Origin of the sequence: Rothia sp. HMSC075F09, assembly GCF_001810515.1 — a bacterium.
In the GTDB taxonomy this organism is placed as follows: domain Bacteria; phylum Actinomycetota; class Actinomycetes; order Actinomycetales; family Micrococcaceae; genus Rothia.
Map to the genome: position 1 here is coordinate 50,346 of NZ_KV801792.1, position 57,671 is coordinate 108,016.

General features: G+C 59.8%; 49 protein-coding genes (1 of these 49 only partly in view). 16 read left to right on the plus strand and 33 right to left on the minus strand.

What is annotated here, in order from left to right; genetic code table 11:
* Positions 1-127: 127 nt before the first annotated feature.
* The 3 genes from HMPREF2749_RS05260 to dapE form a co-directional block, all read right to left on the minus strand.
* Positions 128-1,486 (minus strand): hypothetical protein, encoded by a 1,359-nt coding sequence (locus HMPREF2749_RS05260; protein WP_070593650.1) that lies wholly within the window; start codon positions 1,484-1,486, stop codon positions 128-130.
* Between the two features lie 5 nt (positions 1,487-1,491).
* Positions 1,492-1,872 carry a taurine ABC transporter substrate-binding protein gene (locus HMPREF2749_RS05265; protein ID WP_070593652.1) on the minus strand — a complete coding sequence of 127 codons (381 nt, stop codon included), beginning with the start codon at positions 1,870-1,872 and terminating at the stop codon, positions 1,492-1,494.
* 89 nt (positions 1,873-1,961) lie between these two features.
* Positions 1,962-3,155: a succinyl-diaminopimelate desuccinylase gene (gene dapE, locus HMPREF2749_RS05270; RefSeq protein WP_049356446.1), complete on the minus strand. Its 1,194-nt coding sequence runs from the start codon at positions 3,153-3,155 to the stop codon at positions 1,962-1,964.
* A gap of 101 nt (positions 3,156-3,256) precedes the next feature.
* Between dapE and dapD the strand changes: the two genes are divergently transcribed.
* The 3 genes from dapD (at position 3,257) to galE (ending at position 6,616) form a co-directional block, all read left to right on the plus strand.
* Positions 3,257-4,222: a 2,3,4,5-tetrahydropyridine-2,6-dicarboxylate N-succinyltransferase gene (gene dapD, locus HMPREF2749_RS05275; RefSeq protein WP_070593654.1), complete on the plus strand. Its 966-nt coding sequence runs from the start codon at positions 3,257-3,259 to the stop codon at positions 4,220-4,222.
* A gap of 294 nt (positions 4,223-4,516) precedes the next feature.
* Positions 4,517-5,401 (plus strand): DUF4253 domain-containing protein, encoded by an 885-nt coding sequence (locus HMPREF2749_RS05280; protein ID WP_070593656.1) that lies wholly within the window; start codon positions 4,517-4,519, stop codon positions 5,399-5,401.
* 201 nt (positions 5,402-5,602) lie between these two features.
* Positions 5,603-6,616 carry a UDP-glucose 4-epimerase GalE gene (gene galE, locus HMPREF2749_RS05285; protein WP_070593658.1) on the plus strand — a complete coding sequence of 338 codons (1,014 nt, stop codon included), beginning with the start codon at positions 5,603-5,605 and terminating at the stop codon, positions 6,614-6,616.
* Between the two features lie 172 nt (positions 6,617-6,788).
* Here galE and dapC read toward each other — a convergent pair whose 3' ends face one another.
* The 6 genes from dapC to HMPREF2749_RS05315 form a co-directional block, all read right to left on the minus strand.
* On the minus strand, positions 6,789-7,928 hold the full coding sequence (dapC, locus tag HMPREF2749_RS05290) for a succinyldiaminopimelate transaminase (RefSeq protein WP_049341847.1): 1,140 nt from the start codon (positions 7,926-7,928) through the stop codon (positions 6,789-6,791).
* 194 nt (positions 7,929-8,122) lie between these two features.
* The gene (fdxA, locus tag HMPREF2749_RS05295) at positions 8,123-8,443 is read right to left on the minus strand and encodes a ferredoxin (RefSeq protein WP_049354209.1); all 321 of its coding nucleotides are present in this window, start codon (positions 8,441-8,443) and stop codon (positions 8,123-8,125) included.
* 499 nt (positions 8,444-8,942) lie between these two features.
* The gene (locus tag HMPREF2749_RS05300) at positions 8,943-10,292 is read right to left on the minus strand and encodes a PIG-L family deacetylase (protein ID WP_049347063.1); all 1,350 of its coding nucleotides are present in this window, start codon (positions 10,290-10,292) and stop codon (positions 8,943-8,945) included.
* Positions 10,293-10,633: 341 nt separating this feature from the next.
* Positions 10,634-12,547, minus strand: a complete 1,914-nt coding sequence (gene typA / locus HMPREF2749_RS05305; RefSeq protein ID WP_049347061.1) for a translational GTPase TypA — start codon at positions 12,545-12,547, stop codon at positions 10,634-10,636.
* A gap of 210 nt (positions 12,548-12,757) precedes the next feature.
* The gene (locus tag HMPREF2749_RS05310) at positions 12,758-13,690 is read right to left on the minus strand and encodes an NAD(+) diphosphatase (protein ID WP_049347059.1); all 933 of its coding nucleotides are present in this window, start codon (positions 13,688-13,690) and stop codon (positions 12,758-12,760) included.
* A 219-nt stretch (positions 13,691-13,909) separates the two neighbouring features.
* Positions 13,910-16,081 carry an acyltransferase family protein gene (locus tag HMPREF2749_RS05315; protein ID WP_070593660.1) on the minus strand — a complete coding sequence of 724 codons (2,172 nt, stop codon included), beginning with the start codon at positions 16,079-16,081 and terminating at the stop codon, positions 13,910-13,912.
* A 395-nt stretch (positions 16,082-16,476) separates the two neighbouring features.
* Here HMPREF2749_RS05315 and pgi point away from each other — a divergent pair, with 395 nt between their 5' ends.
* A complete protein-coding gene (gene pgi / locus HMPREF2749_RS05320; protein ID WP_070593662.1) occupies positions 16,477-18,153 on the plus strand; it encodes a glucose-6-phosphate isomerase in 1,677 nt (558 codons plus the stop codon).
* A 127-nt stretch (positions 18,154-18,280) separates the two neighbouring features.
* Here pgi and HMPREF2749_RS05325 read toward each other — a convergent pair whose 3' ends face one another.
* The 3 genes from HMPREF2749_RS05325 to HMPREF2749_RS05335 form a co-directional block, all read right to left on the minus strand.
* The gene (locus tag HMPREF2749_RS05325; RefSeq protein ID WP_049359043.1) at positions 18,281-18,985 is read right to left on the minus strand and encodes a pyroglutamyl-peptidase I; all 705 of its coding nucleotides are present in this window, start codon (positions 18,983-18,985) and stop codon (positions 18,281-18,283) included.
* Positions 18,986-19,011: 26 nt separating this feature from the next.
* Positions 19,012-19,614 carry an LOG family protein gene (locus HMPREF2749_RS05330; RefSeq protein WP_049349363.1) on the minus strand — a complete coding sequence of 201 codons (603 nt, stop codon included), beginning with the start codon at positions 19,612-19,614 and terminating at the stop codon, positions 19,012-19,014.
* Between the two features lie 165 nt (positions 19,615-19,779).
* Positions 19,780-20,313, minus strand: coding sequence for an NUDIX hydrolase (locus tag HMPREF2749_RS05335; RefSeq protein WP_193389288.1), 534 nt, complete (start codon positions 20,311-20,313; stop codon positions 19,780-19,782).
* A gap of 251 nt (positions 20,314-20,564) precedes the next feature.
* Between HMPREF2749_RS05335 and HMPREF2749_RS05340 the strand changes: the two genes are divergently transcribed.
* A complete protein-coding gene (locus HMPREF2749_RS05340; RefSeq protein ID WP_049349361.1) occupies positions 20,565-22,202 on the plus strand; it encodes a hypothetical protein in 1,638 nt (545 codons plus the stop codon).
* A gap of 138 nt (positions 22,203-22,340) precedes the next feature.
* Here the strand turns inward: HMPREF2749_RS05340 and HMPREF2749_RS05345 are convergent, their stop codons facing one another.
* Both HMPREF2749_RS05345 and HMPREF2749_RS05350 read right to left on the minus strand, forming a co-directional pair.
* Complete coding sequence (locus HMPREF2749_RS05345) at positions 22,341-23,834, minus strand: amino acid permease (protein WP_005508477.1); 1,494 nt, start codon at positions 23,832-23,834, stop codon at positions 22,341-22,343.
* A gap of 308 nt (positions 23,835-24,142) precedes the next feature.
* Positions 24,143-24,655, minus strand: a complete 513-nt coding sequence (locus tag HMPREF2749_RS05350; RefSeq protein WP_193389919.1) for an OsmC family protein — start codon at positions 24,653-24,655, stop codon at positions 24,143-24,145.
* A gap of 222 nt (positions 24,656-24,877) precedes the next feature.
* Here HMPREF2749_RS05350 and HMPREF2749_RS05355 point away from each other — a divergent pair, with 222 nt between their 5' ends.
* The 3 genes from HMPREF2749_RS05355 (at position 24,878) to HMPREF2749_RS05365 (ending at position 27,521) form a co-directional block, all read left to right on the plus strand.
* Positions 24,878-25,669 (plus strand): AzlC family ABC transporter permease, encoded by a 792-nt coding sequence (locus HMPREF2749_RS05355; protein ID WP_070593664.1) that lies wholly within the window; start codon positions 24,878-24,880, stop codon positions 25,667-25,669.
* 529 nt (positions 25,670-26,198) lie between these two features.
* Positions 26,199-26,534, plus strand: a complete 336-nt coding sequence (locus HMPREF2749_RS05360; RefSeq protein ID WP_070593666.1) for a branched-chain amino acid transporter permease — start codon at positions 26,199-26,201, stop codon at positions 26,532-26,534.
* 9 nt (positions 26,535-26,543) lie between these two features.
* Complete coding sequence (locus tag HMPREF2749_RS05365; RefSeq protein ID WP_070593669.1) at positions 26,544-27,521, plus strand: AzlC family ABC transporter permease; 978 nt, start codon at positions 26,544-26,546, stop codon at positions 27,519-27,521.
* Positions 27,522-27,783: 262 nt separating this feature from the next.
* Here the strand turns inward: HMPREF2749_RS05365 and tpx are convergent, their stop codons facing one another.
* Entirely contained in the window at positions 27,784-28,284 is a 501-nt protein-coding gene (tpx, locus tag HMPREF2749_RS05370) for a thiol peroxidase (protein ID WP_070593671.1), read from the minus strand.
* Between the two features lie 276 nt (positions 28,285-28,560).
* Between tpx and HMPREF2749_RS05375 the strand changes: the two genes are divergently transcribed.
* The 3 genes from HMPREF2749_RS05375 (at position 28,561) to HMPREF2749_RS05385 (ending at position 30,651) form a co-directional block, all read left to right on the plus strand.
* Complete coding sequence (locus tag HMPREF2749_RS05375; protein ID WP_070593673.1) at positions 28,561-29,337, plus strand: LppP/LprE family lipoprotein; 777 nt, start codon at positions 28,561-28,563, stop codon at positions 29,335-29,337.
* Between the two features lie 465 nt (positions 29,338-29,802).
* Positions 29,803-30,195: a DoxX family protein gene (locus tag HMPREF2749_RS05380; RefSeq protein ID WP_070541523.1), complete on the plus strand. Its 393-nt coding sequence runs from the start codon at positions 29,803-29,805 to the stop codon at positions 30,193-30,195.
* A gap of 198 nt (positions 30,196-30,393) precedes the next feature.
* On the plus strand, positions 30,394-30,651 hold the full coding sequence (locus HMPREF2749_RS05385; RefSeq protein WP_049349354.1) for a GlsB/YeaQ/YmgE family stress response membrane protein: 258 nt from the start codon (positions 30,394-30,396) through the stop codon (positions 30,649-30,651).
* Positions 30,652-30,772: 121 nt separating this feature from the next.
* Here HMPREF2749_RS05385 and HMPREF2749_RS05390 read toward each other — a convergent pair whose 3' ends face one another.
* Entirely contained in the window at positions 30,773-31,141 is a 369-nt protein-coding gene (locus tag HMPREF2749_RS05390) for a zinc ribbon domain-containing protein YjdM (RefSeq protein ID WP_070593674.1), read from the minus strand.
* A gap of 338 nt (positions 31,142-31,479) precedes the next feature.
* Between HMPREF2749_RS05390 and HMPREF2749_RS05395 the strand changes: the two genes are divergently transcribed.
* Positions 31,480-31,692 carry a TOBE domain-containing protein gene (locus tag HMPREF2749_RS05395; protein ID WP_070593676.1) on the plus strand — a complete coding sequence of 71 codons (213 nt, stop codon included), beginning with the start codon at positions 31,480-31,482 and terminating at the stop codon, positions 31,690-31,692.
* Between the two features lie 109 nt (positions 31,693-31,801).
* Here HMPREF2749_RS05395 and HMPREF2749_RS05400 read toward each other — a convergent pair whose 3' ends face one another.
* From HMPREF2749_RS05400 to HMPREF2749_RS05445, 8 genes are all read right to left on the minus strand, one after another.
* On the minus strand, positions 31,802-33,892 hold the full coding sequence (locus HMPREF2749_RS05400) for an AAA family ATPase (RefSeq protein ID WP_083301089.1): 2,091 nt from the start codon (positions 33,890-33,892) through the stop codon (positions 31,802-31,804).
* 148 nt (positions 33,893-34,040) lie between these two features.
* Positions 34,041-35,126: a redox-regulated ATPase YchF gene (gene ychF, locus HMPREF2749_RS05415; protein ID WP_070593684.1), complete on the minus strand. Its 1,086-nt coding sequence runs from the start codon at positions 35,124-35,126 to the stop codon at positions 34,041-34,043.
* Positions 35,127-35,340: 214 nt separating this feature from the next.
* The gene (locus HMPREF2749_RS05420) at positions 35,341-35,973 is read right to left on the minus strand and encodes a response regulator transcription factor (RefSeq protein WP_005508461.1); all 633 of its coding nucleotides are present in this window, start codon (positions 35,971-35,973) and stop codon (positions 35,341-35,343) included.
* Between the two features lie 138 nt (positions 35,974-36,111).
* Positions 36,112-37,395 carry a sensor histidine kinase gene (locus tag HMPREF2749_RS05425; protein WP_070593686.1) on the minus strand — a complete coding sequence of 428 codons (1,284 nt, stop codon included), beginning with the start codon at positions 37,393-37,395 and terminating at the stop codon, positions 36,112-36,114.
* A gap of 145 nt (positions 37,396-37,540) precedes the next feature.
* A complete protein-coding gene (locus HMPREF2749_RS05430) occupies positions 37,541-38,299 on the minus strand; it encodes an ABC transporter permease (RefSeq protein ID WP_049356415.1) in 759 nt (252 codons plus the stop codon).
* Positions 38,300-38,368: 69 nt separating this feature from the next.
* On the minus strand, positions 38,369-39,322 hold the full coding sequence (locus HMPREF2749_RS05435) for an ABC transporter ATP-binding protein (RefSeq protein ID WP_070593688.1): 954 nt from the start codon (positions 39,320-39,322) through the stop codon (positions 38,369-38,371).
* Positions 39,323-39,618: 296 nt separating this feature from the next.
* On the minus strand, positions 39,619-40,704 hold the full coding sequence (locus tag HMPREF2749_RS05440) for a 4-hydroxy-3-methylbut-2-enyl diphosphate reductase (RefSeq protein ID WP_070593690.1): 1,086 nt from the start codon (positions 40,702-40,704) through the stop codon (positions 39,619-39,621).
* A gap of 27 nt (positions 40,705-40,731) precedes the next feature.
* Positions 40,732-41,940, minus strand: a complete 1,209-nt coding sequence (locus HMPREF2749_RS05445; protein ID WP_070593695.1) for a dehydrogenase — start codon at positions 41,938-41,940, stop codon at positions 40,732-40,734.
* A gap of 155 nt (positions 41,941-42,095) precedes the next feature.
* On the opposite strand from HMPREF2749_RS05445, the gene xseA reads away from it, so the two are divergent.
* Complete coding sequence (gene xseA, locus HMPREF2749_RS05450) at positions 42,096-43,397, plus strand: exodeoxyribonuclease VII large subunit (protein WP_070593697.1); 1,302 nt, start codon at positions 42,096-42,098, stop codon at positions 43,395-43,397.
* Positions 43,398-43,445: 48 nt separating this feature from the next.
* Positions 43,446-43,703: an exodeoxyribonuclease VII small subunit gene (locus HMPREF2749_RS05455; protein ID WP_049327598.1), complete on the plus strand. Its 258-nt coding sequence runs from the start codon at positions 43,446-43,448 to the stop codon at positions 43,701-43,703.
* A gap of 121 nt (positions 43,704-43,824) precedes the next feature.
* Here the strand turns inward: HMPREF2749_RS05455 and HMPREF2749_RS05460 are convergent, their stop codons facing one another.
* The 7 genes from HMPREF2749_RS05460 to galU form a co-directional block, all read right to left on the minus strand.
* Positions 43,825-45,048 carry a pyridoxal phosphate-dependent aminotransferase gene (locus HMPREF2749_RS05460; RefSeq protein ID WP_005508453.1) on the minus strand — a complete coding sequence of 408 codons (1,224 nt, stop codon included), beginning with the start codon at positions 45,046-45,048 and terminating at the stop codon, positions 43,825-43,827.
* A 6-nt stretch (positions 45,049-45,054) separates the two neighbouring features.
* Entirely contained in the window at positions 45,055-46,239 is a 1,185-nt protein-coding gene (locus tag HMPREF2749_RS05465) for a glycine betaine ABC transporter substrate-binding protein (protein ID WP_070593699.1), read from the minus strand.
* Complete coding sequence (locus HMPREF2749_RS05470; RefSeq protein ID WP_005505097.1) at positions 46,239-46,736, minus strand: NUDIX domain-containing protein; 498 nt, start codon at positions 46,734-46,736, stop codon at positions 46,239-46,241. Before HMPREF2749_RS05470 ends, HMPREF2749_RS05465 begins: the two co-directional genes overlap by 1 nt.
* 38 nt (positions 46,737-46,774) lie before the next feature.
* On the minus strand, positions 46,775-48,013 hold the full coding sequence (locus HMPREF2749_RS05475) for a LysR substrate-binding domain-containing protein (protein ID WP_070593701.1): 1,239 nt from the start codon (positions 48,011-48,013) through the stop codon (positions 46,775-46,777).
* A 96-nt stretch (positions 48,014-48,109) separates the two neighbouring features.
* Entirely contained in the window at positions 48,110-48,610 is a 501-nt protein-coding gene (locus HMPREF2749_RS05480; RefSeq protein WP_070593703.1) for a DedA family protein, read from the minus strand.
* 430 nt (positions 48,611-49,040) lie between these two features.
* On the minus strand, positions 49,041-50,657 hold the full coding sequence (locus HMPREF2749_RS05485; protein WP_070593705.1) for a hypothetical protein: 1,617 nt from the start codon (positions 50,655-50,657) through the stop codon (positions 49,041-49,043).
* A gap of 318 nt (positions 50,658-50,975) precedes the next feature.
* A complete protein-coding gene (gene galU / locus HMPREF2749_RS05490) occupies positions 50,976-51,884 on the minus strand; it encodes a UTP--glucose-1-phosphate uridylyltransferase GalU (RefSeq protein WP_012903104.1) in 909 nt (302 codons plus the stop codon).
* A gap of 351 nt (positions 51,885-52,235) precedes the next feature.
* On the opposite strand from galU, the gene HMPREF2749_RS05495 reads away from it, so the two are divergent.
* A complete protein-coding gene (locus tag HMPREF2749_RS05495; protein WP_246823506.1) occupies positions 52,236-52,910 on the plus strand; it encodes a 5-formyltetrahydrofolate cyclo-ligase in 675 nt (224 codons plus the stop codon).
* A 227-nt stretch (positions 52,911-53,137) separates the two neighbouring features.
* The gene (locus HMPREF2749_RS05500) at positions 53,138-53,323 is read left to right on the plus strand and encodes an FmdB family zinc ribbon protein (protein ID WP_005505091.1); all 186 of its coding nucleotides are present in this window, start codon (positions 53,138-53,140) and stop codon (positions 53,321-53,323) included.
* An 89-nt stretch (positions 53,324-53,412) separates the two neighbouring features.
* On the opposite strand, the gene HMPREF2749_RS05505 is transcribed toward HMPREF2749_RS05500, so the two are convergent.
* Positions 53,413-53,715 carry a hypothetical protein gene (locus tag HMPREF2749_RS05505; protein ID WP_141747365.1) on the minus strand — a complete coding sequence of 101 codons (303 nt, stop codon included), beginning with the start codon at positions 53,713-53,715 and terminating at the stop codon, positions 53,413-53,415.
* A protein-coding gene (locus HMPREF2749_RS05510; RefSeq protein WP_070593711.1) for a DEAD/DEAH box helicase crosses the window boundary here: on the minus strand, positions 53,708-57,671 show its 3' portion. It continues 38 nt past the right edge of the window; only the last 3,964 of its 4,002 coding nucleotides appear in the window; its start codon lies off the right edge, out of view; the stop codon is at positions 53,708-53,710. Before HMPREF2749_RS05510 ends, HMPREF2749_RS05505 begins: the two co-directional genes overlap by 8 nt.

The following is a 57,671-nucleotide window of genomic DNA, read 5'->3' on the forward strand; positions in this document are numbered from 1 at the left end:
TCGGTTTACGGCGGGTAGTCTCCGCCGCCGGGTTAAAACGCTGCGGCTCCAGCCGCAGGCACGCCCGCCTCCCGCACGCAAAAGACCGCCGGCAGTACACCGGCGGTCTCCAGTCACGATATTCGGTTTACGGCGGGTAGTCTCCGCCGCCGGGGAGCTGCTTCCAATGCCACAGCCAGCCAACCCAGCCCCACTGCGCACACGCACCCGCCACCAGCAGCGCCCAACGATACGCCCGCGAACGGCTCGCCGCCGCCGCCACAATCACCAGCGGGAACAACGGCAACAACAGGCGGAACGTCGACGACTGCGGATTCAAAAACAGAATCAAATACGCAAAATAGCTCAGGCACCACAGGTTCAGCGGAGCCGCCAAAACCCTACGCGCCAGGGGGCTCAAACACAGAGCAATAAAGCCCAAAATCAGCAGAGTCAGCAGCACCGGAGCCGCATGCCCAAAGTACAGGTACCCCTGTGAAAGCCACGGCTGAATCGGCGCCAAATGGGTACCGCGCCACGCCGTCTCCGTGGCGGTGTACGCATCCACACGGCCCGTAGCCCACCACGCAATCGCAGGCCACACCAGCGCACACGCACACACCACCAAGGCGCTGACCAGCTGCCCCAGATGACGCACAAACGCCGTGCCCATGCCCGACTGGCGGCTCGAACGCACCCAGCATGCAAACCACCACAGGCCGGCAGCCGCGCCCAGGGGCACACCCACCGGGCGGGACAGGCACGCCAACGCCGCCACAGGAACCAGCAGGCCGTAGCGTCCCTGAACCAGGCACAGCAGCGCACCGGCAAGGAACACCAGGTTCAGCGACTCCGCATACGGAACCTGAAGCACCGGCGCCACCGGCAAGAACGACACCAACGCCACAGCCCACATGGACAGCGCAGAAGGCGACTCCTCGCTCTTGAAACCGGTCGCCTTCAACGACGCCTCAAACAGCAGGTAAATCACCCACGCCGCCGCGAAACCGGCAATCAGAGCAACCGTCGCCGCCACCGGGTAGTACCCGATGCCCGTCGCATGGCTAATAGCGCCGGAAAGCTGCGGGAAAATCGGGTAAAACGCCCACTGATTCTGCTGAATCACACCCGCCGCGTTCACCGGCAGCTCACTCGGGTAGCCCTGTACCGCGATCTGCTCATACCAGCCGGCATCCCAGATGCTAATGAACGACAAATAATCCAGATGCTGACCCCACGGGCTGCGCAACTGCTGCTGACCGACCACGGCAAACACGATGAAGCCCCACACGCGGGACAGACCGTAAATCAGCAGTACCGACAGCCACGCGGGCAGGGCACGCAGACGCTCCCCCACCCGGTGCAGGCGCTCACCGGCGGCGGTGTACGCCCAGGTCAGAAGCTCATCAAAGGACTCGCTCCGTTCCTCGCCGGAGGCGGGGGTGGCGGCACGCTGCGCGGGAGAATACGCGGGGGAATCACTATTACGTTCAGGCGAAACACTCACGGGCGTTAGTTCCCCTCAGCCTGCGGGTTCTTTCGCTTCTCCACAAAGTCATGCGCGCTCAAGGTGCTCTCCGCATCATCAGACAGGGGAACCGCACCGCGGCGAACCGGCTCAGCGGCAGCAACGTTAGCATCAGCAGATTCTGTAGCCGAAGCGGCAGCCTCCGCGGCGGGTGCATTCTCGAGTGCTTTGTCATCTTCGGGTGCACCGACGAGAGGAGCGATAAAGCCGAAATCCTCCACACGGTCGAAGGTGCCCAGACCGTCACGGCCCACGCCGCTGAAGAACGCGGCACCGGGCACGGCACGCTCACCGGAGAGCGCCACAACGGAGAGCACCGCAATGCCCGAAATTAGCAGGGCAAGCAGAATCAGAAGAAAGTTCATGTCAATCTCATATCATGCAGGACCGTCAACCCCTGACGGTCACCTAAATTCAAATAGTAGCGCCAGCACCGGCAGAATCAGCGCCGCGACTAGTCCTCGTCACGGTCGCTGAGCAGCCAGGCACGCAAATCCGCGTGGCAGCGGGTCAGCTGACTAAAGCTCACGTGTTCGTTATCGGTGTGAGCCAGCAGAGCGTCACCGGGGCCGAAGTTCACCGCGGGAATACCGATCTCGCTCAGGCGCGCTACGTCCGTCCAACCGTACTTCGGCTGAGGCTCCTGCCCCACCGCCTCAATCAGGGAAGCCGCCAGCGGGGTGTCCAGTCCGGGGCGAGCCGCCGGGGAAAGATCCACAAAATCCAGCTCGTAACCGGTGAAGACCTCACGCACGTGGGCGACCGCCTCGTCCAGGGTCTTATCCGGGGCGAATCGGTAGTTCACGTGCATCGCCGCCGCATCGGGAATCACGTTACCGGCAACGCCACCAGAAATCTGCACCGCATTCAGGCCCTCACGATAGTCCAGGCCCTCCACCGCGATGGTCTTCGGCTCGTAGGAGGCGAGCGCCGCCAACGCCGGTGCCAGGGCGTGAATCGCGTTCTCACCGCGCCAGGCGCGACCCGAGTGGGCGGCCAGGCCGCGGGTGCGCACGAAGAAACGCATGGTGCCGTTGCAGCCGCCCTCAATGGTGCCGTTGGTCGGTTCGAGCAGCACACCGAAATCTGCGTCGGTGATGAGCTCACCGTGGTTGCGGATCAGGCGCGCTAGGCCGGAAAGCTCGCTAGCGACCTCTTCGTTGTCGTAGAAGATGTAGGTCAGGTTGTAGTCGGTGTCCTGCGCGGTCAGCTCGGCGGCAAGCTTCAGCTGCACCGCAACGCCGCCCTTCATATCGGTGGCGCCGCGGCCGTAGAGCACGTACCCGTCCTCTTCTTCACGCACCGTAGAGGGCACAGTACCCAGGGAACCCTCGACGGTAGGCAGGGGCACGGTATCCAGGTGACCGGCGAGGATAATGCGGGTACGCTCCCCCTCAGCACTCTCCCCCTCAGCTCCAGGCAGCGGCGGGAATTCGGTGCGGGCAATGATGGCGTCCCCGTCACGGGTCAGGTGCAGGTGGGGGCAGAACGACAGCGCCGTGTGCACGGCATCAGCAATCGTTCGTTCGTTACCAGAAACCGACTCAAGATCCAGCAGGGCACGCGTCAGCTCGGGCATAGACACGTCCAAATTCAGGGGCGGTGCCGGAACCGGGTGACGTTCAGAAGTATTCGGGGAAACGCTCATCCTTCAACCTTACAGGTTCCCCCGTGCGCATACCCGCGCACACAACGCCCATATCGAGCATATGAGACGGTCTTGAAGGGGCGCCAAGCCCCAAACCTATAATGGAAGGCATGTCTGAAAACACTCCCCGTTACGCCTCCGGCGTCGCACTGGTCAATGTTGTTGTCTCCGGCGAGCACGCCGGCACCGTCCTGGATGCCTGGTTCCCCGCTCCCTCCCTCACCCAGACCCCCGACCTGTCCATCGCGGACGAGCTGGAGGAACTGGCCGCTGAGCACCCGGCGCGCAATGCCCGTACCGAGGTGCGTACCGCCTCCATCAACCTGGATGAGGCACCCGAAGACGCAGTCGACGCGTACCTGCGTCTGCACCTGCTCTCCCACACTCTGGTTCGCCCCAACGAGCTGAACCTGGACGGCCTGTTCGGCACCCTGGCGAACGTTGCGTGGACCAACCACGGCCCGGTGCTTGCCGCCGAGTTCCAGAAGCTTGCGATTGGTCTGCGCAAGCTGGGTCACCTGAGCGTGAGCCACATTGATAAGTTCCCGCGCCTGGTGGATTATGTGGTTCCCGCCGGCGTGCGTATTGGCGACGGTGACCGTCTGCGCCTGGGTGCGCACCTGGCGTCCGGCACGACCGTGATGCACGAGGGCTTCGTGAACTTCAACGCAGGTACCCTGGGCACTTCCATGGTTGAGGGCCGTATTTCTCAGGGCGTTGTGGTGGGCGACGGCTCGGATGTGGGTGGCGGCGCCTCCACTATGGGTACTCTCTCCGGCGGCGGCACTCAGCGCGTGTCTATTGGTGAGCGTTCCCTGCTGGGTGCGGAGTCCGGTATCGGTATTGCCCTGGGTGATGACTGCGTGGTTGAGGCTGGCCTGTATGTGACCGCCGGTTCGCGCGTGAGCGTTCTGTTGCCCGGTCAGGAGGCGCGCGTGGTTAAGGCTGCGGAGCTGTCCGGTGTGTCGAACCTGCTGTTCCGCCGCAATTCGATTAGCGGCGCGATTGAGGTTCTGCCGCGTGCGAAGAACACCGTGGAGCTGAACGAGGCGCTGCATCTGAACTAATCTGCACCTGAACTAGTCTGTACCTGGACTAGTGCTGGTTGCCCTTGCGAACGTTGGGGGTCGGCCCGCGAACTTTAGGGATCGGCTTTAGGGGTCGGGATGCGTGAAGCATCCCGACCCCTTTTCTGCGCCCGGTGTTCCCTCGTCCGCCGCTCTTACAGGCTGGGCGCGAATCCGCGGCGGCTACGATGACCGTTTTCAGGGCGGGATGCTCGGGCTTTCGCTAGGCTGGTAGTACCGGGTACAACCCACCCGCCATGACTGACCACTTGTACAGTTCAGAGAGGAACTCAGATGCCCGAATCAACTAAGTCAGAGTCGACGATGAGCGAAACCTACCGGCACTTTACGCGTCTCTTCCCCTACCCGCACGAGCGTATTCCAATGGGCGCTCCTGCCGCTGATGCCATGGCTCGTTACGATGAGTTGGCTCAGCTGGGGCGTGCGGAGGGGTTCGTTCCCTTCTTCCTGAACCTGAACGATACGGTGCTTGAAAGCATGGTCATTGCGGTGTCCCTTGAACACGACATCATTGACGATGTTGAGACTCTGACCCCCGAGCAGGTGAGCGCCTACACCCGTGCTGTCCTGCAGCGTTACCGTACCGCCCGGGGTGGCGCCTCCGCAGAAGAATACGGCAGCGCAGTCATTGCCCAGCAGCTGCGCAAGGTTACCGATGATGGCGAAGATGCTCACGAGGAGGGCCCTGACGACTTCAACCTCAACGAGCTTGTTGACGAGTTTATGAGCTCCGATTTTCTGCCCGATGAGGAGCCCGAAGATGAGGCCCCGACTCTTTCTGCCCTACTCTGCTACGAGCTCCTGGATGAAGAGGAGAAAGGCGAGATGCTCCTGCTGCAGATTCCGACCGATGACCCCGCCGATATTCCCGCATACCTGCCCTTCGGCGGCTGGAATGGCTGCCCAGACGCTGAAACACAGCTGGCGTTCACCCACTATTGGCGTGAAAAGTACGGCGCCAGCCCGGCGGCTCTTGACGGTGCTGACTGCCTGGAGTTTCTGGTGGAACGCCCCGTCACCGACCCGGTCGAGACGAAGAATCTGGCGGTCGAACAGTTCGCGTTCTGTTCCGATCTTCCGTTCCAGGTGTTTGAGGATATTGAGCAGCTGACGGAGTTTATTCACCAGAGCCGTCAGTGGTATTTCTGGTGGGATTAGACGCAAGCTATACAGCGAGGTGGGGGCGAGTGTCGACACGCCTCAATAACGTCTCCCACGTGCTCACACCAGAGTGCACAAGCGCACAGTGTTCCGCAGTACTTACACCGCGTGCACGGCTGTACTATTAGATACAGCTCAACAGCTTTTGTCCCCCATCCGGAGCACTTTTTCCGGATAGATAAAGCCCGAAAGGACATCATGAAGGTACTCGTTACCGGCGGCGCCGGCTACATCGGCTCCCACACTGTACTTGAACTGCTCAAGGCAGGCCACGACGTCGTCGTCATGGATAACCTCGCGAACTCTTCCGAGGAGTCCCTCAAGCGCGTCGCTGAACTCGCTGGCCGCGCCCCCGAGTTCCACAAGGTTGACCTGCTCGACCTCGAAGGTATGAAGGCTCTCTTCAAGCAGGTTCGTCCCGACGCTGTGATTCACTTTGCGGGTCTGAAGGCTGTGGGCGAGTCCGCAGAGAAGCCGCTGTGGTACTACCAGACCAACGTGGCTGGCACCCTGAACCTGCTGTACGCAATGGACGAGGCTGACTGCCACTCCATCGTGTTCTCCTCCTCCGCTACCGTGTACGGTGAGCCCGAGTCCATGCCTCTGATCGAGAAGATGAACATGGATGCGCAGTCCTGCTACGGCCGCACCAAGGAGCACATCGAGGACATGCTGGTCGACCTGGCTGCTTCCGACTCCAAGTGGAACATTGCTCTGCTGCGTTACTTCAACCCCGTTGGTGCGCACGAGTCCGGCCGTATCGGTGAGGACCCGGCGGGCATCCCGAACAACCTGGTGCCCTTCATCGCGCAGGTTGCTGTGGGTCGCCGCGAGCACCTGAACATCTTCGGTAACGACTACCCGACCGTTGACGGTACCGGCGTGCGCGACTACATCCACGTGGTTGACCTGGCTGACGGTCACCTGAAGGCGCTGAACTACATTACTGAGCACGGCGGCCTGCACACCTGGAACCTGGGTACCGGTAACGGCTACTCGGTTCTGCAGGTTCTGCACGCGTTCGAGGAGGCGTGCGGTAAGGAGCTACCGTACAAGATTGTGGATCGTCGCCCCGGTGACGTTGCGGTCTCTTACGCTGATCCTTCCTCTGCTCTGGCGGATCTGGGCTGGAGCGCTAGCCGCGACATTAAGACCATGGTTCGCGACCACTGGAACTGGCAGAAGAACAACCCCAACGGTTACGAAGCCTAAGCTGTTTTAGCCCCTTGTGAGGGGTGTTGAAGAGTGCCCGATAGGTGTTATCTCACCTATCGTCCGGGTACTCCGGCCAACGACAATCAGCGGATACAACAAAGCCCCCGCACTCCCCTTTCGGGAGGGTGCGGGAGCTTTCTGCTATACGGGCTAGTTAGACCCGTCGGGACTACTTAGATGCAGAAGCCTTCAGACACTCAGCAGCCTTCGCCACCGCCTCATCCGAAGCGGTCAGAGCGATACGCACGTAGCCTTCGCCGTCCTCGCCGTAGAACACGCCGGGGCCAGCAATAATACCCAGCTCCGCCAGGCGACCAATCGAATCCCAGGTGGACTCACCGAAAGTGGTCCACAGGTACAGGCCAGCCTCAGAGTCCTCAATGCGGCCACCGGCGGCGGTAATCGCCTCCTCCAGCACCTCGCGGCGGGCACGGTACAGATCCTTCTGCGCCGCCACGTGCGCCTCATCAGCCAGCGCAACCATCATCGCGGCCTGCACGGGTGCGGGCACAATCATGCCGGCGTGCTTGCGGCTATTAATCAGGTTCGGCATCAGCTCGGGGGCACCGGCAATGAACGCGGCACGGTAACCGGCGAGGTTCGACTGCTTCGACAGCGAGTACACCGCGAACAGGCCGGTGAAGTCGCCGTCACACACGCGCGGATCCAGGATGGACGGCACCGGCTGACCGCCGCGCGCCTCATCCCAAGCACCCCAACCGAGCTCCGCGTAGCATTCATCGGATGCCACCACGGCACCGATTTCACGCGCCTGCGCCACAATCTCACGCAGCTGCTCCACGGTACGCACCACACCGTTCGGGTTCGCCGGGGAGTTCACCCAAATCAGCTTCACACGGCTGCGGGTGTCAGCGTCCAGCTCATCCAAGCTATCGGCGGGCACAGACTCGGCGCGGGCGAAGCGGGCACCCATATCGTAGGTGGGGTACGCAACGCGCGGGTACACGACCACATCGCCCGTGCCCAGACCCAGCAGGAACGGCAGCCACGCCACGAGCTCCTTCGAGCCGACCGTGGGCATGATTGCGTCCGGGCTCAGACCGGTCACACCGCGGCGGCGCGCAAACCACTCAGCAATAGCCTCACGCAGGGCGGGGGTGCCGTGGGTGGTCGGGTAGCCGGGAGCGTCAGAGGCAGCCGCCAGCGCCTCGCGAATGTTCTGCGGGGTCGGGTCAACCGGGGTGCCGATGGACAGGTCCACCGGGCCGTCCGGGTGGGCGGCCGCGGTTGCGCGGTAGGGGGCGAGCGCCTCCCAGGGGTATTCGGGCAGGTTCAGGCCGTAAGTCATTGTGTCACCTGGTTGCTTGGGAATAGTTTTCGTCATTTTAGTCTAGCGTCCGTGCGCTGGCGTGCCTACAGCAAGAGCCTCCATTCCAGCGCCTAGACGGTGCGTGGGCACCGGGTGCTGTGATGGAGGCTCTTGGCACCCGTTAGCGAGTGCGGTCAGTCTATGCGGTTGTCGCTATTATTCGCCGCAGGCTACTACTCACCACGAGGGGGCAGTGCCGCGATGAAGGGCACGTCCTTGCCGGTGGGGCCGAGCTTTGCGGCACCGCCGGGGGAACCCAGGTCGTCGAAGAAGTCTGCGTTGGCGCTGACGTATTCAGTCCACTCTTCGGGGACGTCGTCTTCGTAGTAGATTGCTTCTACGGGGCAGACGGGCTCGCAGGCGCCGCAGTCCACGCACTCATCGGGGTGGATGTACAGGGTGCGTTCGCCTTCGTAGATGCAGTCGACGGGGCATTCTTCAACGCATGCGCGGTCTTTGACATCCACGCAGGGAAGCGCGATTACGTAGGTCATTGGTGTGCCTTTCTAGAAGCTGTTCGCCCCGTGCCCGCCGTTCTGCGGGTCGTCTGCTGCAGGGCAGAATCTACAGAGTAAACCGCCGAGTGGTTGGTACCCGGCGGGGAAGTCTGTGTATAGTCTATCGCGCGCTGACTGTTTAACAGTATTTTCGTGGTGTATCAGACAGTGGGTCATTGGGTTTGTGGGGGTATTTTTTAGGCTAGGCTGACCTGGTATTTATTTGCATTACAACTAGTCGGCTGGCTTTTAAAAATAGATTAAGCCAAAAATGAAATCTTCGTCACATGAATTTTTTGATGAAGTTGCCACTATTTCCACCTCCGCTAAATTCACCGAATAACGCATAAATTTTCTTCCCTATTGTCCTCTACCTGAGCCTCTATCCGGCGGGTACAGAAGACAGCAGCGGTGTAGCGCCCAAAAACAGCAGGAGGGGCGCCCCGGCACACCGGAACGCCCCTCCCCCACGATATGACGTAGTGATGACTTCAGACTACTTCTTAGCGCGCGCACGCTGATGCGCCGCACGCGGCGAGAAATACTGCGCGTCCTTCACGCGAGCGCGCGTGTACACGAGCATGCCCAGCATCGCCGCAACCGGGGCACCAAACCACCACAGGGCACCGTAGAAGCCAATCGCCGAATGACCCGGGTTCACCAAAACAAACGGCGAATCGGGGCGACCGTATCCGAGCACGTACACGGTCACGAACACTGCAACAGCCACGACCGCCGCCGCGTAGCCGCGACGCAACGACAGGGCGCACCACAGGGCGGTAAAGAAAACCGTCAGGTACGCCACCAGCAAGCCGAGGGGCAGGGCGGTATCACCCGCATAAACGACCCAAGCGTGGTAGATCGACCCGGCGATACCGGCAAAAATACCCAGAATCGAGCCGGTCAGAACGCCCGCCACCAGACCAGCCTCCTGAGGCTTCGGGTGCACGGTCGCCGTCGGGTCACCGTCGAGCACACGGAAAGTCTCTACGGAAGAAATCTTCTGCGGCACCTTATTCGAGTACTCAAAAGTCTTCTCGTCCACCACCGTAATCTGGGTGCGGTGCGCCTCCATTGCCTTGCGCTTGGCGGTGCCGTCACCGTAAATAGCAGCCTGCAGGCGCTGATCAGCCGCGTCGAACTCACCCTCAATACCCCAGGTAAGAATCGGGCGGTCCTCGTCATCTTCAAGAATCTGCAGGGCACGGTGCACAATCTCGTACACGCGCACGTGGTCGGGGTGGCCGTAGCCGCCGTCCGAATCGTAGGTGACCAGAACATCCGGGGTGAGGGCGCGGATAGCGGCAACCAGCGCCTGAGCCTGCGGTTCCAGCGGCTGCGCGGTCAACGAGTCCTCCGCCGCCACCGGGTTGGCGACGGGCTTACCCTCCGGGCCCCACGCCATGCCGGAGTCACGGTACAGGGGCAGCGCGCCCTCAGCGACGGCGGGTTCCTGACCCAGGAAGAATTGCTTCTTCACGCCGAGTGCCTTAATAGCGCCGGCAAGCTCACCGGTGCGATACTCACCCAGCGCCTCACCATTATCACGGCAGCCGGGCTTACCGACCTCCAGGTGGTGTAGCTCCTCGGGGATGACCTCACCTAGTTCACCGCGGGTAGCGGTCAGCAGGTACACCTCCGCGCCCTTCTGCGCATAGTACGCCATGGTTGCGCCGGTCGAGGAGGTTTCGTCGTCCGGGTGTGCATGCACAAACAGGATGCGTGCCTTCTTCGCATCGTAGTTATTCGGCAGCAGGTCACGGCGCGATCCGGGGGCGATGCGCTCACCCTGCGTGGGATAGCTAGGGGTCGCAGAATCAGGCTGAGTGTTCTCGGTTTCAGACACAGGCTTTCCCTCTCATACGCAGGGTTGGGTTTCTTAGACGGTCAAAGCGCGCCGGCAATTTACATCGTTGAGTAGCAGACGTTGAGTAGCTGACGGGTGCCACCACCGTGCAGGCGCATTATTTTATCTTACACACTCGCATGCACAGCGCGGGGTGTTCGGGCTTTTCGGAGGCGGTTTTAGGCAGCGCGCAGAAGCACAATTCCGCCCCCATACCTCTCCCCCGCCGATATTTTCCGAAGGCGTTCGAGGGTTAAACAGAACCGCCGCCACCTTCCATACAGAAGGTAGCGGCGGCTCTATGCGACAGTTACAACCACTAGGAAGTAACTTCGGCAGTATTAGTCGTTCGCACGGGCGCGGCGGCGGAACTCGCGGACACGCTCGTTGGAATCCAGGATAACCTTGCGGATACGAATCGCCTCGGGGGTCACCTCAACGCACTCGTCTTCACGAGCGAACTCCAGGCACTCTTCCAGGGTCAGCTTCTTCGGCGGGGTCAGGTTTTCGAAGTTGTCCGCGGTCGAAGAACGCATGTTGGTCAGCTTCTTTTCCTTGGTGATGTTAACTTCCATGTCGTCTGCACGGGAGTTCATACCAACGATCATGCCCTCGTACACCTCGGAGGTGGGCTCCACGAAGAAGGTGCCACGCTCCTGCAGGTTGATCATCGCGTAGGGGGTCACCACGCCGGCACGGTCAGCAATCAGCGAACCGTTGGTGCGGTACTCAATGTCGCCAGCCCACGGCTCGTGCTCAATCGAGTAGGAGGAAGAAATACCGGCACCGCGGGTCTCAGTCAGGAACTGGGTACGGAAACCAATCAGACCACGTGCGGGAACAGCGAACTCCATACGGACCCAACCGGTACCGTGGTTCGCCATGTTCTCCATGCGGCCCTTACGTGCAGCCATCAGCTGGGTGACAGCGCCCAGGTACTCCTCGGGCACGTCAATGATCATGTGCTCCATGGGCTCGTAGACCTTGCCGTCGATGGTCTTGGTAACCACCTGGGGCTTACCCACGGTCAGCTCGAAGCCTTCGCGGCGCATCTGCTCCACGAGGATAGCCAGGGCGAGCTCGCCACGACCCTGAACTTCCCACGCGTCCGGACGCTGGGTGGGCAGAACCTTGATGGACACGTTACCAATCAGCTCGCGGTCCAGGCGGTCCTTCACCTGACGTGCGGTGACCTTTGCGCCCTTGACTCGGCCAGCCAGCGGGGAGGTGTTAATACCGATGGTCATGGAGATCGCGGGATCGTCCACCTTAATCAGCGGCAGGGGCTTGGGGTTCTCAGCGTCGGTGAGGGTTTCACCAATGGTGATGTCCTCGATACCAGCCACTGCGACGATCTCGCCGGGACCAGCGGACTCTGCGGGAACGCGCTCGAGAGCCTTAGTCGCCAGCAGCTCGGAGATGCGGACGTTCTTGATTTCACCGTCGTGACGTGCCCACGCAACGGTCTGACCCTTCTTCAGGGTGCCGTTGAAGATACGGACCAGTGCCAGACGACCCAGGAACGGGGAGGAGTCCAGGTTGGTCACGTGTGCCTGCAGAACCTCGTTGGGATCGTAGGTGGGGGCGGGCACGTGCTCGATGATGGTCTTGAACAGCGGCTCAAGGTCGTCGTTGTCGGGCAGCTGGCCGTCTGCGGGCTGGTTCAGGGATGCAGCGCCAGCCTTACCGGATGCGTACACCACCGGAACGTTCAGCACAGCGTCCAGGTCCAGGTCAGGAACCTCGTCCGCCAGGTCAGATGCCAGGCCGAGCAGCAGGTCCATGGACTCGCCAACGACCTCGTCGATACGGGAGTCGGGGCGGTCCACCTTGTTCACCACGAGGATCACGGGCAGCTTAGCAGCCAGTGCCTTACGCAGCACGAAGCGGGTCTGGGGCAGCGGACCTTCGGATGCGTCCACGAGCAGCACAACGCCGTCAACCATGGACAGGCCGCGCTCCACCTCGCCACCGAAGTCGGCGTGGCCGGGGGTGTCAATAACGTTAATGGTGATGGTCTCACCGTTGGCGGAAGGGCCGTTGTAGAACACGGTGGTGTTCTTCGCCAGAATGGTGATGCCCTTTTCCTTTTCGAGGTCGCCGGAGTCCATGACTCGGTCTTCAACATCTGCGTGGGCAGAGAAGGCGTGGGTCTGCTGCAGCATCGCGTCGACGATGGTGGTCTTGCCGTGGTCAACGTGTGCCACGATAGCCACATTGCGAAGGTCGGGGCGCGAAGCGGTGTTTTCAGACATGCGTTAAGTTTCTCGCTTAAATCTAGGGGATAGTCTTGCCAACGGGTGCGCTCTAGACAGCGCAGGGGGTCACAGGGCAGTACCCACAGATAGGTATCTGGTGGTCGTTGCCGGTTTGGGTGTTTGCCGATGGACCCGCTCTGCGATGAGAACGTTTCCGGGCACGCCAAAACGGACCCCCCTCCGTTGGGCTTAGCTACCAGTGTATCACTAGGGCTTTTCTGCGAGCCACTCATCAATCATGCGGCGAGCGACGGCGTTCGTGCCGGGCAGCTCCAGCTTGGCGGGGTCATCCTCGTCACTGTTGCCACGTTCCTCCGAAATAGCAATCGCCTCACGCAGCTCAGCGGCGGTGAACCAGCGTGCGGCACGAATCTCACCGTCGTGGTGGATGATGGTTTCGTTCTCATCCACGCGCACCCGGTAGCAAATCATGAGCGAACGCGGGAAAGGCCACACATCGCTCATACGGTACTCGGTGCTGAGGGCGTGCAGGCCGGTTTCTTCGTAGACTTCGCGGGCGATTGCCTCTTCGAGGTTCTCGCCAGGGTCAACGAAACCGGCAATGAGGGCGAAGCGGTTGGGGTGCCACTGGCGGTTATTCGCCAGTAGCACGCGCTCGCCGTCGCGGCTGGTCACCAGCGCCATGACGGCGGGTTCGATGCGGGGGAACACCATCTCGCCGGAGGCGGTGCGGCGGATTCCCTTGGAGCCGAGGGGCGCCTCTTCGCCGCTGTAGGCGGAGTAGCTCATGTCGATGAGGTAGTCGCGGCGTGCAAGGGCGGTTGCGTAGTGGGCGCGGCCTTCCGGGTCCTCGTGGACCGGGTAGTACCAGAAGCCACTGCTGGAGGCGCGCACCCGAGGGTTGTTCAGGTTGACGGCGACCTGCGCGAGGGTTTCATCCTCGCAGTAGAGCACGTGCACCTCCGCGCCACTATTCTTCTGGGCGTCAGCGCCGTAAGCGGCGGGGCGGATGACACTGCGTGCAAGGATCACGTCTTCGGTCAGCGGCTCGGCAGCATCGTTACCGGTCAGGTAGTGCACGGTTCCGTCAGCGTTGAGAAGGGTTTCCCCTTCGCGAGAAAGGAGCAGGTAGCGCGGTGTATGAGTATCAGCGGGAGTGTGTTCAGATGAAGAAGTCATAGGTTTTACTCTACTCCGCTCACCTCCATTCCGTTCAAACAGCCCGCGCGCGTGGCAACCGTTTGCCTGGCAAAACCAAAAGCCGACTCCCCTCCCAACTAAACTACCCTCGTTACCCAACAGTCCACGAGGTGTAGAAAAGCCGACAAAGCACAGCAAAGCCCCCTCCCGCACGCAACGGAAGGGGGCACTGCACTCTTCACAATCTTATCAGGTGCGTTACTTTGCGGTGGTTCCCTTCGGGTCCCAACCAGCGGCAAGGGCACGCTCGTAGATAATATCGGTCAGGGTTGCCTCATAGACATTCGTCAGGTGGTTCGAGTCAGCGTACATGTAGACGTTGCCCTGAATCACGGAGCACTTGCCGTCGGGGCAGTACACATCCTTCAGATCGATCTGGTAGGCGCCACGATCAGCGTACTTGGCGAAAATCGGGGCGGCAGGATCATCACCGTACTTTGCTTCCACCGGTTCAGAGCAGTCATCGATATTCTTCGCTTTCATAGCACACATGTACATGTCAGAGGCGAAACGCGGGTTATCGCGAATACCAATAACCTGAATACCTGCGTCGGTTAGCTTGCGCAAAGTCTCGTCTAGACCGGGGTCTACGGTTTCGCCCTCAGCGGTTGCTGCTGTGGTGGTCGAAATAATAAATACAGTAGAGGGCTTGGCCGCCAGAATTTCAGCGGTCGCATTCTCACTGAACGGGATGCAACGCTTCATGAACCCATTCACCGTATTCGCAGGCTGGGTGAAAGGATACGGGCAGCCGGTTAGCAACAGGTTCAGCTGATTAGCACCCACCTGCTTAGAAATGCCTTTCAGAGCTTCTGTCTTCTGCAGGGCATGAGAGCTGCCCACCACGGCGAAGAGAGGCGCATCATCGGAAGCGTTCTTCGTATAGCCGCAGCTAATGTCCAATTGTTCATTAATCAGAACATAAGAGCCCTTACAGCCGGTATCCCAGGGGACGAATAGACTAGTAATAGTCGCATTCTTCGGTATAGGATCAGCCTCAACGAGTTCCTTATCGGGTGAGAGCGCACGCGCACCGGGGTAGGTGTCGACATCATTCTGGACGCTAGCCATCGCATTGCTGATGACCTGCGCGTCACGCTGCTCAGCCAGTGCGCGGGTACCGAGCACGGTCGGTGCGACCAGGGCAAGAATTGCTGCGACGAACGCAATATTGCCAGCCCACGCTGCGTAGGAGGTCACGGGGCGCTTGAACTTCAGCTTGGAGGCGAGTGCCGGTAGGAAGTTATCGGATGCCGAGCGCAGGGGCTTCTCCACGAAGCGGTTCAGAACCCACGCCAGGCCAATCGATGCAGCAATCAGTACGGTGCCTTCGAGGAAGGAGACGCGCGGCTTACCCACGGCGGCGCTGTACAGCACGAGCATGGGCCAGTGCACCAGGTACAGGGCGTAGGAAATGTTGCCCAGGTTCAGCAGCGGCTTGGACACCAGCAGGCGGTCAATTGCGAACTTGTGGTCGGTGCGGCCGGCAATAATGAGCAGCGCGCCGGAGAGAATCGGCCACAGCGCCAGGAAGCCGGGGAATGCCTTCTCCACGGGCAGCACGGCACCGCAGGTAATCAGACCGATGATACCGATCCAGCCCATGGCCACGCGGGTGCCCATGTGCGCGGGCTTCCACTTGAGGGTCATGATGGCGAGCAGGGTACCGACCGCGAACTCCCAGAGGCGGGTGCGGGTGTCAAAGTAGGCGTATGCCGCGAAGTTCTTGGTCTCCCAGACGGAGAACGCGAAGGATGCGCAGAAGACTAGGCCGAAGACCAGCACGGCAGCGGGTACCGGCTTGATACGAGTCTTCTTCACCAGCAGAGCGGCGATTGCGAAGAGCACCGGCCACAGCAGGAAGATCTGACCCTGAATGGACAGGGACCAGAAGTGCAGGAAGGGCGACTTGCCGCCGGTGTTAGAGGCAAAGTAATTCACCGAGTTATTCGCCAGGTTCCAGTTCTGCCAGTAGAACAGGGACGCCTGCGCGTCCACGGCACGTGCGCTCCAGATGGTCGGCGAGAGCACCAGGAAGCTACCGGCGAGGGTCAGCAGAATCACGACCGACGCTGCGGGCAGCAGACGGGTGAACACGTGGGTCCAGTAGTTCAGGAGCTTGAGGGGCTTACCCTCATTGATTTTCCGCATGAAGGAAAGCGAAAGCAGGAATGCGGAAATGAAGAGAAAGACATCCACTCCGCCGGACACCTTACCCACCCACACATGGTAGATCACGACAAGCAGTACTGCGAACGCACGAAGACCCTGGATTTCAGGGCGGAAGCCGCGACTTTCCAGGAAAGATTCGTAGGGAGGATTCTGGTCGGTTTTGGACACACGAATCCCCTTGAAAAGATTAAATGCCATGTTTGGTTGTCCTGAGTGTTAAAGGCTTAGCCTCTACCCCAAAAGTCGTACCGGGTAGAACGCTGTATATGAGCATCTAGTGGATATTTCTTGGGGTGTTTCATGACCCCAGATACTTTGAGCCCTGGTCTAAGATTCTTTGAACTATATAGTCTAATGTTCTTTAAAGTGAAACTTCAAAGATTGTGGGCTTTCTCCCAGTCCCTCTGCGGCTCATTCCCTCTGCCGGTGGATACACACCCGACAAGGCATGTCACCATCTTCGATTTCTTCGAATTGCTCACTTCTTTTCTGTGCCGCTCACAGCAGTGCCAGGTTTCGATTTTTTCGCCGTATCGTTCCATATCACCTTCGAAAGAGATGACAGAGGCACCCGAAAATAAGAGAATGGAACCATGACTACTTCTATTGACCCTACGACCACCTCCGCATGGTCCGCTCTGTCTGCTCACCACAAGTCCCTCACTCCGAACCTGAGCGAATGGTTTGCCGCTGACCCGGAACGCGCGCAGAAGTTCAGCTTCACCGCCGACGAACTGCACGTCGACCTGTCCAAGAACCTGATTACCTCCGAAACCGTTGAGCTGCTGCTCAAGCTCGCTGAAGAGGTCAAGCTGGAGCAGGCTCGCGAGGCAATGTTCTCCGGTGAGCACATTAACGTCACCGAGGACCGCGCCGTACTGCACACCGCGCTGCGCCGCCCCGAGGGTTACACCCCGGCACTGATCGTTGACGGCCAGGACGTAGACGCAGACGTTCACGCCGTGCTGAAGAAGATCTACGCGTTCGCTGAGCGCGTGCGCAACGGCGAGTGGACCGGCATCACCGGCAAGCGCATCAAGACCGTTGTGAACATCGGTATCGGTGGCTCCGACCTGGGCCCGGTCATGGTGTACGAGGCTCTCAAGCCCTACGCAGACGCAGGCATCACCGCACGCTTCATCTCCAACATTGACCCGACCGACGTGGCAGAGAAGGTCTCCGACCTGGACCCCGAGACCACCCTGTTCATCGTCGCATCCAAGACCTTCGGTACCCTGGAGACCCTGACCAACGCCCGCGTGGCACGCGAGTGGCTGCTGTCCGCACTGGCAGAGGCTGGCGCTCTGGAAGGTAAGGAAGCATCCGAGGCCGTGGCAAAGCACTTCGTGGCTGTCTCCACCGCGCTCGACAAGGTTGCAGCATTCGGCATTGACCCCGAGAACGCTTTCGGCTTCTGGGACTGGGTTGGCGGCCGCTACTCCGTAGACTCCGCTATCGGTACCTCCCTGGCTATCGTGCTGGGCCCGAAGGTCTTCGCTGACTTCCTCGCCGGCTTCCACGCTATGGATGAGCACTTCCGCACCGCTCCCTTCGAGAAGAACGTCCCCGTTCTGATGGGTCTGCTGAACATCTGGAACGTGAACTTCCTCGGTGCTGAGACCCACGCGGTTCTGCCCTACGACCAGTACCTGCACCGCTTCCCCGCATACCTGCAGCAGCTGACCATGGAGTCCAACGGCAAGTCCGTGCGCGCCGACGGTTCCTTCGTCAACTACGCAACCGGTGAAGTGTTCTGGGGCGAGCCCGGCACCAACGGCCAGCACGCCTTCTACCAGCTGATTCACCAGGGCACCCGCCTGATTCCCGCGGACTTCCTGGCCTTCGCCAACCCGGTCCACCCGACCAAGGACGGCGAGCAGGACGTTCACGAGCTGTTCCTGGCTAACTTCTTCGCACAGTCTCAGGCTCTGGCGTTCGGCAAGACCGAGGAAGAGGTTCGCGCAGAGGGCACCGCGGAGCACGTGGTCAACGCACGTATCTTCAGCGGCAACCGCCCCTCCACCTCCATCATGGCACCGCGCCTGACCCCGCGCGTTCTGGGCTCCCTGATTGCCCTGTACGAGCACATCACCTTCGTTCAGGGTGTTGTTTGGGGCATTGACTCCTTCGACCAGTGGGGTGTTGAGCTCGGTAAGAAGCTGGCGCTGGACCTGGTTCCCGCTATTGAGGGTGACCGCGAGGTTCTGGCTCGTCAGGATTCTTCGACTGCTTCGCTGATTGACTACTACCTGAAGAACCGCACCAAGTAGTAGTTCGAACCTATCCCCGAGGGTTTTATAGCCTGCGGGTATAGGATGCAAAACCGCCGGATAGGCTCCCAGTTAGGGAGGCTATCCGGCGGTTTTGTTATAGGGGTTCTAGCTCAGTACCGTGCTGCTAGTTCACGGCGGGCAGGGTGTCGGAGGCAACCTCAGCAATAATGCGCACCACGGTGGATTCGGGTAGCTGCGGGATGCCCTGCTCGTCACGCACCACGCCACCGGCGTCACGGTGAGCGGTCAGTTCTACACCCTCGGTCGCATTTTCACCGTCAGCGCGGGTTGCGGGCACATGCACGAACCCGGCGGGGATGCTCAGCCCCAGCTCGCGGCTGATGCGCTGGCCCTCGTAGAACACGTGGTTGCACACGTAGGTTCCGGCGGTGTACGAAATCTCGACCGGCTCCCCCGCCACACGCAGGCGCTCAAAGCTGGCGCGCACCGGCAGGGAGGAGAAGTACGCCTCCTGACCACCCGGAGCGATCGGCTCATCGCAGCGCTGGTCGCCGTCGTTATCTTCAATACCGGCGGAGTCCAGGTTGATAGCGACCTGCTCGAGGCTGACCACGTCGCGGCCAACCGCCACACCCAGGCTGATGAGCGCGTCGGGCTGCACATCCTGCAGGGCGGCGCGCAGGGCGGTGCTGGAACCGTCGTAGCTAACGGGCAGCTCGCGGGTGATGACATTCAAATCCGGGCGCATCCGGGTCAGCAGACGCTGAGCACCTTCGGCGAGCGCTACGGTAGGGTTCACCGGCACGCCGGGGAACGGGCCGAAGTAGGTCAGCAGCAGGGTGCGTGCCTGATTGGGGGTGGTTGCCATAGTCGTTCTCGTTTTCTGCGTTGGTTTTATTCGGCAGTGTTCTTTTCGGCGGCGTTCTTTTCGGCGGCGCGGCGCTCCAGGTCCTTGGCAAGCGCCTCCAGCAACTCTTCGGGGGTGGTGGCGATGATGAGCTCGTCCAGGTAGCGTTCGTTGAGCAGGCCGGTGGACGCCATGTAGTGCATGGCGTCGATGAGCTTGTCCCAGTAGCCGTTGACGTTCAGCAGGGCAACCGGCTTGGAGTGAATATCGAGGAACTGCCAGCTGAAAACTTCAAAGAACTCTTCGAGGGTGCCGGGGCCGCCGGGCATGGCGACGAACGCGTCAGCCTTCTCAATCATGGCGATTTTGCGCTGGTGCATGGTGTCCACAATGTCGAGGGTGGTCTGGCCGGGGTAGACGCCCTCCAGACCGACCAGCTTGTGGGTGACCACGCCGTAGACCACGCCGCCGGCATCCAGGGTCGCGCCCGCGACGGTGCCCATCAGGCCGGTGCGGCCGCCGCCGTAGACCACGCCAATATTGTTCCGAGCGCAGAGGGTGCCGAGCTCGCGGGCGCGCTCGGTGAAGAGCGGGTCGTTGCCGGAGCGTGCCCCGCAGTAGACGGCAAGGTTGTAGTCAGTCTTCTTCATGGTTCTCCTTGGGGTGTATGAGGGTTTCCGGGGTGGAGCGCCTCTATGCGTTCTACCCACGATAGATGTTTCTGTGTTGAGGGTACCGGATGCACCTGTGTACCTCATGTGTGCGCCCGCCAGTTCAGGGGCACGTTGGGCGCAGTGGTTAGGGTAGCGCGGTGGTTACGGTAGCGGGGTACGTGCCAACAGCGGGAAAATCTGCTCGGTATTCAGGGGTGCCTGCAATGCAGAATCGGAGGGGCTGCTCATGGCGGGGTTGACCCAGCGCAGCTCAGCGATTTCAGCGTGCGGCACCAGCGTAGCCAGCTGCTCGTGTTGCTCATCGGTGGGGGCGTATTCGAAGGTTTCGGCGCGCACCGTAAAGCCTGCCTCGTTCAGTGCGGCGGCCTCTAGCAGTCCGAGATGGTGCATCCGGTCGGGGTCGGGGGTGAGCCCGATTTCTTCGCTCACTTCGCGGCAGGCAGTCTGCAGCGGGGTCTCCCCCGGTTCGGGTTTGCCGCCGGGCATCATGAACCCGTCACTGCCCCGTTTGCGCACGGTGAGTACGAGCCCGTCCCAGTTGCGGATTGCTACAGCGCACACGTTTACGACGCGGTGCGTGCTGTCGATGGCGCTGTGCTCAGTAGCGTTGGGTTCGGCGGGCGGGGCGGGCGGGGCTACTTCTACTCGGTTCTGCGGGTTCTTCTGCGTGGGCATCTTTCTACCCTAGCATTTCCGTATCCTCCAGCCGGCGCTGTGCGTGTATGTCTTATTCATCCGCCCTATTGTGCGCCCTGTAGGCGTTGGTTTTACGTAATATTTCGGCGAGTTATCTTATGTCCGGTTCATGCGTTTAGGTGCGTGTTACGGTGTAATTAACCGCGATGTCGCGGTACCGTATACGCACTCGACTTGGCGCGATACAGGAAGAGTGCGGATCACTCAATCACCCATGTAGAAGGAACTTCATGATGGCTAACTCTTCCCACGCCCGCCGCTACGGTAGCGCCGGCGCTTCTGTTCTTCTTGCTGCGTCGTTGAGCCTGTGCGCTCTGCCTTCTGTTGCAGCGGCTAATACCCCGAATCCGGATAACCCACCGGTTATTACGGTCTACAACTACAAGGTTGAGACCAATACCCGTGAGCTGAAGACCGCCCTGCGTCTGAACAAGATTACGTTCAAGGCATCGAAACTGCCCGCGAAAACTACCGCTTTCGCCCCGGCTTTGCATGAGGCAAACCATAGGGGTTTCCCGTTTCTGAACCCGATTCAGACGGTGCGCGTTGAGGGCCCGTTCAAGGATGGCACGGCGACTGCGACCCATTACGTTCCCGGTAGCCTGATTGACCCGGCGAAGAACTACAGCTTCGTCGCTAATATCATCGTTGATGGTTACGGTGGCGGTCAGGTTCTGCGCATGAACGTTGTGAAGGATAGCGCCGCACCGGTTCTGCACGTGGACTCCCCGCGTCTGAACACCAAGGGTGAGACCGTGTTGAAGGTGCGCGGTACCGGCTACACGGGTGAGGCGACCCCGCACGGTGTGCGCGTGGTGGTGTCTGATACAAACGTGTGGGTTCCCGGCCGTTTTCCCCAGCAGGGTATGCGTTTCGTGGCTGAGGTGACCGTACCTGCTTCGCAGATTCACAACGGTGTCTTTGAGACGGAGGTGAAGGTTCCGGCGGATGTTGCGGCGACACTGAATACCTCCCACAAGTACATTGCGGGCACCATGGCTGCTGGCGTTGAGGGTGCCGAGTACGGTTCGTTTGATGCCCAGAAGCCTCTTGAGCTTTTCGCGCAGGAGCCCGTGGTGTCGGCGGTTCCGACCTACGCCCCGACTGTGGCGCCCCTGCCCGAGGCAACCGTAGGCGTGAACCCCACTGACGCACCCACCGTAGCGCCCCTGCCCGAGGCAACCGTGGGCGTAAACCCGACCGACGCACCGACTGTGGCGCCCCTGCCCGAGGCAACCGTTGGAGTGAACCCGACCGATGCGCCCACCGTGGCACCCCTGCCCGAAGCAACCATTGGCGTAAACCCGACCGACGCACCGACCGTAGCGCCCCTGCCGGAAGCAACCGTTGGAGTGAACCCCACTGACGCACCCACCGTGGCACCGTTACCCGAAGCAACCGTGGGTGTGAACCCCACCGACGCGCCGACCGTGGCGCCCCTGCCTGAGGCAACCGTAGGCGTGAATCCCACTGATGCCCCGACGGTTCCCGCTCTGCCGGAAGCAACCGTGGGCGTGAACCCCACCGATGCGCCGACCGTCCCGGCACTGCCTGAAGCTCCGATGCCTGCCGACAAGGCACCCGCGGCAGATCAGGCACCGGTTGCCGATAAGGCCCCCAACGCTGACAAGCTGGAGGACGCAACCGTGGCGCATCCCAAGAATAAGCCTGCTCAGAGCAAGCCCGCTCAGGAGGCTCCGGTGACCGCCGCCCGCTCGGCACAGGACACCCCGGCAAAGGACAGCCCCAAGAAGGCGACCCTGGCGAGCACCGGCGCATCCAGTGTTGGTGTGATTGTTGGCATTGGCGTTGCCGCGATCTGTGCGGGTCTGGGTTTGAGCGTTCTGCGCTCGCGCCGCCGCTCCTAAGAGCTGCAGGGCATACAGCCTAGCCCACCCGTCCGGAATAAACCGCGGATAGCGAAGAGCCGCCGGCTCCCCCATTCAAGGGGAACCGGCGGCTCTTCACATATCAGCTATTTCAGCCAATAGTTCTGCTTATTCGCGTTACTTCGAAGCCTTAACCTCGATGCCGCTCACGTCAATCTGTTCCAGCGGAATCAGGCGGTCACGAGTGACCACGCGGTGCACCAGCCAGACCGCGATAATCACGGGCAGACCAATGTAGGAGCTGAGCACACCAGCCCAGTCACCGCTCAGGAACGCCTCGTAGTTCTGGCCACCAATAACAACCAGGCACATGAGGAAGGCGATAATCGGGCCTGCAGGGAAGAACGGCGCCACGTAGGGCAGGTCCTTCAGGCTGTTACCCTGCTTCAGGTATGCGCGGCGGAAACGGTAGTGCGCCACGGCGATACCCACCCAGGTGATGAAGCCAGCCAGACCGGACACGTTCACCAGCCACAGGTACGCACCATCGGGCGAGAGCAGTGCGGCGATGAAGCCGACCGCGCCGATAGCTGCGGTTGCCAGCAGCGCGTTCATGGGCACGCCGCCGGAGTTGATGCGGGTGAACATCTTCGGTGCCTTACCCTCCTGGGCGAGCGCGAAGAGCATACGAGCCGAAACGTACAGGCCCGAGTTACCTGCTGAGAGCACTGCGGAGAGGATCACGGCGTTCATGATGGCTGCCGCGAAGGCGATGCCCGCACGCTCGAAGATGAGGGTGAACGGGGAGATGTTGATGTTGCCGTCCGCTGCGGTGAGCAGGTTCGGGTCGGAGTAAGGAATCAGGAAGCCGATGACGACCATCGCGCCGATGTAGAAGAGCATGATGCGCCAGAACACGCTGGTCAGCGCACGGGGCACGTCGCGGCGGGGGTTCTCAGATTCGCCGGCAGCCACACCGATCATTTCGGTGCCCTGGAAGGAGAAGCCTGCCACCATGAAGATGGCGAGTACGGCGGGTGCGCCGCCGACAAAGGGTGCCTCACCGACAGTCCAGTTGGAGACGCCCGGGGAGCTACCGCCCAGGATGCCGAAAATCATGGCGATACCCGCGATGAGGAAGACGACCACCGTAACGACCTTGATGGTGGCGAGCCAGAATTCGCTTTCACCGTAGGAGCGTGCCGAGAGGGCGTTGATGCCGGTCAGCAGCACGAGGAATCCTGCCGCCCACACCCAGGATGGGATGTCCGGGAACCAGTACCTCATCACCTCGCCGACAGCGACGAGTTCGGCGGCGACGGTAATCGCCCAGTTGAACCAGTAGTTCCAACCCATGGCGAAGCCGAAGGACGGGGACACGTAGCGTGCCGCGTAGGTCTGGAATGCGCCGGGGACGGGCAGGTGCGCAGCCATCTCGCCGAGGGACTGCATGAGGAAGAGCACCATGATGCCGATGAGGGCGTAGGCGAGGATTGCGCCGCCGGGGCCTGCGGTGGAGATGGTCTTACCGGAGGCGACGAAGAGGCCGGTGCCGATTGCGCCGCCGATTGCGATCATCTGCATGTGGCGGGCGGAGAGGCCTCGCTTCAGTTCACCCTCTGCGGGGGTGGCTTCCGATGCAGCGCCGGAAGTCTCTGTAGGCTGTGCCATGTCAGGTCTTCTTTCTGAGGCTATTGCTTCGTGCGTTTGCTAGCGGTCTAGTCTGGTGTCCAGTCTAGTCTTGCTGCGGGTGGTGCCGCCGAAGGTTTGTGCCTGGGTCAAGAAATTCTTCAATCTTAAGGATTTCTTACGTACCGTAAGTTTTCCTAATCTGAGGGTCAATCCTACCCGCTTTTGAGGCTCTTTTCCACCCAAAACCACAAAAACACAGAAAAACCCTCCCGCACCGCTCATGTATATGCGGTACGGGAGGGTTCCCTATCAGGCTAATTCACCCGATTTATTCAGCTCACCCGGCTTTAGTCAGCCAGGTTGTGGAACGAAACGTTCGTGGGGTGCTCCACGGTACGAGAAACAGTGCAGTCCTTCTGCTCGCTGAGCTGAATCAGACGGTCCACCATCTTCTGCGCCTTGGCGCCCTGCTCATCGGCGGGGAATCGCACATCAAAGTCCACCTCAACGTCGTCGAGGCGCACCGCGCCGTCTTCGGTCTGCTTCAGCGCCGAGGCGAGAACCTCGAACACCTCCGGGGTGGAGCGGCGGGAGGTACCCGCGTCCACATCCACGGAGGAGCAGCCGGCAATCGCGGCGAGCAGTAGCTCGACGGGGGTCAGCAGGCCCTCACCCACACCGAAGTCGAGGGTTGCGCCGTTGGCACCGTAGGCGCGGTAGCGCAGGCGGTCGATGCGCTCGATCTTGGTCTGGCGGTAGTTTTCGAGTTCGCGGCGTTCCTGCTGGCGCGAGTACACCTTCTTCTGCTCTTCTGCGGTCTGCTCGGTGTTGTTCTGCGAGGTGTTGTTCTGCTCAGTCATTGAGGTTCCTTTCGGGTCGCCTGTGCGGTCGCTAGGTTATTCAGCGCCGCATTGTTTAGTGTCATTCACTATAAGCGTGTTTCTCATATTTTGTTCCCGGACTCTTTTTCTCGACGGCCTTCTAAGCGCTCCTATACACTGGAAAACCGCGGCGGAGCTTCGAAGCCGCTCGCGCACACAGCAAATTTTTTGAAAAGCACAACGCATACAAGGAACTCTTTGATGGCACAGACCCCCGGCACTGAGCGTACGAGTACGCAGAATGATATCCGTCTGGCTATGGCGGATTCTTCCGTGGTGATGCTCGGTATCGCTGTGTTGGGTTTGGGTCTGGGTGTTATCCTCAACGCGCACGGCCTGCCGATCTGGACTGCGCCGCTGCTATCTGCCCTAGTTTTTGCCGGTTCGGTGGAGTTTTTGATGGTGGGCATGGTCAGTGGTGGCGCGCCCCTAGCGTCGATTGCGTTGACGGTGTTCCTGGTGAATGCGCGCCATCTGGTGTACGGTCTTTCCTACCCGTTGCACAATGTGAAGGGTTTCTGGGCTAAGGCTCTGGCGATTCACACTCTTTGCGATGAGGCGTTCGCGGTTAACTCCGGTCCCGATCGTAATGAGCGTTCGGGGGTGCGCATTCTGTGGGTGAACGTGCTGATTTACGTGTCGTGGGTGCTGAGCGTAGTCCTCGGGTATGTGCTGGGCGCGAGCTTCCTCAGCAGTCTGAAGGGCGTGGACTTCGTGATGGTGGCTATCTTCACTGTTCTTGCGATGGACGGCTACCGCGCCAACCAGGATCGTGTGACGGCGCTCTTTGTGGCGGTTTCGGCGGCGGTTGCGCTGATTTTTGCGCCGTCCTCGTTCTTGGTGGTGGCTCTGGGTTTATATGTGGTGCTGCTGCTGGCACGCTTCCCGGTGGCGAAGCGCCGCGGTACTCTGCCGCATCGTGCTGTGCACGAGGTGGCGGCTGAGGCTGAAAGCGCCGCTACCACTGATGCTCCCGCTTCCACACAGCGATAAGAACGTTACATACGTGTTCGAAACCGGTTAGGATAGATGAGTGGAGCTTCGCTCTCCCCTCTTTCTATTTCTAGGATTACTCAGATGCCTCCCGCGCGCACCTGCGCGGAGGCTCCCAGAGGTGAAGGTACATCATGACTCAGATGAAAGACACCGCTAAGGAAACTAGCGACGCAGAACGCTGTGCCGCCCCGGAGTAACACCGCACCGGGAGCGGCATCACCCGAGGTCACACACGAGAACTACTGACGCGCGCAACTACCCGCCCAGAACTATCTGCACAGAACTATCCACGCAGAAAACTCGTGCAGGAGGAACGACCCTCCGCCTCCATGTTTCGCGGCTTTCATCAACTCACGTACCTACCGCACTACTTAGCCCCCAGCCTCTTCTTCGGTTGGGCTCTCCCTACCCTTTTCGCGGATGCTTTCACGGCTTCACCCGCGCGCCTCTTTCAGGGCTCTTCCGCTCTTTTCGGGGCACTCTTTCGGGGTCTTTCGCTGAGTATGTGCAGAAAGAGAAAATCTTCATGAACAGTGAAGTGACCACCGGCTATATTCTTGCCGCGATTCTTGTGGCTGCAGGTATTACGTTCCTGCTTCGTTTGCTTCCCTTCGGTCTGAAGAAGGCTCTGGCTGGCTCCGAACTTTTGGATGCGCTCAGCCACTGGATTCCGCTCGGCGCGGTTGCGTTGCTTGCCATCTATGCGGTGGCAAAGATTGATTATTCTTCCGTTGAAACGGCGGCACCGTACCTGGCGGGTCTGGTGGTGACCGTGGGTGCGCACCTGTGGCGTAAGAATATGGTGCTGAGCATGGTGGCGGGTACCGTCACCTGCGTTGTGCTGGCTAACTGGGTTTTCTAGGGGGTCAGGATGAGCATCTCTAAGAAGTCTGTTTCTTCCTCTACTGTTTCCCCCGCTGCTTCTTCTCAGCCCGCACCTCAGCAGGCGAGCCAACCCGCGCCCCATCAGGCTTCTCCCGAGCAGGTGGAGCAGGTCATTGCTTCTGCGCTTCCGCTAACCGGAATGATTCCCGTGGTGGAGGCTCCCGCCTCCCCCGATGCACAGGGGCCTCAGCAGCCGCGCGAGAGCGGCTTCGCCGAGGCGATGCGCGTTGCCGGTGTCATCATGCTGGGCCTGTTCTTTGTCGGCATTGGTTTGGGCGTGCTGGTGCACAGTTACGGTCTGCCGTTCTGGGTGGCTCCCCTGCTGCCTGCCGTTGTTTTTGCCGGTTCCGTAGAGTTCGTGCTGATTGACATGATCTCGAATCATGCGTCGCTGTTCTCTATTGCGGTGATGACTCTGCTCATTAATTCCCGCCACCTCATGTACGGTCTGTCCTACCCGATTGAGCGGGTGCGTGGTGGTTTGGCGAAGTTCTACACCGTGTACACGCTCATTGATGAGGCGTACGCGCTGAACACCGGACCGGACCGCCATAAGCTTCGTGCCTCCCGCATCCTGTGGATCCACGCGGGCCTGCACCTGAGCGTTCTGGCGAGCGCTACGCTCGGCTATGTGCTGGGTGCAAGTTTCTTGAGTGAGCTCAAGGGCGTGGATTTTGTGATGACTTCACTATTCGCGGTGCTCGCTATCGATGCGTATCGCAGTTCTAAGGACCGCACGACTGCCGCTATTGCGGGTGTGTCTGCGGCGGTTGGTTTGTTGGTGGCGCCGCAGTCGATGCTGCTGATTTCGATGGTGGTGTACATTCTGCTGCTGGTGTCGCGTTTTGTGGTGGCTAAGCGCCGCGGCACCCTGCCGGAGCATATGCTGGTCGCGGATGAGGAGCCCGCCGAAACTGCCGAAGCCGCCGACACTCCCGCTCATCCCGGCGACTCTGCACACTAAGTCTGAATCCCGCGCTAAGTCTAAATCGCGCACTAAGTCTGGATATAGTAAAGCGCCCCGCCCACCCGAAATACCGGGTGGGCGGGGCGTTATGCTGTCGCCAGCCGCATGTGTGGTTGAACCCATGCGCTGTAGACGTTCAGTATCTGCTGTGCTGTGTACCGCCAAGTGTCCCTGACGGAAGTACTATGCGGGTGCCGGCGTTACGTCCGGCTCCCGTACTAAGCTTACTTGATAGCTACTAGTTGATAGCTATCAGGGCTTACTTGATAGCTGCCAGGGCTGCTTCGTAGTTGGGCTCGTTGGTGGTTTCGGGAACCAGCTCGGTGTAGACAACCTCACCGTCGGGGTTCACGACAACCACGGAGCGTGCCAGCAGACCAGCCAGGGGGCCGTCCACGAGCTTCACGCCGAAGTCCTCACCGAAGGAGGAGCGGAAAGCGGAGGAGGTCACGACGTTCTCAATACCCTCGGCTGCGCAGAAGCGGCCGATTGCGAAGGGCAGGTCGTTGGAGACGCACAGCACGACGGTGTTCTCCAGGCCTGCAGCCTGCTTGTTGAAGGTGCGGACGCTGGTTGCGCAAACACCGGTGTCGACGGAGGGGAAGATGTTCAGCACCAGGTTCTTACCTGCGAAATCTGCGGAGGAAATCTCGGAGAGATCAGCCGCGAGAACCGAGAATTCGGGCAGCTTTGCGCCGACTGCGGGCAGGTCACCGTTGGTGTGGATTACGAGTTCGTTATGTAGAGTTACTTCAGCCATGCTTTCATTGTCCCTTGGATGCGGCGGGTGTGCAAGGGGACACAGGCTCTAGCGGGTGGAGTTTCCGCATAGCTGATTTTCTGCTATGCCGATTCGCCTCCCCTGGCTCTGCTGTAGCCGCTGTCTAGCGATAATCCCGGCCTGTGACTCTACGGTAACGAACGGCACTGACCGTGCGCACCGCGTGCCCGCCTCTTTTTCCCTATACTGGACGAGTTCACTATTCACTTCTTGACCAGCACCGATGCGCGCTGCCGCGCATCTTCAGGAGTATCCATGTCTTCTAATCGCCGCCGTTTCACCGGCCGTACCGCTTTGGCTCTACCTGCATTGGGCGCCGCTCTAGCTCTCGTTGTCACTTCCTGCTCGGCAAGCACTGATTCTGCCGTTTCGGGTACCGTGGTGTCTTCTTCTGGCAGCGCTTCTGCATCCGCGAGCGCGACCTCCACTCAGGCGCTGTTCCCGACCCCGTCGGCGAGCCCGAGTGCATCCGCGAGCGCTTCCCCGAGTGCTTCGTCGCCTGCTCCGGTGCCGTCGGTGGTGACGATTACGGTTCATGCTGAGCCGACGGCATCCGAGTCGAAGTCGGATTCCAAGTCTGAAGCTAAGTCTGAGTCGAAGAAGGACTCCACCTGCGCCTCTGATTCTGCATCGACCGTGGTGTCTAAGGCTCTGCGCGATTTGAAGAATAAGAAAAATTGGGATCAGTGGACGAACGTTTCGGCAAGCTACGAAGGTTACGATCCCTGTGCTGAGCTGTCGTGGATTGACGCGGTTCCAGGTTCTTCCCCGTCTTCGTGCTGCACCGCGGCGATGGTGCACCACATTCTGCTGTTCCACCGCGGCAAGTTCATTGGTACCGCAACCTATGAGCCGTACTCGTTCTCTCCGGTGATTACCCGTACCTCGGACAGCTCGATTAGCGTGACCTACCGTTACATGAAGGAAGACGAGAAGGTACACAACGCGAGCGGTCGCACGACTGCTGAGTTCAGCTGGAGCTCTTCGCAGAACAAGGTTGTGATGACCGGTGAGGTTCCGCCGAGCTACTAGACCGAGCGAATAGCCGGTTCACCTTATAGGCTACGTGTTTGAAGCCCAGGAGGTTGGGCATACGAGAAACCCGCCGTCTCGCATATGGTTCATATGTGAGACGGCGGGTTTTCCGTTGCTTAAGGATATGTAGAGTGCCCGAGGGCTAGCTGTTTAGGCAGCGAACTTCTTGTAGCCGAAGTATGCAGCGCCTGCCAGGATAGCGATGAACAGAATCTTCTTCATGATGTACTCCTTTGATTGTTCCGGTTGGCACCCGGTGTTTTACTCCGTCTGGCGACTCACCTAAAGATAAGGGTAGGCGGAGCGTCATCCGCACGTGGTGCCGTTGTCCCCTATCTTACCTGCTTTTGAACAATGTTTTCTGTTTGACGTGCCGAGTCCGCATTTTAGACAGTCAAACACGCAGCGGTTCAGCGTGCCCTGAGCCAAGGAATACGCCTCTGACGGACGCATAATGGGAGCATGAGTATTTTTAAGAAGAAAGAGTACAGCGCTGAGCGCTCGGCTACTCGCATGGCTCGTGCCCTCGCTGTGATGGGTGCACTGCACTTCATCATCCCGGATCCCTTCGACTCGATTGTGCCGAAGTACCTGCCGGGTCCTCCCCACGCGTACACTCACGGTTCGGGTGTAGCTGAGCTGGGCACCGCTGCCCTGCTGGCTAATGATAAGACCCGCCGTGCCGGTGGCCTGCTTGCGGCTCTGCTGTTTGTTGCGGTGTTCCCCGCGAACATTCAGATGGCTTTGGATGCGCGTAACCAGTCCACTCAGCGTAAGGCTATTGCGTACGGTCGCCTGCCCCTGCAACTGCCGCTGATTTGTAGCGCTCTGAAGATTTGGCGCAAGTCGAAGTAGTCAATACATTCACCATTCGATACATTCGACACTCATCTCATTGACGAGAAAAGCACCTTAGCGTTTTAGAGATAAAACGCTAAGGTGCTTTTAGCTTAATAAAAGCTCACATAAGCTCTTCTTACATCATATTTACGTATAATTGAAAACAACATACTATCTGCCACAGTGGCAGATATATAACCCAAGGAGATTACAATGGGTACTTTTATTGGCACCATTTTTACCGGCGCAATTATTGGTGCACTTGCACGCTTCTTTATGCGAGGCCGCCAGAACATTTCGATTCTTTGGACCATTATCTGCGGTGCTGTCGGCGCAGCTATCGGCACCTGGGCAGCAACTCAGCTGGGTGTTGCAGACACTAGCGGCATTGACTGGATCCGCTGGATTATCTCAATTATTGCTGCAATGCTGACCATTTCCCTGTACATGGGCTTGACAGGTAAAAAGTAAAGAGATATTTTTTCAGTTTCTTTTAAAACCTAAGCAATTTTTATAAAGCATAAGGCGGCACCTCCCCTAGCGTGAGCTAGTGCGGGAGGTGCCGCCTTTTCTGCGTCTAATGCGAAGCGCTTTATGCCTTCTTGACGACGGAGGACTTCAGATACATCTGGCCTGCGCCGGGGACCTTCGCCTCAATGTCGTGGCCGTTGACGGGGGATTCGAGCAGGCGGATGCCGCGCACCTTGGTGCCTGCCTTGATGTCTGCGCCGCCCTTGACCTTCAGGCCCTTGACGATGGTGACGGAGTCGCCGTCGACGAGCTCGTTACCGACGGAGTCGAGAACCTTGGAGCCTGCTTCTTCTTCGGTTTCGCCTGCTGCGGCGCGTTCCCATTCGTGGCCGCACATGGGGCATGCCCAGAGTTCACCCATTTCGTAGGTGTAGTTTTCGTTGCATTCGGGGCAGGCGGGTGCTTCGATTTCGTTGAGGTTTTCGCTCATGGTTCCTTCTTAGATCTGTGCGGATGCACCGCTCCCCTACGGTGTGTGGCTGCGGCGTGTGGGCGCGCGTCAGCGAGGGCGGGGTGCGACGGTGGAGGGTGCGAGGATTCTCGCGTTCGTGCTGACTATACCATTTGGCGGGTGTGAACCGCATGTGTGGGGCTGGTTTTTGCCGGTCTTTTGGGGCGGGTGCGGGGCGTGGGTGAAGCCGAAAATAAAATTTGCATGGTTTGTGCGTAATATTTACGAAAATTCGGGTTTTTGCTCATTATGCAGAAGATAAGGCGTGTAAAGTATCTAGAGCATTTGTACGTTTATTGAGTGAAAGGCACGGCTTCATGAAGCTTTCTGCACGTAACCAGTTCGCTGGCAAGGTTGTTGAGATCACCGAGGGTGCAACCAACGGCATCGTTAAGATTGAGATTGCTCCCGAGGTTGTTATCTCTGCGTCCATCACCAACGAGTCCGTTAAGGAACTGGGCCTGAAGGTTGGCGAGACCGCTTACGCAGTCATCAAGGCGTCCAACGTTATGGTTGGTGCTGACCACTAATCCCGGTCGATAAGGCTTAAACCCGGGCGGCTGTCTGTTGTGGCGCGCGAGGGTTAATAGGGCGGAGCCCCGCACTGTGTGTACAGTGCGGGGCCCCGCTTTTATGCTTTTATCGCTTAGCAGCCTGCCGACGAATCTCCAGGGGAACGCGGCCTCCACGGTGGCGCATCCGATGCAACCGTTCAATTTCTCCCAAAGAATCCATAGCAGTAACTATTTTAGGACTGTCCAGAACATCTTTAAGCAGATTATCCAACTCTTTAACTAATTTAAGGATACTCTTCCCCTCCCCTTTATATTTCTTCATGCGCCATGCTATATGTCGCGGAGCAATAATATGCATACAGCATACAATATTTTTCACAAAATCTTCATACGGTTTACCAACCAGAGTAGGCGTAAGATACATATTTCCATTCATAATTTGACTCTTTGAATGCGAGTCACTATTTATAAAAAGCTGAGGAATGAATATTTTAATAAATCTCTCAATTTGTTTATCATTCGAGAAGGACTCACTCAGCTTTTTCATAGCCCCCATTTCAGCAATAGAAGTCTCCCCCAGCTCAAACGATAAAAAAGCCTCCCATACACGTCGAACATCATTCGGTGCAGGAACCACCGCGTTCTTTTGACTCGACACCGCAAAATCATACATGATTCTAAGTATGTCAGCATACCTGTCAATATCTTCAAATTTTGATTTTATAAGCACATCTGAAGAATCTTTTTGCAGCTCCCAGCAGGACAATTTACTATCATCAATAGCTTTTATCATTTTACTCATGTTGAGTGCAAAAGATAAATCATGCGTCATAATAATCAGTTTTGTTTTTGACGCTTTATCCAATACGGATTGACACAAATAACCAAGAAGAGCTGTCACGCCATATTTATTACTATCATCAAAACTTGAGACAGGATCATCAAGAATAACAATTTGATTTTTCGTAAATAATCTATCAAAATTTTCATCTTCGCATAAACTTGCAAAAAAATAGCACAAAGATAGAATATTCTGCTCTCCTATAGAGAGACGACTAGGAGGAATTTCTCCATCATCACCTATTATCTTATACCCAAAATCATGGTCAGCCTCCAGGTATATACCTTTCTTACCGAAGACAAGGGACAACCACCGGTTCATATATTGAATAACAGAATCTATAGATTCCTTCTTTTGGTCAATAATCAGACCCTCATGCTCATTCTTATATTGCATCTCTAGAGATAATTTTTTTTGATTTAAAATCTGAAATTCCTGACACTCTTTTTCGGTGGTAATTCTATACTGAGATTCATTATGTAAATCTGGATATTTACTATAAATAAAGCATGATATCAGCCTAGCAGTCTCCCATCGTTTAACCTGGAGCAATTCCACATTTCCAATGGCTTCATAGTTACCACTAGCAGAATAAACAGCATCCAGAAGGCGATTAAGCTCTTGATTGCAAGATATCATCTCCGACTCTATCCCCTCTAGATATTCCACATATTCATCTATTTCTTCTATTTTATTTATTTCTTCTATTCTATCTATTTCACCTCTTTCTTCTTCCACAGCACCCCACACACTAAAATATTCCTGCGCAACCCATCTAAGATATGACTTATGATTATATCTATTTCCCTCAAAAACATTCATATACCCGTCTGGATCATCAGGATCAAACTCATTAAAGTTCTTGCAATTCTCCAACTCGTTCTCTATGCAAGAATTTACATAGTCACCTACCGTAAAATCACAAACCATATCGTTTTGTACAGAAAAATTTTTATTAAATACCCTATTTAAAATATCTTCCTTTAAAGAAGAAATTTCCTCTTCGCAAAGTTCAATCTTCTTTCGAAGCTTATCGATTTCATCCACCCGCTCACTATGATCACCTAATAAAATCACCGGCTCAAGGCTTAAATTTTTAGAAATGCGGAAATTTTTAATAACATAAGACTCATTAAATACGTGAACATTTGAACAATCACTTCCCAGATAATTTTTATCAACACCAAAGAATTTAGTGGATTTAGTGTCAACGCTAAGAGCCCGAGCAAGCGTTGATTTGCCCGAACCATTTTTGCCAAAAATAATTGCACATTGAGTTTCTGTATTATTAACAACATCAAATATTAAATATTTTTTTTCACCTGTATGATTTGTTTTAATCTTTATTGATGATACTTTTGTTGCATCAACCATTTGTTCCTCCTAGAACCAATAGATTTCCTCAATTGAATAGATATAATAAAATCCCCTTGAGCATCAGTTCATCAAAGATACAACTGTCTCAAGGGGATCTTATAACTTCACTGTTACTCAGATATTAATTTATTTAATTATTCTAAGCTTAGACGTTGAAGCGGAACTCGACTACGTCGCCGTCCTGCATGATGTAGTCCTTGCCCTCCATACGGACCTTACCGCGAGCCTTCGCCTCCGCCATGGAGCCAGCCTCATCCAGGTCCTTGAACGACACAACCTCAGCCTTAATGAAGCCACGCTCAAAATCAGAGTGAATCACACCAGCAGCCTGCGGCGCAGTATCACCCTTATAAATAGTCCAGGCGCGAGCCTCCTTCGGGCCAGCAGTCAGATAAGTCTGCAAACCCAGAGTCGAGAAGCCCACACGAGCCAGCTGGTCCAGGCCGGACTCATCCTGACCGTTCATCTCCAGCATCTCGCGAGCCTCCTCCTCAGACAGCTCCACCAGATCAGCCTCCAGCTTCGCATCCAAGAACACAGCCTCAGCCGGCGCCACCATGTCACGCAGCTCCTGCTGCTTCTCCTCAGATGCCAGAATGCCCTCATCCGCGTTGAACACGTAAATGAACGGCTTAGCAGTCAGCAGGTTCAGCTCCTTCAAATGGGTCAGCTCCAGCTTCGCGTCCTTCGCACGAGAAATGATGGTGTCACCATCCTCCAGGATCTTCTGCGCAGCCTTGTAGGTCTCCAGCTGAGCGGCGTCACCCTTCTTAATCTTCACAGCCTTCTCCAGACGCGGAATAGCGTTCTCCAGAGTCTGCAGGTCAGCCAGAATTAGCTCAGTGTTAATGGTCTCCATGTCGGAGGCGGGGTCAACCTTGCCGTCCACGTGAATGACGTCCGGGTCATCAAACGCACGCACCACCTGGGCGATAGCGTGCGCCTCACGAATGTTCGCGAGGAACTTGTTACCCAGGCCCTCACCCTCAGAAGCGCCCTTCACAATACCCGCAATATCAACGAACGAAACAGTCGCAGGCAGAATACGCTCCGAACCAAAAATCTCAGCCAGACGGTTCAGACGCGCATCCGGCAGGTTCACCACGCCCACGTTCGGGTCAATGGTCGCGAACGGGTAGTTAGCCGCCAGCACAGTGTTGCCGGTCAGAGCGTTGAACAGGGTGGACTTGCCCACGTTAGGCAGGCCAACAATGCCGATAGTTAGAGCCACAAGTTTTCCTTCGAATCATGTGCCGCCATACGTTCAGGATGCGCCGCGTACGTGATGCGGCGGGTGCGGGCGGGCACAGGGCGAAAATGGTGCCCGCTTCCAAGCGCGGCACCGCCGGTCTCGGGAAGAAACGGGTGCGGGGCGCCTGCGGGCATAGACACTACCATTCTACCGTGTTCGGGCAGGAGCCGCCCGTGTTGATGAGAGCAGGGGGCTAGAGCCAGCCGTTCTCCGTGGCGATACGCACCGCATCCTGACGAGTCGACGCACCCGTCTTCGCCATCGCCGCCGACAAATAATTACGCACCGTACCCGCCGACAAAAACAACGCCGACGCAATCTGCTGAGCCGTACCACCCGACGCCGCCTCACGCAGCACCTGCGCCTCACGCTCCGTCAACGGAGAAGCACCCGTCACCAAAGAATCCGCCGCCAACGACGGATCCACCACACGCAACCCCGCATGCACACGACGAATCGCCTCCGCCAACTGACGAGCGCCCGTATCCTTCACCACGAAACCACTCGCACCAGCTTCCAGCGCACGGCGCACATAACCCGGGCGGCCAAACGTCGTCACAATCAGCGTGCGCACCGGCTCACCCGACTCACTCACCGCACCCGCATCACGCAGCGCCGCAGCCGCCTCAATACCATCAGCCAGCAAAGTACCGGGCATCTGCACATCCAACAGCACCACGTCCGGCTTCAGCAGGGCGACAGCACCCAACACCTCATCACCACTACCGACCTGACCCACAATCTGCAGGTCAACCTCCAGACCCAGCAGAGCGGCAAGAGCCTCACGGATGAGCTGCTGATCGTCAGCGAGCAGAACACGAATCATGGGAGCCTCCCAGGGCTGAAGACGGGGTGATAACGGCGGGCGGAACAACCGCGTGAGGTTGTCTACCACCACCATACAGGGGCGGGTAGCTCCCCCGTCCAGGGCGCGGCGACAAGTTCCACAATCTGCAGAACCTACCTACAGCAGTGAGGTGTCACCGTCCATGCTCACACGGATGCGCGTACCCACCCCACCGCCAGGGTTCTCAGCCAGCCACTGCTCGGGTGCCGGCTCAATCACCACGCTACCGCCGGACGCCGCCACGCGCTGAGCCATGCCCGTCAGGCCGTTACCGCGCGCATCGCCCGCACCCACGCCGTTATCGAGGATATCCAGGCCGGTTGCGCTCAGACGCACCCGCGCCGCGTTCGCGCCCGAGTGGCGCACCATGTTCGTGACCGCCTCACGCAGCACCCAAGAGAACAGCTTCGCGTTCACGCCAGCCACCGCGAGCGCGCTCTGAGCATCCGGCAGTTCGGCGCGAATACCGGCAGTCTGCAGGGCACGACCCGCACCCTCAATCTCACCCGAGAAGTCGGGCACACGCAGGCGCGTCACGGTTGAGCGAACCTCCGCCAGGGATGCGCGGGACAGCTGCGCGATCGCCTCCATCTCCGCGCCGGCGCGGGCGGGGTCAATCTCCAGCAGACGCTGCGCCAGCTCAGCTTTGAGGGTGATGACGGTCAGGGAGTGTCCGAGCACGTCGTGCACGTCGCGGGCAATCTCTTCACGTTCCTCAGAGAGCGCCAGGGAGGCACGCGCCACGTCCGCGCGTTCGCCCAGCTCAATCAGGTAGGAGAAGCCCAGCATGCCCACCATCGGTGCACCAATAAAGAGGGCCATACCACCGCGCGCGGTGACATCAAAGCCGATGCTCGCCATAAAAATTAGCCAGCAGGCCAGGGCAATCGTCGCCGCTACACCCAAGCGCAGGCGGTACGGGGCGATTGTGCCAAAAATCCAGAACGCCACAAAGTACATGCTGAACGACAAGAACACCATATACGCCGATTCCAACCGCAGCGCCGTCAGGCCAACCACAGGCAGCGCCATCAGTAGCGTCCAGATGACGCTTCGACGCACCGTGGAGGCGACCGGCACCAGCCACGGCACCGCGTACGCCGAGCAGTTCACCACCGCAAACAGTGCCACCAGCGCCACACCGGCCCAGCGCACCGGCCCCAACTCCGGGGTGGTGAGGAAGCTGTCCAGCGGCATGAGCAGAAACACCAGCCACGGGGCACTAAAGCCCAGCGCCAGCCAGTTCACGTTGCCACGGCGTTCACGGTAGAGGAAGCGGAAGCGGTGCTTGCCCAGGGTGCGCTTCGCGGCGGAGGGTGCCGCCTCGTTCTCTGCGTGGGGGTATTCGTTCACGGCGCGAGCCTGGTCAGTGTTGTGCGGGTGGGTGTGGATTTCGGTCATGGTTCTAGCCTAACGTGCGGGTGCCGCGGGTGCAGATGCCACCGGTGCGGCGGTGTCAGTAGGGGCTGTGTTAGTAGATGCAGTATGAGTGGATACGGCTTCCGCCGCAGCCTCGGAGGTTCGAGGCTGCGGCGGGAAGAAGCGTTTAGCGGCGAGTTGCGCGGCGCATCAGCAGGGCAGAAACACCCAGGAAGATAGCCGCCCACACGACCAGGCTCACTACGGCGTACCAGAGCGGCTCGGTCACGAACCAGTCCTCACCACCCAGAATAATGGTCTGACCTGCGGCGAAGGGGTAGCGGGCAATCTCGGCAGCACCGTACAGCGGGGTGAAGCGGGCGTACTTCAGCAGGTCGGTGCTCAGCGGGGAGAACACGGTACCGAAGAAGCTCATAATCACCAGCAGACCGTTCGCAATGGACACGGCGTTCTCGTTACGAATCAGCAGACCCATCATGATGCCGTAGAAGGCGAACACCAGACCGCACAGCACCGTCAGCGCGCCGGCTGCAAGCTGCTGGTTCACAGGAATCTCAACACCGGTAAACATGCCCACAATGTTCACCGCAATCACCGGCAGCGCAGAAATCACCAGGGCGGTCAGAGCCTTCGCACCCAGGTACTTGCCGGTGGTCAGCGGGGTCAGCGCCAGCTGGCGGTTCCAGCCGCTGGAGAGCTCGGTGACGGTGCTGCCGCTAATCGCCACGGTGTTCTGCACAGCACCGTACAGCGCCATGCCAATCATGACGTAGGCCGCTACGTTGCCGTCGCCCATCTGTTGGGAGGAGTAGTCCTGCATCGCGCCAAAGAGCAGGAAGAAGACAATCGGCAGTGCCACGCCGAAGAAGAAACGGTCGGTCGAGAGAATAGAAGCGCGGATGTCGTAGAGTGCGTAGCGGAGCATGATGTTTTCCTTGAGGTGTGTAGCGGCGGTGTAGCGTTTAGATGATGTGGTGTTTAGGCAGTCTGATGTTTAGGCGTCGGATGCCTTGGAGGCGGCGGCCTGCTCGGTCAGCAGGGTGAAGGACTCGTCCAGGGAGGGCTTGGTGACCTCCAGGTCGCTGATGCTGTAGTTATTCAGCAGAGTGCGCAGTACCTGCTCAATCTCCAGCACGGAGATGCGGTGGCGGTACCCTCCGGACTCTTCGGTCACCTCGACCGGCACATCCAGGTCGGTGATGGGCGCGGGTGCGAGGAAGGAAAGGTGGCGGTGGCCGGTCAGGGCGCGAATCTCATCGGAGGAGCCGTCAGCAATGATGGAGCCGGATTCCATGAGCACGATGCGCTGGGCGAAGTTCTGTGCTTCTTCCAGGTAGTGCGTCGCAAAAAGAATGGTCGTTCCACGTTCTGCGATGGCTTCCATACGCTCCCAGAAGGTGCGGCGCGCATTCACGTCCATGCCGGCGGTCGGCTCGTCCAGAATCAGCAGTTCCGGCGAGTGCATGGTCGCCAGGGCGTAACGCAGACGCTGCTGCTGACCGCCCGAGCACTTGCCGACCTTACGCTTAGCAATATCGGTCAGGTCGGCACCGGCGAGTACCTCATCCACGTCAATGGGCTTGGGGTACAGCGCCGCAATCATCTCGACCGTGGCGCGGATCGTCAGATCCTTGAGCAGGCCACCGGTCTGCTGAACCGCACCGAGCAGACCGGCGCGTGCAGCCTCGGAGGCGTTGCGACCGAAGACGCTCAACTCACCGCCGCTGGGCTGGGTCAGACCAAGAATCATGTCGATGAGGGTGGTCTTACCTGCGCCATTGGGGCCGAGCAGGGCGATGATTTCGCCACGTTTGACGGTCAGGTCAATCGAGTCGACGGCGACCACGGTGCCTGCCGCACGGGTGGTGAAAACCTGGCGGAGGGAGCGGGCAGAAATAACGGTTTCTGCGGTGTTGTGCTTGCTGTTCTGAAGTGCTGCGGTGTTCATGTTTCTATTACACCGCCGGTTTTCGCGCCGCTGCGGTACAGAGTGTCATGACCTGCACATGACAAATGTCATGAGTTCGCACAGCGGCTATTTTTATGAGGCAGTTACTGCGGCGGAGGCGGTCGCGCGAAGCGGGGGCTCCGTCCTCAAGGCGCCCCAGCGCCGCAGAGGGGGCACTCCCCCGCGAGCGGAAACCGGCGCGTACCGCCATCCCTACCCATGCATCCTCAAGCACGAAAAACCCCGTGTCTTCTCCCCACACGGGGAAAAGGACACGGGGTCATCAGCTAAAAGGCTTAGCGAGTGGGCTTAGCGCCGCGGCCACCGAGCTGGCGGCCTACGTTCTCGTCGTTCTTCAGAGCGGAACGCAGTTCCTTCGGCAGGGAGAAGAGAATATCTTCCTTCGCGGTCTCGACCTCTTCGATGGTGCTGTAGCCGTACTCGGCGAGCAGAGCCAGCACCTCCTGAACCAGCACCTCGGGTACGGACGCGCCGGAGGTCAGGCCCACGGTTGCCACGCCCTCGAACCAGGACTCGTCCACCTGGTGTGCGAAGTCCACACGCTCGGCACGCTTAGCGCCGTATTCGAGTGCTACTTCCTTCAATCGCACGGAGTTCGAGGAGTTCGCCGAACCCACCACAATCACCAGGTCTGCGCGCGGAGCGATCTCCTTGATAGCGCCCTGGCGGTTGGAGGTTGCATAGCAGATATCGTCAGAGGGCGGATCCTGCAGGGACGGGAAACGCTCACGCAGACGCGCCACGGTTTCCAGGGTCTCATCCACGGACAGGGTGGTCTGAGAAATCCAGACGACCTTCTCCGGGTTGCGGACGGTCACCTGGTCCACCTCGTCGGGCGAGTTCACAATCTGGATGTGCTCGGGCGCCTCACCGGCGGTACCCTCGACCTCTTCGTGGCCGGTGTGGCCGATGAGCAGGATGTCGTAGTCCTGCTTGGCGAAGCGCACAGCCTCGCGGTGCACCTTGTTCACCAGCGGGCAGGTCGCGTCAATAGTGTTCAGGGAGCGGTCGCCGGCTGCGGAAACCACCGCCGGGGACACTCCGTGCGCCGAGAACACGGTCACGGAACCTTCGGGAACTTCGTCCACTTCATCAACGAAGATAGCGCCCTGCTTTTCCAGGGTCTCCACCACGTGGCGGTTGTGCACAATCTGCTTGCGCACGTAGACGGGCGCACCGTAGTGCTCCAGCGCCTTCTCAACAGCGATCACGGCACGGTCAACGCCTGCGCAGTAACCGCGCGGGGTGGCGAGCAGGACTTTCTTTTCACCGGTGACGGGTGCGGCGGCTTCAACGTCGGCGCGGCTGCGGCGCTCGCGGGGTATGGGCGGCAGGCCCAGGGTAATAGTTTCAGTGGACATGGTTACTATCCTACGTTGTTCGGACTTTTAGTGTGTGATGACTGTGGCACCGCTCGCAGGGCTACGTCCCAGTGCGATAAGGCGAATCAGAATACCGAGCAGCAGGGCGAGGATCGCCATGACCAGCCCGTAGCTTGCCGCCGCCTGCAAGTGCCCGGTCAGTGACGGTGCAAGCTGGTTCCATGCCCCGGTAATCAGCGCCGTTCCGGCGGTGCTGTGGCTGGTAATTCCCAGGGTTTCAGGGCTTTGGCCGCCAAACCAGGCTGCGGCGCCCCAGCCCAGCAGGGCGTAGAGCAGAGCCGTGACCACCGGCACCAGGATGCGGTGCCTGGGTGCCAGCAACGTAGCCAGCAGCAGGCTCAGCACCGAGATGACGGTCAGCGGCACGGTGGATTTGCCCAGCGCGGCGGCACGGTTAATGCCGGCGTGCAGGAACCACTCCTGCTGCTCTTGCTGGTTGTTGCCGTCCTTTACCCGGTCAATGTTGAGGGTTTCAGGGCCGAGCTTCGTCAGGTCCGGGTCGAAGGAGCCGATAGAGCCGACCTTCGCATCCAGCGCACGGTAGAAGGGGGTGAGCACAATGACGGCGGGACCGTCCTGGTGTTCGAGGTTGTAGCGGCGAGTTTCCTCGGCTATTTCCTTCCAGAGGCTTCGATATTCTTCAGTTTTTGACAGCTCAGCCGCGGAACGGTTGAGCAGGGAACGTATGCCGTCTTGTGTCGGCTTTACAAGAATGGAGTATAAGCCGCTTTGTTTGGTGCCGTCGAGGAAGGTTGTCATAGCTTCGGAGTTCATGAGGTCTTCGACCGCGCCGTCCGCGATGCGTGAGGCGAGCTGCGAATCTTCCGCCAGGGTGGAGGAAATCTGCGAGAAACCACGCTCTGACATGAGCTTTGAGTTCACCCAGGCGCCCGCGGTTGCACCCAGTCCGGTCACCAGGGCAAGGGCGCACAGCACAACGGTCAGGAACCTCCGCAAACCTGCCGCGAAGGGAGGCTCCGGGGCAGCCTGCAGTTCAGCCTTGGTGGGGGCTGCGGTGTGGCCGAGCGTGCGCGTAGGCTGTAGCAGGGTGGTGTCTTCATCCGCTGTGTAGTAACCGTCCGTGCGGGTAATCCGGGTGTCGACGACTCGGGTCGCGTCCGCCGGGTAGTTTTGCGCGCCAGTACCCGCCGCTGACGAAGCCGCGGCGGTGTTGAGGGCGTTGTTCTGATGTGCTGACTGATCGGGTGAGCGCATGAGCCTAGGGTACCCGCTCACAGTGTTCAAAGCCGATTCAGACCCGCAGAATGCGCCAGAAGCTAAGTTCTGCCTGCACTGCGTGCAAGCTACCCGAGTCGCCAGGCTGACCTGTGCGCAGGCGCATAACCGACCAATCAGGGACAATAGAAGGCATGAACTTCTACAACCCCTCCGCAGCGCAACCGGCACCCGCACTGGTGGTGCCACCCGTGCACGAGCGGCAGCTTCCCGGGAAGTCTCAGGAAACCACCGCCACCAACCCCTGGCCCCTCGCCCTGCTCGCGCAGAACCTCAAAAACTACGTAGACAAGGTTCCCGAGCTCTGGGTGGAGGCGCAGGTCGCCTCCCTCAACGGCCGCGGCGGCAACGTCTTCATGGAGCTCAAAGACCTCAACGAAGACTTCTCCTTCACCCTCGCGCTCTTCGGGCGTGCCGGTAGCGGTCTGGCGGCTGATGTGACCGTAGGCGCTCGCATCGTCACCCGCGCCAAGCCGAGCCTGTGGAAGAACGGCAAGCTCTCCCTCATCGGCAAGGAAGTGTACGCGGTCGGCACCGGTAACCTGCACGAGCAGCTGCAGCGTCTACGTGAAGCTCTCGCCGCCGAGGGGCTGTTCTCTGACGCCCGGAAGAAGCCGCTACCCATGCTGCCGAATCGTGTGGGTCTGATTACCGGTCGCGATTCTGACGCGGAGAAGGACGTCATCCGCAACGCCTCCCTGCGCTGGCCCGGCGTGGTCTTCGAGGTGCGCAATACCCGCGTTCAGGGTGAGGGCGCGGCAGCTGAGGTCATTGCAGCTCTCGCCGAACTGGACGCCCACCCGGAGGTGGACGTCATCGTCATCGCCCGAGGCGGCGGCTCCTTCGAAGACCTGCTGCCTTTCTCCGAGGAGGTGCTCATCCGTGCCGTCGCGGCGGCCACCACTCCGGTGGTCTCGGCAATCGGCCACGAAGCGGACTCCCCCATCCTCGATGCGGTCGCCGACCTGCGCGCTTCCACCCCCACCGATGCGGGTAAGCGCATTGTGCCCGATATTTCGGAGGAAACCGCCCGCATCACCGAGGCCCGCGCCCGCCTGGACCGTGCGGTACTCGGCTACGTGGGCATGCAGATGAACTACATTGCGCAGCTGCGGAGCCGCCCGGTGCTCACCCATCCGGAGTCCTCCCTGCTCATGCGTGTGGAGGAGCTGAGCCAGCTACGCGAGCGCACTCACCGTTCGGTGCAGCACCGCCTGGAGCGTGAGTCGGCGACTCTGTCGCATACGTTGGCGCGGGTGCGTTCGCTCTCGCCCGCGCAGACGCTCAACCGCGGCTACTCCATCGTTCAGGATGCCGCGGGCGCTATTGTGCGCGACGCTTCGGCGCTGAGCGAGGGCGAGCAGATTACGGTGCGCGCGGCGACCGGTTCGGCGCAGGCGGCCGTGACTTCTACGGACCCCTCGAACATCTCCTAAACCTCGATAAGTTTTACCCCAAGATTTTTACCCCTGAAAGGTTCCTCAATGAGCGAGAACATTAGCTTCAACAGCGCCGAGCTGGGCGCACCCGTCGAAACCCTCGGCTACGAGCAGGCGCGTGCCGAGCTGGAGCAGGTCGTGCGCCAGCTGGAGTCCGGCGCCAGTGATTTGGAGACCTCCATCGCCCTGTGGGAGCGTGGCGAGGCGCTTGCCGCCCGCTGCGAGGCGTGGCTGCAGGGCGCGCAGGAGCGCCTGAACGCGGCACGCGGCGCACAGGCTGGTCAGGAGAACCTGGCAAACTAAAGCCGCTTCCAGCACCCGCTCTGGCACATCCGCCAGCCGTCAAACAAAAATAGCCTGCCCCGCAGCTCATCAGAACTGCGGGGCAGGCTATTTCTGTCTATATGTAGCAGAGGCGGGAAGGCTAGTGCTTCTGCTTGTAGTCAGCCATGAAGTTACCCAGGCGCTCCAGGGCACTGGTGAGGGTCTGCGTATCGGGCAGGAACACCAGGCGGAAGTGGTCCGGGTCCTTCCAGTTGAACGCGCGGCCGTGGCTGAAGAGAATCTTCTGGCTCTTGAGCAGGTCCAGAGCGAACTGCTCGTCGTCGGTAATGTCGAAGCGCTCAACATCAATCTTCGGGAACAGGTACAGAGCGCCGTCCGCGCTGGTGCAGCTGATGCCGTCAATCTCGTTGAGCATCTTGTGCGCCAGGGTGCGCTGCTCGTACAGGCGGCCGCCGGGAACAATCAGCTCGTTAATGGACTGGTAGCCGCCGAGCGCGGTCTGGATGGCGTGCTGTGCCGGAACGTTGGCGCACAGGCGCATGGAGGCGAGCAGGTGAATGCCTTCCAGGTAGCTGGAAGCGTCCTTCTTCGGGCCGGTGATAGCGACCCAACCCGCACGGTAACCGCAGACGCGGTATGCCTTGGACAGGCCGGAGAAGGTCAGGCAGAGCACGTCGTCGCCGGTGAGGGTCGCCATGTTGATGGCCTCTGCGCCATCGTAGGTAATCTTTTCGTAAATCTCATCAGAGAACACGACCAGACCGTGTTCGCGTGCCACATCCACAATCTGCTTAAGCACGGAACGCGGGTAGACGGCACCGGTGGGGTTGTTCGGGTTAATAACCACGATTCCCTTGGTGCGCTCGGTAATCTTCGACTTAATGTCTTCGATGTCCGGGTACCAGTTGTTTTCCTCATCGCAGAGGTAGTGCACGGGCTTGCCGCCGACCAGCGCGGTGGCTGCGGTCCACAGCGGGTAGTCGGGCATGGGGACCAGGATTTCGTCGCCGGTCTCGCACAGTGCCTGCAGGGTCATCGGGATCAGCTCAGACACACCGTTACCCAAGTAGATAGATTCGGTGTCGAGGTTCATGATGCCGCGGTTCTGGTAGTGGTGCACAATGGCGGTACGTGCCGAGTAGAGGCCGCGGGAGTCAGAGTAGCCCTGAGTTTCGGGCAGGTGACGAATGATATCCATCATGATGGCATCCGGCGCCTCAAAGCCGAAGGGTGCGGGGTTACCAATGTTCAGCTTGAGGATGCGGTGGCCCATCGCTTCCATGCGATTGGCTTCATCCAGAATGGGGCCGCGGATGTCGTACAGGACGTTGCTCAACTTTGAGGACTGACGGTACTTCGTCATGATGATTTACTTTCTAGGGTGATCCAAAATGAATTGTGCTGCGTCATCATCTGCGATGGGGTTGGAACCGCTAGTCAGACGCAACAGGAACGAGAGGTTACCCGTGTCTAATGTAGATGATACGCGGTTAATTGCCGTACGGGCGCTATCTGGCAGGGTACGGCGAATAATGGGCACCAGTTGCTGCTGCAAAAGCGCCGTCGAGGGGTCTTCCAGGGTGACCAGGCGATTCTCTTCAATCGCGGAGTCGCTGCTGTGTAGCAGGGTCACCTGCACGGTGTCTGCGGTGAGGGCGTTGACGCGCTCGGCGGGGTCGTCCTGAATCTTCGGGTCGTGCACACGGTAACGGTAGAGGCTACGCAAAGAATCCACGCCGTAGGTGCCGCTGGAGTACCCGGTCGGGATGGAGAACGCCAGGGAAGACTGCACCTCACGCAGGTTCGCGAGGGAGTTGAGCTTGTGGCGGGCACTCACGGCGCGGGTAGTGACCAGCACATCCTTGTTGGTGGCGCTAGCACCGTTGAGAAGCATGAGCTCTTCGGGCAGGATGCGCGAGATGGCGTTGGTCATGTCGGTGGTGCTCATGGCGCGCAGGTTGATGGGGTCTGCGGAGCGGGTGGAGCTTGCGGTGGGGCTTGCGGTACCGTCCGTAGCATGCGCGGAGGCGGTGCTCTCCTCCGCGGTGGGGGTAGCTGCCGGGGGCAGGGTCACGCCTGCCGCTTGAGCGGAGGCGCTCACGGAGGCGGCGATGCGTTCGTTATGGGCGGCGGCGGGGCTGATTTTGCCGTCGTCGGTCAGGTAGAGCAGTAGGTCGCCGCTGTAGTCGATGACCAGGTCCAACGCTTCAGGGGCGGCGGCAGTGGTGCTACCGGTTTCCTCATCGTCGGGCAGAGTAGCGGTAGGGGTGGCGGAGTTAGCCGAAGGAACCATGAGCCCGCGCAGGGCGGTAGCGCGGCTGTTGTCGGTGTCAACAAGTTCAACGGAGTAGCCAATCTGTCGCAGGGCGCGCGCGTACACGTGCGCTACGGCGCGCATTTCACGCAGAGCACCGTAGCCGATGCGCAGAGTGCCGTAGCTGGACGCGGAAGGGTCCACCTGCGGGGTTGCGTCATTATTCCCGCAAGCGGCAAGTAGCGGCATGAGCGCCAGGGAGGTGAGCGCCGCACGGCGGGTGAGGATCAGTCGGTTCATTAGGGAAGCTTCCGTGCGTTTTCGTCGGCAAGAAATTCGCGGTATTCGCGTGCCCAGCTGGCGGCGTTGGAGTAGCCCATCATGGAGGCGACCTCGTCGATGAGGGTGCCGTAGCGGATGGTGTCCAGCTCAGCGATGGGTACCCAGCGTGCCGTGTCGGAGGAGCCGTTGATTTCGTGGCGCAGTTCGCCGGTGACAATGTGGGCACGGAAAACCACCCGCAGGGCGCAGAAGGGTAGCGCTTGCGGGTCTTTCTGGGTGGAACGCACGGGGAAGTGTCCGGCGTGCACGCCCAGAATGTCTTCAATGGCGACGCTGTAGCCGGTCTCTTCGAGGGTCTCTCGCAGCGCGGTTTCGTCGGCCTGTTCGCCGGGTTCCATGCCGCCGCCAGGCAGGGACCAGAGGGGGCTGAGCGCGCGGTCTTCGGGCACCCAGCGGGTCATGAGCAGCTTGCCCTGCTCAATGATCACTGCGTAGGCTGCGGGTCGGGTTTCCATTGCTAATGCCATGGTTTGATTTTACCGTCTATCGTTCGTTAGCGTTTCTTGCCGCGGCGTGCGCTGGCGGCTTTGGCGGACTGTCGAGCGTGCTGGCGCGCGTTACCGTTTTTCTTGGCGTTGGCGCGCTTTTTATCGCGTGCTTCGCGGCGGGCGTTGGCGGCTCGTGCCTTCGCTTTTTCCTTTGCCTTTTCGGCGGCGATACGTTCGGCGCGTGCCTGTCGGGTTTCGCTACCGCGCTCACTAGTTGCGGTGCGGCCACGCACAATACCGATGAAGTCCTGCAGGAGCGCTTCGAGCTCTTCGCTACGCGGCTCGCCCTTGGGGGCACGCGGCCACACCAGGTGCACCGGGTAGAGGTCCAGGCCCGCAACGGGGCGGTAGGTGAGGTCCTTGCGGTGGTAGAAACGCGCAATGGACATGGGCACAATGTACAGGCCCACACCAGCGGCAACCAGCTCGATGGTTTCCTTATCGGTCAGGCCTTCGGGCACGATACGACCGGCACTCTCACGCCATGCACGGGAGACTTCCTCATAGGCGGGAATATCGGAGGCGGGCTGCAGCAGGAACTCTTCGGCAAGCTCCTCCACGGGCACCTCATCAAGCACGGTGAGCACGTGGTCCACAGGCAGAATGACCACGGGCAGCTCCTCGTAGAGGCGGATGCTGTGGTACTTCTCGCCGTCGGTGCTTGCCGGTTCGCGGTCGGGGCGCACAATGCTCATGTGTGCGAAGGGGTTCTCGGGTACGTCCTTACGCTCAATGGGGGCGTGCTCGGTAGCCTCAGCGCTAACCTCGGCGGGCGCCTCGGAGACAGCAGCACCCTCTTCTGCAGCCTCAGCGGCGGATTCAACGGAGGATACAGTAGCGGACCCAGCAGCGGGGTTAGCGGCGGGATCAATCAGGCACAGGTCCTGATGCAGGGAGTCCAGGCCGCGCGCCTCACGCACGGGCACCTCCGCCAGCTGCACGCGGTCGCCGTAACGCTCGTGCCAGCGGTTGAACCACTTGCCGGGCATAATCGCGGGCACGTAGCTAATGCGCAGCATAGAACGCTGGAGCACGGGGATGGGCAGAGCCTCCGGGGTCTGGATCATCGCCAGCTGCTCGGGATGCAGGTACACGCGGGCGGGGGCCTCGGTGGGCGCTTCGCTTTCTACCTGGTCGGTAGCGTTTTCGGGCGCGCTCTGCTCGGGGTCGATTGCGGTGAGGGCAGAGTCGTTGACGGGCTGCTCTTCGGGGGTGCCTGCGGTGGAGGATGCGGATGAACTCATCCCTCCACGCTAGCACATCTTGGGCGGGGGCATTGAGGGTAGGTGAGTGGCCTCAACCCGGCGAGATAGTGCACCTATCCCCCGCTGAAGGTAGGACTAGTTCTCGGCGATGTTATCCGCAGTGTTCTCAACGGTTTCGCGGTTAATGCGGCGTTCGCGCAGCTGAGTCACAATGACCAGCACCGTAATAACGATGGCAAGGGCGAGCGGGAACATCCACGGCTCCAGGCCGAGGACCGCAAGAATTGCGAAGCCGATCGTGGTGTAGATACACGCCCACATGAAGGTTCCAACCAGCATCGCGGGAACCCAGCGGCGCAGAGGCATTTTTGTGAAGCCGGTCGTGATGATGACCGCGGTTTGCAGACCCACGGTGAGAAAGCAGAGGGGCACAGCAATTACGCCCCACCGGTTAATCAAGCGGCGCGCTTTACGGTAGAGCGGGCTGTCCATGGCTTTGCGGATGCGGTCGAGGCGGGCGCCGCCTTCAGCAGCGAGCGCGCCAAGAGCGTACACGATGCTGGTGCGGACGATTCCGACCACCCACATGAAAGCTAGGGCAACCTCAATTGGGAGTGCGTCAAACCAATCTTTCACCCGGCTATTCTCTCATGAGTGGGCGATATTAACCTGATTGAAGGTTTTTTGAGGCTTCTTATTCGACTTATGGAGGGGTCAGAAAATTTTTTTAAATTTTTTTCAGCCGGGGTTATTGCCTCTTGTCGCCTGCAATGGCGCGGATTTCACTTAGGTAAACCTTAGTTTATTGACAGGCTGTCGCTATTTTCAGCTTGTCACCCGCATGGGAATTAGGATATATTTTTATTACCGAATAGGGCAGGCCTTGTGGGAAGGCCTTCCTAATCGGTCTAGAAGACTTTCTTCCTGTGTGTGATGCTGGAAAAGGAACCCCGCTGATGGGGTTCCTTTTCTTTTTATTCGTTCCTTTCCAGAGGCACATTCCCAGCAAAACAAAACCCCGACAGTACGAACTGTCGGGGTTTTATACACATATCTAGGACAAGGTCTACTTCTTACCCTGATTCTTGTCCTGGCGGTGCAGAGCACTCAGCGGCTTGGGCAACTGAACCGGGTTCCAGGTGTTGCTCACCGCCTCAAAGGAGGAGCCAGCACCGGGGTGACGGTTCGTCGAACGAACACCACCGGTTACCGTAGCACCGGTCGAAAGAGCCGAATCGTTCAGCGAGGCGATATCCAGCGCATCGAACTCGGAATCGTCCAGGACATCCGGCAGAGGAATCTCTTCGGGAATCGGCTGAGCGGGAGCCTGAGTAACAGGTGCCGCAGGTGCCTGACGGACGGGCGAACCGTCACGCAGAGCCTGGCGGGCCACCGGCTGATCCGGGTGAATTGCCGGCTGCTGCGCGGGAGCTACTACCGGCTGTGCAGGTGCCTGGGTGGCTGGTGCAGGCCGAGCTGCTACCGGCTTGGCGGGAGCTTGTACGGGTGCCTGAGCGGGCTGTGCGGGCTGAGGCTGGACAGGCTGGCTCGGAGCAACCGGAGCCTGCGCTACCCGCTGAGGCTGTGCAGCAGTACGCGGTGCACCGGAGGAAGTAGCGGAACCGCTCTCCTGATCGAAGAGCACGCTACCGCGACGAATCGGCTGGAAGCGACTCGGACGCTGCTGGCGACGCTCAGGGCGATGAGCCACAGGCGGCTCGGCAGAACCAGTAGCGGCAGAACGAGTAGGTGCCGGGCGAACAGGACGAGCAGTCTGAGAAGGCGCGGGCGCCTCCTTGCGAGCAGTCACCTCGGGTGCATCCTTGGATGCCGCCACCACAGCATGTGCGCGGCTCGGATTTACTGCCTCGCGGTTCATGCCGCGTACGGGCTTGCGGGTAGCGGGGCGAGCCTGATGTGCAGGCTCTTCGACAGCTTCAGCTTCCGGCGCTTCAGTATCCTCTACAGGCTCAGAAGCGTCATCGTAAGCTTTTTCGTCGTCAGACTCTTCATACGCCTCAGCGTCATTATCCTCGGCATCTTCTGCTTCTGCCTTGGCGCGGCGCGCATCGCGGTTCGCCTTAATCTGGTTGCCAAGAGACTCCAGCAGACCAAAACGGCTTACAGCCCACGCACCACCGGCAAGAATCAGGAAGAGAACAGCCCAACCCCACGCCAGAACACCAAAGAGCGCCAGCATGCCGGTCACCAGGGCAAGCACGCCCAGGCCAGCCGCGACCAGCAGGGCGATACCGCTCGGGCTCGAGGTATCAAAGTAGGACAGCGGCGAGGGCTTCGACTCCTCCACCACCGGAATTTCATCGGTGTAGGGAGCAGTCGGGGAGGAATCACGAATCTGCGAAATAGAAGCCGTATCGGGTGCAGGCTGAACGGCATCCTCCACAGCGTGAGAGGAACGGGAAGAAGCCTGCGGAAGAGCGGAAGAGGGCAGGGAGGTACCCGGCGCCACCGCGTGATCGGAGGACTGGTACGCCTCCGACTCATTCAGTAGCACGCCGGCGGAGGCGAGAATATCCTCAGCGGTACGCTCGGCACTAATCAGGGGACGCTCGGGCTCCACGGAGGGACCAGCGGGCGCGCGACGCAGGCTCCTGGGCACAAACCACAGCAGCAAAATCACGGTCAGAATTACCAACACACCCGAGGTGTTCAACAGCGTCATATCAGGTCGCCCTCTATCGTCCCTTTATCCCTAGACTTTAATCATACCCTTATATTCCCAATGCTTTCCATAAGAGGCAAGAATCGGGCTGGATATGCACATATACCCCAGAAGGAATATGCACACTACAACGTCGTCGCGTCCCTGCACAAGGCACACCCTGGGCCCTCACCCAGTAGCACGCCACGCACATAACGGACACGAACGACGCAAAGGAAGGCGCCCTCCCTCAGGGCTAACGCCCCACCAGAAAGAACGCCTTCCTCAGCGTGGTTGGTATTTATCGGTTGCCCTCATCAGAGAGCGAATGCAGAGTAATTAGCAGTTCTCTGCGACAAAGTCCTTCAGCCATGCGCGCAGGTCGTCACCGAACTCGGGACGCTCAGCAGCAAGAATAACGTTTGCCTTCAGGTAGGACAGCTTGTCACCGGTGTCGAAACGGCGGCCGGAGAAGACCACACCGTAGACACCTTCGCCTTCACCCTCACCCTGAGCCAGAGTCTGCAGAGCGTCGGTCAGCTGAATCTCGCCGCCGCGGCCCGGAGCGGTGTTCTCCAGAACCTCGAAGACCTTCGGGCTCAGAACGTAACGGCCGATCACAGCGTAGTTCGAGGGAGCCTCATCAGCAGCAGGCTTCTCAACCAGGCCGGTGATCTTCACGAAACCGTCTTCGCCCTCAACAGCCTCAATAGCAGCTGCACCGTAAGCGGAAATAGCCTCGCGGGGGACCTCCATCAGAGCAACGACGGAACCGCCGGTGCGCTCCTGGACCTCCACCATGCGGGAGAGCAGGTCTTCCTTCTCATCAATCAGGTCATCACCGAGCAGAACAGCGAATGCCTCATCGCCAACGTGGCGCTTTGCGCGCAGAACAGCGTGGCCCAGGCCCTTGGGGTCGCCCTGACGCACGTAGTGCAGGTCGCCACCCATCTCATTGGTAGCTACCACGGATGCGAGTAGGGCGTCCTTACCCTGCTCAGCGAGCTGCTGCTCCAGAACGGGAACGCGGTCGAAGTGATCCTCGAGAGCGCGCTTGTTACGGCCGGTAATCATCAGAACGTCGTTCAGACCGGCACGGATTGCTTCCTCCACCACGTACTGAATCGCGGGGCGATCAACGACGGGGAGCATTTCCTTGGGGGTTGCCTTCGTTGCGGGCAGGAATCGGGTGCCCAGACCAGCAGCAGGAATAACTGCCTTAGTAACAGACTTAATTTCAGTAGCCATGCCACAAGAATACCCTAAGTTGTAAAGTACTTAAGGCGATTTATAGACACTATGACATGAAAAAATCTTCAACGTGACTAACTACATATCCACAGCGGCCCATTCTTCGGGCTGTAGAGAAAATACCTTCTTCAGAACCCAATGCTATTTTCTGTAATCCTTATACTAAAAAGTAGAATCTACAGCCCAACAGAGTAGGTTGCTTTTTGCCATCTACAAGAACGTTTTCACCCTGCCTCGAAACGCCCCTCAACGCGGAGGCATCATGACCCAAACCAGCCAATCTAGCCCATAGAACCGCTCTCCCCCACCCCACATAAGACCTCACCCGCAAAGACGATGGGACACACCATGCCTCTCAATACCGCAGCTGCCATCAGCAACTCCGACACCGGTGCCAGCGCAGACGATATCTCCCTGGATAAAGACATTCTCCGCTCTCAGATTCGCCCGCGCCGCCTCACAGCACGCAGCCACCGCGACGAACACGGTCAGCAGCAGCTGGCTGATCTTTTTGCCCACCACATTCTCGAGGCGGTTGCGCAGCGGGTCCACTCCCCCGGTACCATTGCGGCGTATCTGCCCACCAAATCTGAGCCGCCCATTGTCCAAGCACTAAACGCTCTCCATGAGCAGGGACACCGCATCCTCGTGCCCGTCGTACGCCCCGGTCGCAAACTCGCCTGGGTGCACTGGGACCCCACCGTTGAGCATCCGCTCAGCCCCATGGGCATCCCCGAACCCGAAGGCGAAGAACAAGACACGCAAGCATTCATTGACGCCGACCTGCGTCTCATCCCCGCCCTTGCTTTTGATGCAGGCGGGCACCGCCTCGGTCAAGGAGGCGGCTACTATGACCGCATTATCCCCCTGCTCAGCGCACAGCAGCTGAAGGAGCAGAGCATCGGCGTGGTCTTTGCCGATGAAATTTATGAAGCTATTCCCTACGACCAGTGGGACGCTATTCTGCCAGTCATCCTCACCGAAGAAGGCGTTTTCCGCACCTCTCAGCAGTCACCGATGTAGCCGGTTGACCAGCACCGCCCACCTCCTGATTGACACCCCAAATCTTCATGCAAAAGCTCAAAGATATGCAGGAACACACGACCAAAATCGCTCAGGAAAAAGGCAAAAAGAAACCAGAAATAGCTTTTTGAGAAGAAACCGCAAATAGCCCAGAGCGTTTCAAAAGCGGTACACTCAAACCACTGTTATTAAACCCGCTCAACGAAAAATCGATACAGAAGGACAATATGCCGGTCTACGTTTACCAGTGCAAGAATTGCAATCACGTCTTTGAACAGCGCCAGTCCTTTAGCGACGATGCACTGCGCGTCTGCCCGCAGTGCGGCGAAGAAACCCTGCGCAAGCGCTACAACACCGTCGGCGTGACCTTCAAGGGTTCCGGCTTCTACAGCACCGACAAGGGCAACTCCTAAACGGGGTTCCACACCAGCCAAAAGAGGGGCGGGGCAACACAGGTTGCCCCGCCCCTCGGCGTTTAAGAAGCACTCCCGGTACGGATGCGCTACACGATATTGTTACCCCAGTGCGGAGGACGCTGCTGACGCATCCATTCCAGACGCTCGCGCTCCTCCGGGGCCAGCGGCTGCGCAGAAGCAGCCGCCTTCTGAGAACTCGCCTTCTGGGGGTTCTGCTTCTGGGCATCAGCTTTCTTCGGGGAAGCCCCCGCGGCAGAGGAAGTACCCGAAGCCACAACCGGAGGCGTCGTCACGCCCACCAGCAGAGGCTCAGCCCCGCTCACCGAGCCGCCGCCGCTCACACGACGGTGCCCACGGCGCGGCTTCGGCGTTGACGAATAGCTAGCCACGGACCTCAGCATCCTCGTCCATATCCAGGTAGTGCAGCACGCGCGCCACCACGGCGTCCGGATCAGCAAATACTTCCAGGGTGCCCAGCGTAATGTAGTTCCAGCCCGTGCGGCTCAGACGCTCCGGCACCAGGCGGGTACGCTCACGCACCGAAGCACGCGCATAATTCGGCTCACCATCGGAGCACGCCACCAGCGGCATAGCCGCCGGAACACTCGGGTTCGAAGAGACCACGGGAGCCACACCCAGCGCGGGAACCGGCTCAGCCGCCAGCTTCTCCGGGGCGTGCGCAATCAGAGCGATATCGCCCTCACCGCGGGTCACACGCACACCGCGAGCCTGCAGACGCGCCACCAAATCGTTCAGCAGCCAGTCGCCCAAATCCGGGGTGTCCGCGTCGTCGACGGCCAAGAACGCGTTACGCGGCAGGGTCTCCGGCACGCGCTGTGCCTTCGCTTCCACCTCTTCACGCGCCTGACGTTCCGCGTGTTCACGCAGCAGGTGGTAGAAATCCACCGCGCCATGATGCAGCTTCTGCGGGTCCAGCTCGGAGGGGTCAATGCACGAGACAATGCGCAGGGCACGGCGTGCACGAGTCAACGCCACCACAAAGCCCTGGCGACCGTGCTCAGCAGACAGCTGACCCAAATCGTAGGACGCCTGACCCAGGCGGGCACGACCCACACCCAGGGAGAAAATCACGGTATCGCGTTCGAGGGTCTCGGCGCGGGTCAGGTCGACCACGCGGAAAGACTCTTCACCAGCGGCGAAGAACGGCCCCAGCTGCGGGTACAAGCTCAAGGCATGACGCACCGACTCAGCCACACGCTGAGCGTGCTTCGGGCTAGCCGTCACAACCGCCAGCGAACGGTCCGGGGTACGGTAGGCGTGCTCCAGTACCAGGTTTGTCACGCGCTCCACCTCAACACCGGGCGAATCCAGGTTCGCGTTATCGCTCACTTTACCGCGAGTATCAATGTACTCAACGGTCAGCGAACCGGCGGGCTGGGCGGAGGCGCGGCTCACCGGAGCCGCATGCAGCTGCGAACCGTAGAACTCACGGTTCAGGTAGTCAAGAATCACCGGGTCCATGCTGCGGTGCAGCATCGCCAGGGTGCGGTTGGGCAGTACGGTAGCGAGCACGTCGAAGGTGCTGTCCAGCTGCTCACCTGCCGGTTCCGGCGCCCCAAAGGTCGGGGCGGACACGATGAACGGCGAGGGGTAACCCGAATGCGGGTCGCCCAGGGCAATCACCTGGTCGGCGCGAGTAATCGCGGGCAGGTTCGCTGCCAGCGGGGTCGACTCGGAGTCCAGCAGCAGCACCGTATCAAAACGCATGGAGGCGGGAACCTTACGCGCCAGGGCGAAGGGGCTCGCAGTCCACAGCGGCAGCAGGGTACGTGCCATCACCGGGGCGTGAGTCAGCAGCTCCTCGAGCACGAACTCGTAGCCGCGCAGCTGGCTCTTCAGGTACGCTGCCTGATCATGCTCAGACTCAATACGCTCAGTCCACACGCGAGCAACCTTCGCCAGCAGACGCGCCGGGGCGCTAGTCATGTGGGCGTAGTCGGCACGGCGGAAACGGGACTCCATATCGCGCAGGCGGTCGCCGTCCAGCAGTTTACCCTCGTGATGCTGCAGCAAGAACTCCAGGGCAGACTGCCACCAGGCAAGCTCCAGTTCAGCGGAAACAACCTCGGTCGGAACCTGACGCGCGTACAGGTCATCGAGCAGCTCCGACAGGCCGCGCTCACGCAGCTTCTGGGTCAGGGCGTCACGCTCCGGCAGGGTCATGAGCAGCACGCGGTCCGCCATGAGGGCGTCCAGGCGCGCGTCCAGGGCATCCAGGTCGGTGCGTACAAAGTCGGTGCCCTCAACGGTGTCAGCCAGGACAATGCCTAGGCCCGCCAGTTCAGACACCAGGGAGTTCAGAGCGGCAGCCAGCTGATCCAGGTTCTCAGGAATCTGCGGGGTGCGGGGCGCCTCAATGTGGCGAATCCACTCGGCACGCTCGGCCTGAACAATCTTCAGCTGCTCGTGCAGGTCACCAATATTCACGCCGGGCAGGATGTACTCCTTTGCCGCGCGGCGCAGGCGGGAACGCTGCATACTGCTCATCTCGATGCCGTTCTCACGACGCCACGAACCGGATGCAGTCGCCGCAATCAGGTCGGTCACTGGACGGTCGTAGACGTCTGCGCGGAAACGCTTGAGCGTCTCACGGATGCGCATCAGAATCGCCAGCTGCGACTCCCACTCGGCGATGGTACGACCCGGGCGCAGACCCAGCATTGCGCTGGTGCGGTTCATCGCCTCGCGCAGGTTCAGCAGGGAGGACTTGAGGGTAATGACCAGGGCGTACGCCTCGGCGGCTTCCTCATCATTGACCAGGCGGGCACGGTACCACGGGGAGGTGCGCGAAGCCGCCGCAAAACCATCAATCTCACCCAGACGCACCAGCTCGGCACGCACCTGCTCACGCTCCAAGAGCGAATCGAGCATAGGGCGGTCAAAACGCACGCGGGTTGCCGGGCCGTCCTCGGAGGCGGTCAGCTCAGCCAGACGCTGCAGCGCCGAGTAGACAGAAATCTGCCAGTTGGCGTCCTTGTTCAGCAGGGCACGAGTGTGGTCGAGCAGCGCGGCACGGGTCGCCACAAGCTCTTCGTTCAGGTCCTCAGAGTTAGGCTCTTCGGCGCCCTCATTACGCACGATTGCGCGAATGAACTCGGCGCGCTGAGCCTCAGCATCGTGCTCGGCAAGCAGGTCGTAGCGCAGGCTCTCAATACCGGTGCGCTTGAGCAACGCCGAGAATTCAGCGAGGGTGGAGCGCTTCTCGCCCACCACGAGCACGGATTTACCGCGACCCATCAGGGCGGATGCAATATTCACGGCGGTACGCAGCGGCTCGGTGCCGGGCGCCGCAGTGATGGTGAAGGAGAATCCGCTGACCGCGGTGTCGACAATTTCCTGGGCGTTCGCATCAGCGTCCAGCAGGAGCATTTCTTCTGCCGGGTCGCGCTGGTCCAGGGGCTGCTGCAGGTTGTGGGCGTTGAGCTCGCGCGGCTTCACGCCGGGAACCTTCAGTGCCGCCAGGTCACGAACCAGCGGGGTGATAGCGGTGTGCGGCAGCTCGCCCAGGCTTTCCTTCAGGTCAGCAAAGGTGGAGATGAAATACTTCGACTCAATGGTCATGCCCGGAATACGACCGGCAGATGCGCGCATACGCTCGATAACCGGCTCGGGGTCCAGGCGGGACATGGAGTTCGCCAGCTGCGCCACGTCCATAGTGCCCAGGTCGATGCCGTACTCCTGCTTGATCTGGCGGACCATCGCCGGGTTCAGGCGTGCGGAACCGGCGAGGCGCAGCTCGAAGTCGTCATCCTTCGGGTGCGGGGTGATGCTCAGCGGCGCCATGAGAATCGGTGCGATGAAGCGCTTCTCGTAGGCGGCGGCATCCTCGCGGGTGTCGTGTGACAGCCAGGAGGCGGTACCCGCCACGAAGTAGCCGGAGTCCAGGCCGTGGTCGGTGGCGAGTTCGTAAATCTTGGTGCGCAGGGTGCGTGCGGAACGCATGCCCGCCTCCAGCTGCGACTTGTCGCGCAGAATCGTGGAGAGGCGGGTCTTACGTCCGGCGAGCAGCTGTGCCAGGCCGGAGGGGTTCGCCTCGGACAGGTCGATGTGCACGTAGTCGACCTGGTTGAAGTCGAGCATCGCGTCGGGACCGGTGTAGACGTCCATCTGTTCCGCCCAGCGCTCAAGCCCCGCCGAGGGGTCAAAGTCCTCGTGGGCGGGGTTCAGGTGTGCGGGCAGCTCGGCGATGTTGATTTCGTCGGCTACTTCGTGGGTTTCCTCTGCTGAGGTCGCGGCGGCTGCGGCGGGCTGAGCGGTATCAGCCGGGGCGCCGGGTGCGTGTTGCGCGTCGGTAGGCTCGGGAATCTGGTTCACGTCGTGAGTG

Bases quoted from the DNA above. Each gene is read 5' to 3' on its own strand.
- HMPREF2749_RS05355 (WP_070593664.1), top strand. From the start codon at position 24,878: ATGGCACAGACCCCCGGCACTGAGCGTACGAGTACGCAGAATGATATC.
- HMPREF2749_RS05360 (WP_070593666.1), top strand. From the start codon at position 26,199: ATGAACAGTGAAGTGACCACCGGCTATATTCTTGCCGCGATTCTTGTG.
- HMPREF2749_RS05350 (WP_193389919.1), bottom strand. From the start codon at position 24,655: ATGACTGAGCAGAACAACACCTCGCAGAACAACACCGAGCAGACCGCA.
- HMPREF2749_RS05460 (WP_005508453.1), bottom strand. From the start codon at position 45,048: ATGACGAAGTACCGTCAGTCCTCAAAGTTGAGCAACGTCCTGTACGAC.
- HMPREF2749_RS05465 (WP_070593699.1), bottom strand. From the start codon at position 46,239: ATGAACCGACTGATCCTCACCCGCCGTGCGGCGCTCACCTCCCTGGCG.
- HMPREF2749_RS05375 (WP_070593673.1), top strand. From the start codon at position 28,561: ATGTCTTCTAATCGCCGCCGTTTCACCGGCCGTACCGCTTTGGCTCTA.
- HMPREF2749_RS05280 (WP_070593656.1), top strand. From the start codon at position 4,517: ATGCCCGAATCAACTAAGTCAGAGTCGACGATGAGCGAAACCTACCGG.
- HMPREF2749_RS05440 (WP_070593690.1), bottom strand. From the start codon at position 40,704: ATGTCCACTGAAACTATTACCCTGGGCCTGCCGCCCATACCCCGCGAG.
- HMPREF2749_RS05470 (WP_005505097.1), bottom strand. From the start codon at position 46,736: ATGGAAACCCGACCCGCAGCCTACGCAGTGATCATTGAGCAGGGCAAG.
- dapE (WP_049356446.1), bottom strand. From the start codon at position 3,155: ATGAGCGTTTCCCCGAATACTTCTGAACGTCACCCGGTTCCGGCACCG.
- HMPREF2749_RS05335 (WP_193389288.1), bottom strand. From the start codon at position 20,313: ATGCCCACGCAGAAGAACCCGCAGAACCGAGTAGAAGTAGCCCCGCCC.
- HMPREF2749_RS05420 (WP_005508461.1), bottom strand. From the start codon at position 35,973: ATGATTCGTGTTCTGCTCGCTGACGATCAGCAGCTCATCCGTGAGGCT.
- dapC (WP_049341847.1), bottom strand. From the start codon at position 7,928: ATGACTTACGGCCTGAACCTGCCCGAATACCCCTGGGAGGCGCTCGCC.
- HMPREF2749_RS05265 (WP_070593652.1), bottom strand. From the start codon at position 1,872: ATGAACTTTCTTCTGATTCTGCTTGCCCTGCTAATTTCGGGCATTGCG.
- HMPREF2749_RS05425 (WP_070593686.1), bottom strand. From the start codon at position 37,395: ATGACCGAAATCCACACCCACCCGCACAACACTGACCAGGCTCGCGCC.
- HMPREF2749_RS05400 (WP_083301089.1), bottom strand. From the start codon at position 33,892: ATGGTTGATGCAACAAAAGTATCATCAATAAAGATTAAAACAAATCAT.
- HMPREF2749_RS05495 (WP_246823506.1), top strand. From the start codon at position 52,236: ATGCCTCTCAATACCGCAGCTGCCATCAGCAACTCCGACACCGGTGCC.
- pgi (WP_070593662.1), top strand. From the start codon at position 16,477: ATGACTACTTCTATTGACCCTACGACCACCTCCGCATGGTCCGCTCTG.
- HMPREF2749_RS05475 (WP_070593701.1), bottom strand. From the start codon at position 48,013: ATGAGTTCATCCGCATCCTCCACCGCAGGCACCCCCGAAGAGCAGCCC.
- tpx (WP_070593671.1), bottom strand. From the start codon at position 28,284: ATGGCTGAAGTAACTCTACATAACGAACTCGTAATCCACACCAACGGT.
- fdxA (WP_049354209.1), bottom strand. From the start codon at position 8,443: ATGACCTACGTAATCGCGCTTCCCTGCGTGGATGTCAAAGACCGCGCA.
- HMPREF2749_RS05345 (WP_005508477.1), bottom strand. From the start codon at position 23,834: ATGGCACAGCCTACAGAGACTTCCGGCGCTGCATCGGAAGCCACCCCC.
- HMPREF2749_RS05385 (WP_049349354.1), top strand. From the start codon at position 30,394: ATGGGTACTTTTATTGGCACCATTTTTACCGGCGCAATTATTGGTGCA.
- HMPREF2749_RS05390 (WP_070593674.1), bottom strand. From the start codon at position 31,141: ATGAGCGAAAACCTCAACGAAATCGAAGCACCCGCCTGCCCCGAATGC.
- HMPREF2749_RS05310 (WP_049347059.1), bottom strand. From the start codon at position 13,690: ATGACTTCTTCATCTGAACACACTCCCGCTGATACTCATACACCGCGC.
- HMPREF2749_RS05325 (WP_049359043.1), bottom strand. From the start codon at position 18,985: ATGGCAACCACCCCCAATCAGGCACGCACCCTGCTGCTGACCTACTTC.
- HMPREF2749_RS05430 (WP_049356415.1), bottom strand. From the start codon at position 38,299: ATGCTCCGCTACGCACTCTACGACATCCGCGCTTCTATTCTCTCGACC.
- typA (WP_049347061.1), bottom strand. From the start codon at position 12,547: ATGTCTGAAAACACCGCTTCGCGCCCCGACCTTCGCAATGTGGCTATC.
- HMPREF2749_RS05330 (WP_049349363.1), bottom strand. From the start codon at position 19,614: ATGAAGAAGACTGACTACAACCTTGCCGTCTACTGCGGGGCACGCTCC.
- HMPREF2749_RS05435 (WP_070593688.1), bottom strand. From the start codon at position 39,322: ATGAACACCGCAGCACTTCAGAACAGCAAGCACAACACCGCAGAAACC.
- HMPREF2749_RS05365 (WP_070593669.1), top strand. From the start codon at position 26,544: ATGAGCATCTCTAAGAAGTCTGTTTCTTCCTCTACTGTTTCCCCCGCT.
- HMPREF2749_RS05500 (WP_005505091.1), top strand. From the start codon at position 53,138: ATGCCGGTCTACGTTTACCAGTGCAAGAATTGCAATCACGTCTTTGAA.
- HMPREF2749_RS05455 (WP_049327598.1), top strand. From the start codon at position 43,446: ATGAGCGAGAACATTAGCTTCAACAGCGCCGAGCTGGGCGCACCCGTC.
- xseA (WP_070593697.1), top strand. From the start codon at position 42,096: ATGAACTTCTACAACCCCTCCGCAGCGCAACCGGCACCCGCACTGGTG.
- galU (WP_012903104.1), bottom strand. From the start codon at position 51,884: ATGGCTACTGAAATTAAGTCTGTTACTAAGGCAGTTATTCCTGCTGCT.
- HMPREF2749_RS05445 (WP_070593695.1), bottom strand. From the start codon at position 41,940: ATGCGCTCACCCGATCAGTCAGCACATCAGAACAACGCCCTCAACACC.
- HMPREF2749_RS05395 (WP_070593676.1), top strand. From the start codon at position 31,480: ATGAAGCTTTCTGCACGTAACCAGTTCGCTGGCAAGGTTGTTGAGATC.
- HMPREF2749_RS05315 (WP_070593660.1), bottom strand. From the start codon at position 16,081: ATGGCATTTAATCTTTTCAAGGGGATTCGTGTGTCCAAAACCGACCAG.
- HMPREF2749_RS05380 (WP_070541523.1), top strand. From the start codon at position 29,803: ATGAGTATTTTTAAGAAGAAAGAGTACAGCGCTGAGCGCTCGGCTACT.
- HMPREF2749_RS05485 (WP_070593705.1), bottom strand. From the start codon at position 50,657: ATGACGCTGTTGAACACCTCGGGTGTGTTGGTAATTCTGACCGTGATT.
- dapD (WP_070593654.1), top strand. From the start codon at position 3,257: ATGGAAGGCATGTCTGAAAACACTCCCCGTTACGCCTCCGGCGTCGCA.
- galE (WP_070593658.1), top strand. From the start codon at position 5,603: ATGAAGGTACTCGTTACCGGCGGCGCCGGCTACATCGGCTCCCACACT.
- HMPREF2749_RS05340 (WP_049349361.1), top strand. From the start codon at position 20,565: ATGATGGCTAACTCTTCCCACGCCCGCCGCTACGGTAGCGCCGGCGCT.